Here is a 55399-nt window from a genome sequence, read left to right as displayed (position 1 = left end):
AACGACTCAATCAGGTTCAATAAGTTACATGCACGCTCTTCAAGCCAAGATCCTCGACCCACGCCTGGGCACCGAATTCCCCCTGCCGCAGTATGCCACCCCCGGCTCCGCCGGCCTGGACCTGCGCGCCCTGCTCAAGGAAGACACCATCCTCGAGCCAGGCCAGACCCTGCTGATCCCCACCGGCCTGTCGATCTACATCGGCGACCCTGGCCTGGCGGCGGTGATCTTGCCGCGCTCGGGCCTGGGCCATAAGCACGGCATCGTGCTGGGCAACCTGGTCGGGCTGATCGACTCGGACTACCAGGGCGAGTTGATGGTGTCGTGCTGGAACCGCGGCGACACACCGTTCACCATCGCCGTTGGCGAGCGCATTGCCCAGCTGGTGCTGGTACCGGTGGTACAGGCCCATTTCGACATCGTCGAAGCGTTCGATGAAAGCCAGCGCGGCGCTGGCGGCTTCGGCCATTCCGGCAGCCACTGAGCCGAGAAATGACCGTTCAGGCCAAGGATGGCGAACTCTCTGGCGAAACCACCGTCCAAGCGTTCAGTTTGCGCCTGCCCAGAAAGCCTTTGACTAATGGAGCTTCCAGAGATGAACGACATGGCCCACCTGGTCCCCGCCGCACTGCCAGACAGCATTTTCCGCGCGTATGACATTCGCGGCGTGGTCGGCAAAACCCTTCACGCCGAAACCGCCTACTGGATCGGCCGCGCCATCGGCGCGCAGAGCCTGGCCCAGGGCGAACCGCAGGTTTCGGTCGGCCGCGATGGCCGCCTGTCCGGCCCGATGCTGGTCGAACAGCTGATCAAGGGCTTGGTCGATGCCGGCTGCCAGGTCAGCGACGTCGGTCTGGTGCCCACCCCCGCCCTGTATTACGCAGCCAACGTGCTGGCCGGCAAGTCCGGCGTGATGCTGACCGGTAGCCACAACCCGTCTGACTACAACGGCTTCAAGATCGTCATCGCTGGCGATACCCTGGCCAACGAACAGATCCAGGCCCTGCTGACCCGATTGAAAACCAACGACCTGACCCTCGCCGAAGGCCGCGTGGAAAAGGTCGAGATCCTTGACCGCTACTTCCAGCAGATCGTCGAGGACGTGAAGCTGGCCAAGAAGCTCAAGGTGGTCGTGGACTGCGGCAACGGTGCCGCCGGCGTGGTCGCGCCGCAACTGATCGAAGCCCTGGGCTGCGAAGTGATCCCGCTGTTCTGCGAAGTCGACGGCAACTTCCCCAACCACCACCCGGACCCGGGCAAGCCGGAAAACCTCGAAGACCTGATCGCCAAGGTCAAGGAAACCGGTGCCGACATCGGCCTGGCCTTCGACGGTGACGGCGACCGCGTCGGCGTGGTGACCAACACCGGCAGCATCGTCTACCCCGATCGCCTGCTGATGCTGTTTGCCCAGGACGTACTGTCGCGCAACCCGGGTGCCGAGATCATTTTCGACGTGAAATGCACCCGTCGCCTGACCCCGCTGATCGAGCAGCACGGCGGCCGCGCACTGATGTGGAAGACCGGCCACTCGCTGATCAAGAAGAAAATGAAGCAGACCGGCTCGCTGCTGGCCGGCGAGATGAGCGGTCACATCTTCATCAAGGAACGCTGGTACGGTTTCGACGACGGCATCTACAGCGCCGCGCGCCTGCTGGAGATCCTCAGCAAGGCCGGGAAGAGTGCCGAAAACCTGTTCGCCGCGTTCCCGAACGATATTTCCACGCCGGAAATCAATATTGATGTGACCGACGAGGGTAAATTCAGCATCATTGATGCACTGCAACGCGACGCCGACTGGGGCGAAGCCAACCTGACCACCATCGACGGTGTGCGGGTGGACTACGCCCACGGCTGGGGCCTGGTTCGCGCCTCCAACACCACCCCGGTGCTGGTGCTGCGCTTCGAGGCTGACAGCAACGCCGAATTGCAACGTATCAAGGATGTTTTCCGTACCCAGTTGCTGCGGGTTGAGCCTGAGCTGCAACTGCCGTTCTGACCGACTATCTGTTCCTTACAGGAGCCCTGCATGACCCTCGATCGCGATGCCGCTTCCCATGTAGCCGAGGTTTTGTCCGAAGCACTGCCTTACATCCGCCGCTTTGTCGGCAAGACCCTGGTGATCAAGTACGGCGGCAACGCGATGGAGAGCGAGGAGCTCAAGACCGGCTTCGCCCGTGACATCGTGCTGATGAAGGCTGTGGGCATCAACCCGGTGGTGGTCCACGGTGGTGGCCCGCAGATCGGCGACCTGCTCAAGCGCCTGTCGATCGAAAGCCACTTCATCGACGGCATGCGCGTCACCGACTCGGCGACCATGGACGTGGTGGAGATGGTGCTGGGTGGCCAGGTCAACAAGGACATCGTCAACCTGATCAACCGCCACGGCGGCAGCGCCATCGGCCTGACCGGCAAGGACGCGGAGCTGATCCGCGCCCGCAAGCTGACCGTCAGCCGCCAGACGCCCGAGATGACCACCCCGGAAATCATCGACATCGGCCACGTGGGCGAAGTGGTGAGTGTGAACACCGACCTGCTGAACATGCTGGTGAAGGGCGACTTCATCCCGGTGATCGCGCCGATCGGCGTGGGTGCCAACGGTGAGTCGTACAACATCAACGCCGACCTGGTGGCGGGCAAGGTAGCCGAGGCGCTGAAGGCCGAGAAGCTGATGCTGCTGACCAACATCGCCGGCCTGATGGACAAGCAGGGCGAGGTACTGACCGGCCTGACCACCGAGCAGGTCAATGAACTGATCGCCGACGGCACCATCTACGGCGGCATGCTGCCGAAGATCAAGTGCGCGCTGGATGCCGTGCAGGGCGGTGTGAATAGCTCCCACATCATCGACGGCCGCGTGCCGAATGCGGTGCTGCTGGAGATCTTCACCGACAGCGGCGTGGGTACCCTGATTACCAACCGCAAGCAGCGCTGATCGTTAACCTGTCCCGGCCTATTCGCGGGTAAACCCGCTCCCACAGGTACAGCACCGCCTTTGAGGGCTGTGGAGATCCTGTGGGAGCGGGTTTACCCGCGAAGAGGCCGGAACAGGCGACACAAAAAAGGCGACCTTCACAAGAAGGTCGCCTTTTTCATTTACAGGCCCGGATCAGATCCCGTACTGCGCCCGGTAAGCCTCGACCGCCGGCAGATGCTGCTTCAGCTGCGGGTCATCGGCCAGGAACTCCAGCACCTGGGTCAGCGAAACGATGCTGACCACAGGGATACCGAAGTCGCGTTCCACTTCCTGGATCGCCGACAGCTCGCCATTGCCACGCTCTTCGCGGTTCAGCGCGATCAGCACGCCAGCGGCCTTGGCCTGCTGGGCATTGATGATTTGCATGACCTCACGAATGGCGGTACCGGCGGTGATCACGTCGTCGATGATCAGTACGTCACCGGCCAGCGGTGCACCGACCAGGCTGCCACCTTCACCGTGGTCCTTGGCTTCCTTACGGTTGAAGCACCATGGCACATCGAGCTGATGCTGATCGGCAAGGGCCACGGCAGTTGTCGCTGCCAGCGGGATGCCCTTGTAGGCCGGGCCGAACAGCACATCGAACGGGATCTTGCTGTCGACGATGGCTGCGGCATAGCAACGGCCCAGTTCGGCCAGGGCGGAACCGGTGTTGAACAGGCCGGCATTGAAGAAATACGGGCTGGTACGCCCCGATTTCAGGGTGAATTCACCGAAACGCAGTACCCCGCGATCGATGGCAAAACGGATGAAGTCGCGCTGATACGGCTGCATGGATAGTCCCGGACACCACGGATTTAGCTAAATGGGTTGAGCTCGGGTATCATACACGCACGAGATTTTTGGGGCCATTTATGCGGATCATCAGTGTGAACGTAAATGGCATTCAGGCTGCGGCCGAGCGTGGTTTGCTCAGCTGGCTGCAAGCCCAGAATGCCGACGTCATCTGCCTTCAGGATACCCGCGCCTCGGCCTTTGAACTCGATGACCCAGCTTTCCAGCTCGATGGCTATTTCCTTTATGCCTGCGACGCGGAGGTGCCTGCCCAAGGTGGTGTGGCCCTGTATTCGCGCATGCAGCCCAAGGCAGTCATCACCGGCCTGGGCTTCGAGACAGCCGACCGCTACGGGCGTTACCTGCAAGCAGATTTCGACAAAGTCAGTATTGCCAGCCTGCTGCTGCCTTCGGGTATGAACGGCGACGAAGACTTGAACCAGAAGTTCAAGTTGATGGACGACTTCGCCAAGTACCTGGACAAACAGCGTCGCAAGCGTCGCGAATACATCTACTGCGGCTCGTTCTACGTGGCGCAGCAGAAGCTCGATATCAAAAACTGGCGTGACAGCCAGCAGTCGCCGGGTTTCCTGGCGCCGGAGCGTGCCTGGATGGATGCGATCACCGGCGAGATGGGTTACGTCGACGCCCTGCGCGAAGTCAGCCGTGAAGGCGACCAGTACAGCTGGTGGCCGGACAACGAGCAGGCCGAGATGCTCAACCTGGGCTACCGGTTCGACTACCAGATCCTCACCCCGGGCCTGCGCCGCTTCGTGCGCAATGCCCGCCTGCCGCGTCAGCCGCGCTTCTCCCAGCATGCGCCGCTGATCGTCGACTATGACTGGACGTTGACCATCTGAATGCGATTGGGGCTGCTTTGCAGCCCTTCGCGGGCACGCCCGCTCCCACAGGTTAATCACTGCCTTGAGGTTTGTGTTGTACTTGTGGGAGCGGGCGCGCCCGCGAAGGGCCGCAGAGCGGCCCTAACTGCTATTTGATCGGCCGCCAGATCATCGGGTAGCGATACGGCTTGCCCTCATTCGCCCGCACAGCCGCAATGATGATCAGGATCATCACCGCGACCATTAGCATGGCGAACAGCACCAGCCCGATGAACACGAACATCAGCAGGAAGCAGATGAACCCGGCAATGGTTACGCTGATCTGAAAATTCAGCGCCTCTTTGCCTTGGGCGTCGATGAAAGGGTCTTGCTCGCGCTTGAGGTGCCAAAGCACCAGCGGGCCCAGCAAGTGCCCGAGCGGCACCACCAGGCCCAGCAGCGCGGAGAGGTGGCAGAACATCGCCCACTGCCGGATTTCGGCATTGGGCGGGGTGATCGACAGGTTCGATTCGCTCATGCCCCGCACCTCCCTGGCTGGGTTCAGTCGGCCAGTGCCGCCTGCTGCAGTTCGAAGATCTCGCTCATGCCCTTCTGCGCCAGGGCGAGCATGGCGTTGAAGTCTTCAGGCTGGAACGGCGCACCTTCGGCAGTACCCTGCACTTCGATGAAACCACCGGCGCTGGTCATGACCACGTTCAGGTCGGTTTCGGCGGCGGAGTCTTCCAGGTAGTCCAGGTCGAGCACCGCTTCGCCCTGATACATGCCCACCGACACTGCGGCGATCATGTGCTTGAGCGGGTTGCCGGCCTTCAGGCCACCGCGCTTCTTGATCACCGCCAAGGCATCGCACAGAGCGACCATTGCACCGGTGATGGACGCGGTACGGGTGCCACCATCGGCCTGGATCACGTCGCAGTCGACGTACAGGGTGATATCGCCGAGCTTGCTCATGTCCAGCGCGGCGCGCAGCGAACGGCCGATCAGACGCTGGATTTCCAGCGTGCGGCCACCCTGCTTGCCACGGCTGGCTTCACGCTGGTTACGCTCGCCGGTGGAGCGCGGCAGCATGCCGTACTCGGCAGTCAGCCAGCCTTGGCCCTGGCCTTTGAGAAAGCGCGGCACACCGTTTTCCACGCTGACCGTGCAGATGACCTTGGTGTCACCGAACTCGACCAGTACCGACCCTTCGGCGTGCTTGGTGTAGTTGCGGGTAATGCGGATCGAGCGGAGCTGATCGGCGGCGCGACCACTTGGACGTTTCATCTGGGATACCTGTACTGGGACTTTGAATCTGCCGAGCATTATAGAGCCCACGGCCCGGGGAAGACATGCCTATTGTCGCGCCCGACACAGCCCGTCGCCTTTTCCTGCCGGCCAGGCCACCCGTCGGTAACATGGGTGGATTGGGCGCCAAGGCCCCACTGCGCTACAATCCTGCGCCTTGCAGCCGAGAGGCTCCCACCGTTCATTCATATACGCGAGGTACTCCCCATGGTGCACAGCATGACCGCTTTTGCTCGTGTCGAGCGCGCCGGCAGCCAAGGCACCCTGGTCTGGGAGCTGCGTTCGGTCAACCACCGTTACCTGGAGCCGCACCTGCGCCTGCCCGAGGCCCTGCGCGACCTCGAAGGCGCCGTGCGTGAAGGGCTGCGCCAAGGCCTGTCGCGGGGCAAGGTAGAATGCACCTTGCGCCTCAACGAAGACAGCAACGGCAAACTGCTGAAGGTGGACCGCGAGCGCGCCGCGCAGCTGGTTGCCGCCGCCGAGGAAGTGGCCGGCCTGATCAAGCAGCCGGCACCACTGAACCCGCTGGAGGTGCTGTCCTGGCCAGGCGTGTTGGTGGCCGACGCCAACGATCCGCAGGCATTGAATACCGAAGCCATGGCGTTGTTCGATGAGGCGCTGGCCGAGCTCAAGGCCGGGCGTCAGCGTGAAGGCCTGGAACTGGCCCGGCTGATCAACGAACGCCTGGACAACATGGCCAGCGAAGTCACCACCCTGCGCGCCCTGGTGCCGCAGATGCTGGCAGCACAGCGGCAGAAGATCCTCGACCGCTTCGGCGATATGCAGGCCGAACTCGACCCGCAACGTCTGGAGCAGGAGATGGTGCTACTGGCCCAGAAGAGCGACGTGGCCGAGGAGCTCGACCGCCTCAGCACCCACGTCACCGAAGTGCGCCGCGTGCTCAAGGGTGGCGGTGCTGCCGGGCGGCGCCTCGACTTCCTGATGCAGGAACTCAACCGCGAGGCCAACACCCTCGGCTCCAAAGCCTTTGACCCACGCAGCACGCAAGCGGCGGTCAACCTGAAGGTATTGATCGAACAGATGCGTGAACAAGTACAGAACATCGAGTAAGGCCACCCCGACCATGAAGCACAGCAGCGGCACTCTCTACATCGTTTCGGCCCCTTCGGGCGCCGGCAAGACCAGCCTGGTCACTGCCCTGACCCAGGACGACTCGCAAATCCGCGTCTCGGTCTCGCACACCACCCGCGCCATGCGCCCGGGTGAGCAGCACGGGGTGAACTACCACTTCGTCGTCCACGAGGAATTCAAGGCTCTGATCGACCAAGGCGACTTCCTGGAGCATGCCGAGGTGTTCGGCAACTTCTACGGCACCTCGCGCAGCGCCATGCAGCAGACCCTGAACCAGGGTTACGACCTGATCCTGGAAATCGACTGGCAAGGCGCCCAGCAGGTACGCAAGCTGATGCCGCAGGCTTTGTCGGTGTTCATCCTGCCACCAAGCCAGCAGGCACTGCGCGAGCGCCTGGACGGCCGCGGGCAGGACAGCGAAGAAATCATCGCCGGGCGCATGAAGGAAGCGGTCAGCGAGATGGTGCACTACGACGAGTATGACTACGTGATCATCAACGATGACTTCGACGAGGCGCTGGAGGACTTGAAGGCAGTGTTCCGCTCGAACCGCCTGCTGCTGAAGAAGCAGCAACAGCGCAACAGCGGGCTTCTGAAAGAACTGCTCTCCTGAAAGACCCATGGGGCTGCTTTGCAGCCCCAATCATTTATTCCTGCAATGGCAAGGTAGCCTGCTGACGCAGGGTAGCCCCCAGGAAGTACGCCGGCGCGCGCAGCCGCGACAGCATCATCAGCACGATCCCCAGCACCGAGATGATCGCGGCGATCACGAACACCAGCCCCAGCCCGCCCACATGCGAGCCGCTGCCGAAGTCCGGCGAGGCGCTGTCGATGGCGGTACGCACGAAGATAACCGACAAGATCACCCCACCCACCAGCGGGCACAAGCCGCGCATCAGGAAGTGGCGCAGGCTGTCGAACAGGCTGTGGCGGAAGTACCAGACACAGGCGAAGGCCGTCAGCGAATAGTAGAAGCAGATCATCATGCCCAGTGCAGTGATGGTATCCGCCAACACGTTCTCGCTCAGGGTGCGCATGGTCACGTAGAACAGGCCCGCGGCCACGCCGGCGCAGATGGTGGCGTAACGCGGGGTCTGCGAACGTGGGCAGACGCTGGCGAACTTCTGCGGCACCGCGCCGTAGTAACCCATGGCCAACAGTGTGCGCGCCGGCGACACGAAGGTCGACTGCAGCGACGCCGCGGTACTGGCCAGCACGGCGATGGACATCAGGATCGCCAGCGGCCCCATGACCGGGCCGGCCAGGTGAGCGAAGACGTTTTCCTGGATGCGCGGGTTGTTCAGGCCCAGGCCCTGTTCGCTGATACCAGCAAACTGCAGGGTGGCAATGGCGGTGAACAGGTACAGGCCGAGGATCAGCAGCACGGTCCAGGTGGCCGCCTTGCCCGGCACCTCGTCACTGCCGACCGATTCCTCGCTGACAGTCAGGCACACGTCCCAGCCCCAGAAGATGAAGATCGACAGAGACAGCCCGGCGGCAAAGGCCGAGAAAGATTCGACGCCGAACGGGTTGAACCAGGCGAAATCGAATTCCAGCGGTGGCGGCGCTGTGGTTTCGCCGAAAGCGGCAAAGGCAAAGCCGATCAGCACCAGCAACTGCAGGGCCACCAAGCCATATTGCACCGTCATGGTGGTGGTCATGCCACGGCAGCAGATCCACACCGCCAGGGCGATGAACACGCAACAGGTGGTTATGTTGATGAGCAGGTTGTCGGCCAATGCCGCCAGTTCATGCTTGCCGGTAATCTGACCAAGGAACAGATAGAAGAAGTCGACCGCCACCCCTGCCAGGTTCGACAACACGATGGTGGTGGCGACCACCAGGCCCCAGCCACCGATCCAGCCGATCATCGGACCGAAGGCACGCGCCGACCAGGTAAACGAAGTACCACTGTCCGGCTCCGCCGAGTTCAGTTCGCGGTAGCCCAAGGCTACCAACAGCATCGGCAGGAAGCCGACGATGAATACCGCTGGCAGGTGCGCGCCCACTTCACGCACGGTCGGCCCAAGGGCGCCGGTCAGTGTGTAGACCGGGGCGATGGTGGAAATGCCTAGCACCACGCTGGCCAGCAAGCCCAGCCGGCCGGTGGCCAGGCCCTTGCTGCGCTGGGTGTTGCCCGCGTCGGCCGCCACGTCGGGTGGGCGGCCGGCTTCTGTGTAATTGCTCATGAGTATTTGCCGTAAATTTTGGAATTGTTTTCACAGGCCTTGCGTACAAGGCCCGCTTTCACTCATTGAAAGCTTGCTGCCGGGAACAAGTCATCCGAGACCTTCGGGTGACGTCAGAGTGCCTCCTGCCGTGCGCCCTCCCGTCTTGCATAAGCAAAACAGGCCTCGCGAAACGCCTGGAACAGGCGCAACGAGACCGGGTTTTCGGTAAATCGCCACTCCGGGTGCCACTGCACGCCGAGCACAAAGCCCGGCGCGGCAGGCATGGACACCGCTTCGATCAGGCCATCCGGGGCCCGTGCCTCGACGCGCAGGCCTGGGGCCAGACGGTCGATGCCCTGGCTGTGCAGCGAGTTGACCTCGAACTGCGCCGCCAGGCCCAGGCGCTCGAACAACCCGCCAGGCTCGATGCCGACAAGGTGACGAGGGCCGTATTGCACCTCCAGAGGTGCGTCCTCTGGTTCACGGTGGTCCAGGTAGCCGGGCAGTTCCTGCACGCGCTGGTGCAGGCTGCCGCCCAGGGCCACGTTCAATTCCTGGTAGCCACGGCAAATACAGAACACCGGCACACCGGCGGCAATGGCCGCCTGCAACAGTGGCAGGGTCAGGCGATCGCGTGCCAGATCGTGCCGGGTACCCGCCGCGCTGGGGGCGCCATTGTAATGATGCGGTTCGATATTTGAAGGTGAGCCGGTAAAAACAATGCCGTGCAGACGGGCCAGCAGCGCCTGCGTGTCGCTGCCCCCGTCACGGGCCGGCAAGATCAATGGCAAGCCGGCAAAGCCGGCCGCCTCGACATACTTGTCGCCTACCGTATGCGACGAGTTCTTCCCCACCTGCTGGCGGCAGGCGCTGACACCGATCAAGGGGACCGCATTTGCGCTCATGGGCTTACACCGTGTGCAGGTACCAGTTGTACTCGAGATCGGAAATCGACACTTCGAACTCGGCCAGTTCGCTTTCCTTGCAGGCCACGAAGATATCGATGTAATCCGGGCTGATGTATTGGTTGAGGACTTCGCTGTCGTCCAGCGCGCGCAGGGCATCGCGCAGGTTGTTCGGCAGGCTCTGCTCCAGCTGTTCGTAGGAATTGCCTTCGATCGGTGCCTGCGGCTCGACCTGGTTGGTCAGGCCGTGGTGAACACCGGCGAGGATCGCCGCGAGCATCAGGTAGGGGTTGGCGTCGGCACCGGCCACGCGGTGCTCGAGGCGCACGTTATCGCTGCTATCGGTGGGCACGCGCACGGCCACGGTGCGGTTGTCCAGGCCCCAGCTTGGCGCATTGGGCACGTAGAACTGCGCGCCGAAGCGGCGGTAGGAGTTGATGTTCGGGCAGAGGAAGGCCATCGACGCCGGCATGGTCTCCAGCACACCACCGATGGCATGGCGCAGCGCGTCGCTTTGCAGCGGGTCGTCACTGGCGAAGATGTTCTTGCCGGTTTTCTTGTCCAGCAACGAAATGTGCACGTGCAGGCCATTGCCTGCCTGGCCCGGGTAGGGCTTGGCCATGAAGGTGGTGTCCATCTCATGGTCATAGGCAACGTTCTTGATCAGGCGCTTGAGCAGGATCGCGTAGTCGCAGGCCTTCAGCGGGTCAGCCACGTGGTGCAGGTTGACCTCGAACTGTGCCGGGGCGCTTTCCTTGACGATGGCGTCGGCGGGCAGGCCTTGCTCCTTGGCCGCTTCGAGCATGTCCTGCAGGCAGTCGGCATATTCATCGAGGTCGTCGATCAGGTACACCTGGGTCGACTGCGGGCGTTTGCCGGAAATCGGCGAGCGCGGCGGCTGCGGGCGACCGTTGAGGTTATCCTGGTCGATCAGGTAGAACTCCAGCTCGAACGCGGCGCAGATATCCAGGCCCAGGTCATCGAACTTGCTCACCACCTGGCGCAGTACTTCGCGCGGGTCGGCGAAGAACGGCTGGCCATCCAGTTCGTGCATGGTCATCAGCAGCTGGGCGGTGGGCCGCTTCTGCCACGGCTCGTCCGACAGCGTGCCGGGGATCGGGAAGCAGATGCGGTCGGCATCGCCGATGTCCAGGCCAAGGCCGGTGCTCTCGACGGTGGACCCGTTGATGTCCAGGGCGAACAACGATGCCGGCAGGTTGATGCCCTTCTCGTACACCTTGTGCAGGCTGGCCCGCTCGATGCGCTTGCCACGTACCACGCCGTTCATGTCGGAGATCAGCAGGTCGACGTACTGCGTGTCCGGATGGGCCTGGAGGAAGTCATTCATCTCGCTGGAAGAACTGGCGCACGGGGTTACCGACGTCATGGCTGTACATCCTTTGATTTGCTGCGGCGATGTGGGGGATACGGCTGGCGCCTCACGGGCGACGATGGTTGCAGCTGTTGTTCTTTTCACTTTCCCATCGTGGGGATTGGTTACCCGACCGGGCGCATTGATTCCCGGGGGCCGTTTCACTATAAAATGGCCAAAACGCAACAGACATTGGCAATTCGGCAAGCAGAGCGTGCACCAATGCAATATCAGATTACCCATGCCGACCTCTCCCTGGTCCTGGCCCTGGAACGTGGCCGCTCGCTGGCCAAGGCTGCCGAGTTGCTCAAGGTCGATGTTTCGACGGTGTTCCGCTCGATCCGCCGGCTGGAGTCGGCGCTGGGCACCGCCTTGTTCGTCAAGAGCCGCAAAGGCTACCTGCCGACCGACACCGCCCAGGCCCTGGCCGAGCAGGCCGAACGCGCCGAGCAGGCGCTGGAGGCGGCGCGCATCGCCATGACCAGTGGCGAGCAGGTTGTAAGCGGCACGGTACGACTGACCTGTACCGAAGCGGTGATGCACAGCCTGCTGCTGCCGGCGCTGGCCGAATTCATGCCCAACTACCCGGCCTTGTCGCTGGAGATGGGCACTTCCAACACATTCGCCAACCTCAGCCGGCGCGATGCCGACATTGCCCTGCGCCTGACTAACACGCCACCGGAGCACCTGGTGGGCCGCAACCTGGGGTCCACCTCCTACGTGGTCTGCGGCCAGCCGCAGTGGCGCGAACGTCTGGCCGAGTCGCCTGCCAGCGTGCCGTGGATCGCCCCCGACGACTCGATGCAGGACCACCCTACGGTGGTCTGGCGCAACCAGCAGCACCCGGGGTTGAGCCCGCGCTACCAGTGCAGCGGCATGTCGACCATCGCTCAACTGGTCACGGCCGGGCTCGGCGTGGCAGCGCTGCCGGACTACATGGTGCATGCTCTGCCCGGGGTGGATGCGCTGAGCGGGCCGCTGCCGGGTTGCGACACCCAGCTGTGGCTGCTGACCCGGCCGGACTGCCGGGCGTTGCGCTCGGTGCAGACCTTGTTCGAGGAACTGACCCCGCGGTTGCGTGACGCGATGCTCTGAGGTTATCGTCAGGTTCAAGCGATAGGGTGTCTGTTCCGGCCCTTTCGCGGCTGAAGCCGCTCCCACAGGGTGCGGTGATGAACCTGAGGGCAATGCGGTCCCTGTGGGAGCGGCTTTAGCCGCGAAGAAGGCAACACAGGGCTTGAGGGTAACCACCCGACAAAACAGCGCTTCCCTATTGGCTGGTGATTTTTTAAACTATCGAGTCCGCCTGCCCATTATCGGGCTGCACGCCCACCGCAATTGCTACTGAGGAAGACCATGGCCCGCGTAACTGTTGAAGACTGCCTGGAACACGTGGATAACCGCTTTGAGCTGGTCATGCTCTCGACCAAGCGCGCTCGCCAGCTGGCGACCGGCGGCAAAGAGCCACGCGTTGCGTGGGAAAACGACAAGCCGACCGTTGTTGCCCTGCGTGAAATCGCCGAAGGCATCGTCACCAACGAGTTCATCGCCGCTGAAGAGATCGTCACCGAGGATCCGGTGTTCGCCGCGTTCGAGGACGAGAACAACGAGGCTGTCTGATTGATGCCAGGTCGACGTCGCACGGCGCAAGGCCCCCTTCCTCGGCAGGAGGTGAACCCATGCCGGGTATAGAAGCCTTGGCCGAACGGCTGTCGACCTACCTTGGCCCCGAACAGGTCAACCTGGTCCGGCGCGCCTATTTCTACGCCGAACAGGCCCACGATGGGCAGCGCCGCCGCAGTGGCGAGCCCTACGTGACCCACCCGCTGGCCGTGGCCAGCATCCTCGCCGACATGCACATGGACCATCAGAGCCTGATGGCGGCCATGCTGCACGACGTGATCGAAGATACCGGCATCGCCAAGGAAGCCCTCAGCCAGCAGTTTGGCGAGACCGTGGCCGAACTGGTCGATGGGGTCAGCAAGCTGACCCAGATGAACTTCGAGACCAAGGCCGAGGCGCAAGCCGAAAACTTCCAGAAGATGGCCATGGCCATGGCCCGCGATATCCGCGTGATCCTGGTCAAGCTGGCCGACCGCCTGCACAACATGCGCACCCTGGAAGTGCTGTCCGGCGAAAAACGCCGGCGCATCGCCAAGGAAACCCTCGAGATCTACGCCCCCATTGCCAACCGCCTGGGCATGCACACCGTGCGCGTTGAGTTCGAGGACCTCGGCTTCAAGGCCATGCACCCGATGCGTTCGTCGCTGATCCACCGCGCGGTGAAAAGCGCACGCGGCAACCGCAAGGAGATCGTCGCCAAGATCGAACATTCGCTGGCCAACTGCCTGGCCGCCGACGGCATCGAGGGCGAAGTCAGTGGCCGGCAGAAACACCTCTATGGCATCTACAAGAAGATGCGCGGCAAGCGCCGCGCCTTCAACGAGATCATGGACGTGTACGCCTTCCGCATCGTCGTGGACAAGGTCGATACCTGCTACCGCGTACTCGGTGCGGTGCACAACCTCTACAAGCCGCTGCCCGGTCGCTTCAAGGATTACATCGCGATCCCCAAGGCCAACGGCTACCAGTCGTTGCACACCACGCTGTTCGGCATGCACGGCGTGCCCATCGAAATCCAGATCCGCACCCGCGAGATGGAAGAGATGGCCAACAACGGCATTGCCGCGCACTGGCTGTACAAGTCCAACGACGACGAGCAACCCAAGGGCAGCCACGCCCGCGCCCGCCAGTGGGTCAAGGGCATCCTCGAGCTGCAGCAACGTGCCGGCAACTCGCTGGAATTCATCGAGAGCGTGAAGATCGACCTGTTCCCGGACGAGGTCTACGTGTTCACGCCCAAAGGCCGCATCATGGAACTGCCCAAAGGCTCCACGGCCGTCGACTTCGCCTACGCGGTGCACACCGACGTCGGCAACAGCTGCATCGCCTGCCGCATCAACCGCCGCCTGGCGCCGCTGTCCGAACCGCTGCAAAGCGGCTCGACAGTGGAAATCGTCAGCGCCCCGGGCGCGCGGCCGAACCCGGCCTGGCTCAACTTCGTGGTTACCGGCAAGGCGCGCACGCACATCCGCCACGCGCTCAAGCAGCAGCGTCGCTCCGAGTCCATCAGCCTGGGCGAACGCCTGCTGAACAAGGTGCTCACCGGCTTCGACAGCAGCCTGGAAATGATCCCCCAGGAGCGTATCCAGGCCATTCTCGCCGAGTACCGCCTGGAGCTGATCGAAGACCTGCTCGAAGACATCGGCCTGGGCAACCGCATGGCCTACGTGGTCGCGCGCCGCCTGCTGTCGGCCGAAGGCGAGCAGCTGCCGGCACCGGAAGGTCCGCTGGCGATTCGTGGTACCGAAGGGCTGGTGCTGAGCTACGCCAAGTGCTGCACACCGATCCCGGGCGATCCGATCGTCGGCCACCTGTCAGCCGGCAAGGGCATGGTCGTGCACCTGGAAAACTGCCGCAACATCAGTGAAATCCGCCACAACCCGGAAAAGTGCGTACAACTCTCCTGGGCCAAGGACATCACCGGTGAGTTCAATGTCGAGTTGCGTGTCGAACTGGAGCACCAGCGCGGCCTGATTGCCCTGCTGGCCAGCAGTGTCAACGCCGCCGACGGCAACATCGAGAAGATCAGCATGGACGAACGCGACGGCCGTATCAGCGTGGTCCAACTGGTGGTCAGCGTGCACGACCGCGTGCACCTGGCGCGTGTGATCAAGAAGCTGCGTACCCTGACCGGTGTGGTCCGCATCACCCGCATGCGTACGTAGTCCGCCAACCGCAAGGAGTCATCATGAGCAAGACCGTCATCAACAGCGACAAGGCCCCTGCCGCCATCGGCACCTACTCGCAGGCGATCAAGGCCGGCAACACCGTGTACATGTCGGGCCAGATCCCGCTGGACCCGAAGACCATGGAGCTGGTCGAAGGCTTCGAAGCCCAGACCGTACAGGTGTTCGAGAACCTCAAGGCCGTGGCTGAAGCCGCTGGCGGTTCGTTCAAGGACATCGTCAAGCTGAACATCTTCCTCACCGACCTGAGCCACTTCGCCAAGGTCAACGAGGTGATGGGCCGCTACTTCGAGCAGCCTTACCCGGCCCGCGCCGCCATCGGTGTTGCCGCGCTGCCGAAAGGCGCCCAGGTCGAAATGGACGCCATTCTGGTCATCGAATGATGCCCCGGTGACGGGCGCCCTGCCCGTCACCTTCCCTTCTCTGCAAGGTTACCCCGTCATGCGTCAAGCACTGCCCCTCGCGCTGGCAGCCCTGCTTCTGGGCGGCTGCGCCAGCCACAAACCTGAAGACCTGAACGGCACCTGGATCAACCAGAAAGCCATCGATGAGGTGGTCGAAAGCGGCCGCGTTACTCAAACCCTGAACAAACACGGCATTGAGCTCGAATGGAAGCTGGACGTTGCAAGCCAGAAAGCGAGCTTCAGTAACGGCTTCGAAGGCGCGGATGGTCAACTGATCATCAATGAAGACCAATGGCAGATTAGTACCGACGGTGCAGAACCTGCCCGATTGACGCTGCGTGGCGACGAATTGAAAGTGGCAAACCCAACCTTGGGTGAACAGACTTTCGTGCGCGTCAAATCACCACCTGTAGCAAATGCACCGCTAGGCGGCAGCTTCGAGAAGGCGCTTTACCAGGCCTACCTGGGCGGCAACTGGAAGATCGTCGAAGGCCAGGGCAAAGGTGCCAGCGTGCGCTTCGGCGACACCGGCAATGTCACCGGCCTGCCAGGGCCAGACCGTTTCGCCCTGTGCCTGGCGGGTGATTGCGCGACCATGGGTGGCAGCAATGACAGCCTGTGGCTGGAGCGCAACCAGCGTGGCGCGCCGTTCATCCTCAAGCGCGATGGCGACAAGCTGGAGATCTTCCAGGCGGTGAACCGTGCGCAGCCGGATGAAATGCCAGTGTTGGCGGCCGGCAAGCGCCAGTGGGTGCTGGAACTGGACTGAAGCCTGCTGAAATCGTGGTCGAACTCACCGGCCTCTTCGCGGGTAAACCCGCTCCCACAGGCACACCGCCAGGCTTGAATCCAGCGGAGCACCTGTGGGAGCGGGTTTACCCGCGAAGAGGCCGGTAGACTCAGCGCACGCCTTTCAGGATTGCGGCATAGCCTTCCCTGTAACTCGGATACACCGGCGCCCAGCCCAACGCCCGCGCCCGGGCATTACTGCAGCGCTTGCTGCCGGTACGCCGCACCCGCTGCTCATCCGACCACTCGGTTACCCCCATGTACGCCCGCAGCCAGGCCACCACATCGGCCAGCGGCGCCGGGTCGTCGTCGACGCCGATGTAGCAGTCGTCGAGCACCTTGCCGTCGGCATCGGCCTGCAACAGGAACGCCAACAGGCTGGCAGCATCCTCAGCATGGATGCGGTTGCCATACAGCGGTGGCTCCTCGGCCACGCGATAGCCCTGGCGCACCTGACTGAGCAGCCACTCGCGGCCGGGGCCATAGATGCCGGTCAGGCGCACCACGCTGGCCGGGATGCCGCTGGCCAGCGCCAGCCGCTCAGCCTCCAGCATCAACCGCCCGGAATAACCTTCAGGCTCGGTGGCCGCGCCTTCTTCGATCCATTCGCCGTCCTTCTGTGCATACACGCTGCTGCTGGACACGAACAGCAGCCGTCGTGGGCATTGCCCGCGCTCGGCCAGCCAACCCAGCACATGGCGCAAACCGTCGACATAGGCTGCCTGGTAACCCGCTTCGTCGTGCTGGCTGGCCGCCACGCAATACACCAGGTAGTCCGGCGCGCGCTGCGGCCAGGTGTCGGGAATCGATGGCTCGGACAAGTCCGCTGCCACCGGCACGACCCCCGCAGGCAACTGCCCGACCGAGCGACGCAGGCCGCTCACCTGCCAGCCGCGCGCAAGCATCTGCCGGGCAAGACGCCCGCCTACATCACCACATCCCACCACCATCACGGAAAGGTCTGACATCTCTAAACTCCCTAGACCAATTGATCAGCCCGACCACGCTACACGATGGATGGCTAGACCATAGGCGAAAAAAGCAACAAGATTACTTTTGTTAACAAGAATTACTTGCAATAATGGCCGCCAAATTGTTCTCGGCCTACCTCGAGGCCTTGGAGAACGTTAACTTCATTCTTCATCAGGTCCGGCCAGCATGACACGTACTCAACCTTCCGCTTCGCCAACCCCGTCGCGCGCCTGGCGCGCCATCGCCGCGCTGACACTCAGCCTGGTGCTGGCCCCGGTGGCCATGGCCGATGAGCCAACCGCCAATGCTGCCGCGCCTGCTGCCGCTACCGCACCGGCTGCTCCGGCAGTTGCTCCAGCCGCAGCACCGGCTGGCGGTGCAGTTGCCGCCACCCCGGTTGATGCCCCGGTCGCTGCAGACCCGAGCGTCGAGGCTCTGGTTGAAGACACCTCGCTGGGCATGGCCCACGACCTGTCCCCTTGGGGCATGTACAAGAACGCCGACGTGGTGGTGAAGGCGGTGATGATCGGCCTGGCCATCGCCTCCATCATCACCTGGACCATCTGGATTGCCAAAGGCTTCGAGCTGATGGGCGCCAAGCGTCGCCTGCGTGGTGAAATCGCCCTGCTGAAGAAATCCGCCAGCCTCAAGGAAGCCAGCGACGTTTCCAACAAGGAAGGCACCCTGGCCCACACCCTGGTCCACGACGCACTCGAAGAGATGCGCCTATCGGCCAACGCCCGCGAAAAAGAGGGCATCAAGGAGCGCGTCAGCTTCCGCCTGGAGCGCCTGGTACACGCCAGCGGTCGCACCATGAGCAGCGGCACCGGCGTACTCGCCACCATCGGCTCCACTGCGCCATTCGTCGGCCTGTTCGGTACCGTATGGGGCATCATGAACAGCTTCATCGGCATCGCCAAGACCCAGACCACCAACCTGGCCGTGGTTGCCCCAGGTATCGCCGAAGCCCTGTTGGCCACCGCCCTGGGTCTGGTCGCCGCAATTCCGGCCGTGGTCATCTACAACGTCTTCGCCCGCTCCATCGCCGGCTACAAGGCCCAGGTGTCCGACGCCTCCGCCCAGGTGCTGCTGCTGGTCAGCCGTGATCTGGACCACCAGGGCAGCGAGCGTGTTGCCCCGCACATGGTGAAAGTGGGGTAAGCCATGGGCCTGCATCTCAACGAAGGTGGCGACGACCTCGCCGAGAACCACGAAATCAACGTTACGCCGTTCATCGACGTGATGCTGGTGCTGCTGATCATTTTCATGGTCGCAGCCCCCTTGGCCACGGTCGACATCAAGGTCGACCTGCCGGCCTCGACCGCCAAGCCGGCGCCGAGGCCCGAGAAACCGGTGTTCGTCAGCGTCAAGGCCGACCAGAAGCTGTACGTCGGTGACGATCAGGTCCCTGCCCCCGACCAGCTTGGCCCGATGCTCGATGCCAAGACCAAGGGCGACAAGGAAACCACCATCTTCTTCCAGGCTGACAAAGGCGTGGATTACGGTGACCTGATGGAAGTGATGAACAACATGCGCGCGGCCGGCTACCTGAAAGTCGGTCTGGTAGGTCTAGAGACGGCAGCCAAGAAATGACAAGAACGCGCTCGAACATGGCGCGCTACGGTGGCAGCCTGGCGATCGTGCTGGGCGTGCACGTGGTCGCCGTGCTGCTGACGCTCAACTGGTCGGTGCCCCAGGCCATCGAACTGCCACCGGCAGCCATGATGGTCGAGCTGGCGCCGTTGCCGGAGCCTGCGCCACCACCGCCCCCGAAAGCGGCGCCGCAGCCACCGGCACCGGTCGAGGAACCGCCACTGCCGAAGCTGGCCGAGGCACCCAAGCCCAAGATCGCCATTCCCAAGCCGCCCAAGCCAAAGGCCAAGCCACAGCCGCCCAAGCCCGAGAAAAAGCCTGAGCCGCCGAAGGAAGCACCGCCGACCGAACAAACGGTAGACGCACCGCCCAGCAACACGCCACCGCAGAAGTCCGCGGCACCGGCACCGAGCATTGCGTCCAACAGCAAAGCCCTGCCGACCTGGCAGAGCGACCTGCTGCGTCACCTGGCCAAGTACAAGCGTTACCCGGAAGACGCGCGCCGTCGCGGGCTGCAGGGCATAAACCGCTTACGTTTCGTGGTCGACGCCGAAGGCAAGGTGGTGTCGTACTCCATGGCCGGAGGTTCGGGTAGTGCCGCTCTGGACCGGGCGACCCTGGAAATGATCCGTCGGGCCGGCACGGTACCCAAGCCGCCACCCGAGTTGCTGAACAATGGCACGATCGAAGTCGTGGCCCCGTTCGTCTACTCGCTGGACCGCCGCTGAGACTTTTGTTTCTGTCACAAATCGGCAAGTCTGATAACGTGCGTCTATCGATTGCAGCCGCTATGCTGGGCTCGCAACTTCATGGACGCACGTTATGACCCTCACAGAATTACGCTACATCGTCACACTCGCCCAGGAACAGCATTTCGGGCATGCCGCCGAACGCTGCCACGTGAGCCAGCCGACCCTGTCGGTCGGTGTGAAGAAGCTCGAGGATGAGCTTGGCGTGTTGATCTTCGAGCGCAGCAAGAGCGCGGTCCGCCTGACCCCAGTCGGCGAAAGCATCGTCGCCCAGGCGCAGAAGGTACTGGAGCAGGCCCAAGGCATTCGCGAGCTGGCCCAGGCCGGCAAGAACCAGCTGACCGCCCCGCTCAAGGTCGGTGCCATCTATACCGTCGGCCCGTACCTGTTCCCGCACCTGATTCCGCAGCTGCACCGCGTGGCACCGCAGATGCCGCTCTACATCGAAGAGAACTTCACCCACGTACTGCGCGAAAAGCTGCGCAACGGCGAACTGGACGCGGTGATCATCGCCCTGCCGTTCAACGAAGCCGACGTGCTGACCCTGCCGCTTTACGATGAGCCGTTCTGCGCCCTGATGCCGGCTGACCACCCGTGGACAGCGAAAAAGACCATCGACACCGCAATGCTCAACGACAAGAGCCTGTTGCTGCTCGGTGAAGGCCACTGCTTCCGCGACCAGGTACTGGAGGCCTGTCCAACGCTGAACAAGGGCGGTGAAGGCTCCAAGCACACCACGGTGGAGTCCAGCTCGCTGGAAACCATCCGTCACATGGTGGCCTCGGGCCTTGGCGTGTCGATCCTGCCGCTGTCGGCGGTGCACAGCCACCACTACGCCCCCGGTGTCATCGAGGTTCGCCCACTGACCGCACCGGCACCATTCCGCACCGTAGCCATCGCCTGGCGCGCCAGCTTCCCGCGGCCGAAAGCCATCGAGATCCTCGCCGACTCGATCCGCCTGTGCTCGGTCGCCAAAGCCCCTGCGGAACAACCGGCCTGAGTCATGAGTGAGCTGTCGAAAGTCCCGGTGACGGTACTCAAGGGGGTTGGCGAGGCCATGGCGGAGAAGCTCGCCAAGGTCGGCCTGGAGAACCTGCAGGACGTGCTGTTCCACCTGCCCCTGCGCTACCAGGACCGCACCCGCGTGGTGCCGATCGGTCAACTGCGCCCTGGCCAGGACGCGGTGATCGAGGGCGTGGTCAGCGGCGCCGACGTGACCATGGGCAAGCGCCGCAGCCTGGTGGTGCGCCTGGGTGACGGCAGCGGTGTGCTGAGCCTGCGCTTCTACCACTTCAGCAACGCGCAGAAGGAAGGCCTCAAGCGTGGCACCCACCTGCGCTGCTACGGCGAAGCACGCCCCGGCGCTTCGGGCCTGGAGATCTACCACCCGGAATACCGGGCGCTGAACGGCGACGAACCGCCGCCACCGGTCGAGCAGACCCTGACGCCGATCTATCCGTCCACCGAAGGCCTTACCCAGCAACGCCTGCGGCTGCTGTGCCAGCAGAGCCTGGGTCTGCTCGGCCCGCGCAGCCTGCCGGACTGGCTGCCCGACGAACTGGCCCGGGACTACCAGCTGGCGCCGCTGGACGATGCCATCCGCTACCTGCACAACCCGCCGGCCGACGCCGACCTCGACGAGCTTGCCGAAGGCCAGCACTGGGCCCAGCACCGCCTGGCCTTCGAAGAGCTGCTGACCCACCAGTTGTCGCAGCAACGCCTGCGTGAAAGCCTGCGCAGCCTGCGCGCGCCAGTGCTGCCCAAGGCCCAGCGCCTGCAGGCACAGTACCTTGCCAACCTGGGTTTCCAGCCGACCGGCGCACAGCAGCGAGTGGCCAACGAAATTGCTTACGACCTCAGCCAGCAAGAGCCGATGATGCGCCTGGTGCAGGGCGATGTGGGTGCCGGCAAGACCGTGGTCGCCGCCCTGGCCGCGCTGCAGGCCCTGGAAGCTGGCTACCAGGTGGCCCTGATGGCGCCCACCGAGATCCTCGCCGAACAGCACTTCATTACCTTCAAGCGCTGGCTCGAGCCGCTGGGCATCGAAGTCGCGTGGCTGGCCGGCAAGCTAAAGGGCAAAGCCCGGGCAGCCGCCCTGGAGCAGATCGCCAATGGCGCGCCAATGGTGGTCGGCACCCATGCGCTGTTCCAGGAAGAGGTGAAGTTCAAGCACCTGGCCCTGGCGATCATCGATGAACAGCACCGTTTTGGCGTGCAGCAACGCCTGGCCCTGCGCAAGAAGGGCGTGGCCGGGGAATTGTGCCCGCACCAGCTGATCATGACCGCCACACCCATTCCGCGCACCTTGGCCATGAGCGCCTACGCCGACCTGGACACCTCGGTGCTCGACGAACTGCCTCCCGGACGCACCCCGGTGAACACCGTGCTGGTGGCCGATAGCCGCCGCTTCGAAGTGGTCGAGCGGGTGCGCGCCGCCTGCGCCGAAGGGCGCCAGGCCTACTGGGTGTGCACCCTGATCGAAGAATCCGAAGAGCTTACCTGCCAGGCCGCCGAAAGTACCTACGAGGAGCTGGGCAGCGCCCTGGGCGAGCTGCGGGTGGGGCTGATCCACGGGCGCATGAAGCCGGCGGAAAAGGCCGAGATCATGGCTGAGTTCAAGGCCGGCAACTTGCAGTTGCTGGTCGCCACCACGGTCATCGAGGTGGGCGTGGACGTGCCCAACGCCAGCCTGATGATCATCGAGAACCCAGAGCGCCTGGGCCTGGCACAGCTGCACCAGTTGCGTGGCCGGGTTGGCCGGGGCAGCGCCGTCAGCCATTGCGTGCTGCTGTACCACCCACCACTGTCGCAGATCGGCCGCGAGCGGCTAGGGATCATGCGGGAAACCAACGACGGCTTCATCATCGCCGAAAAGGACCTGGAGCTGCGTGGCCCGGGCGAGATGCTCGGCACCCGCCAGACAGGCCTTTTGCAGTTCAAGGTCGCCGACCTGATGCGTGACGCCGACCTGCTGCCGGCCGTGCGCGACGCCGCCCAGGCCCTGATCGCACGCTGGCCGGAGCACGTCAGCCCGCTGCTCGATCGCTGGCTGCGTCATGGCCAGCAATATGGCCAAGTGTGACGCTGGTCCCATAATGGATCCAGATTTGCCCAGAGGCTGGTTATACTTCGCGTTTAAAGGAATCAGTGGATACGGACCATGACTGAAGTTGCCCTGGACACCGCAACCCCACACGCTCCCTCGGTCATCCGGCTGCTGCTCGACAAACTCGGCGTGGCCTACCGCGAGGTGGTCGAACATCCGCACCTGCCGGCAGCGTCGCGGGTACAGGCCGTGCTGCTCGACGACGAGGTCGGCGCCCTGATGGTGCTATTCCCGCAGAGCCAGCTGCTGGACCTCAACCGCCTGGCCGAACTGACCGGTCGCAAGCTCACTGCGGTGTCGGTGCCGCGCCTGAAGCAGATGCTGGACAAGCACCAGCTCAAGGCCCTGCCAGGCATTCCGGCGCTGACCAGCTCGCCGTGCCAGTACGAAAAGAGCCTGCTCGACGCCGAAACCGTGTTTATCCAGTCTGGCGAAGCCGGCCTGCTGCTGGAAATCGAACGCGCGCACTTCAAGCGCATGCTGGTCAAGGCCAGCGCCAGCAGCTTCGGCCAGGAAGTCGAGGCAATCAGCCCCAACCTCGACCGCCCCGATGATGACACCCGGGAAATCACCAACGCCGTCCAGGCCTTCACTGCCCGGCGCATCCAGAAGCGCCTGGAAGAAACCATCGAAATCCCGCCGCTGGCCGACACCGCGCAAAAGATCATCAAGCTACGGGTAGACCCCAACGCCAGCATCGACGATATCACCGGCGTGGTCGAAACCGACCCGGCGCTGGCGGCACAGGTGGTGAGTTGGGCGGCATCGCCCTACTACGCCTCACCTGGCAAGATCCGCTCGGTGGAAGACGCCATCGTGCGTGTGCTGGGCTTCGACCTGGTGATCAACCTGGCCCTGGGCCTGGCGCTGGGCAAGACCCTAAGCCTGCCGAAAGACCACCCGCAGCAAGCCACGCCGTACTGGCAGCAGTCGATCTACACCGCCGCGATCATCGAAGGCCTGACCCGCGCCATGCCACGGGCCGAGCGCCCTGAGGCCGGCCTGACCTACCTGGCCGGGCTGCTGCACAACTTTGGCTACCTGCTGTTGGCGCACGTTTTCCCGCCGCACTTCTCGCTGATCTGCCGCCACCTGGAGGTCAACCCGCACCTGTGCCACACCTATGTGGAACAACACCTGCTGGGCATCAGCCGCGAGCAGATCGGTGCCTGGTTGATGAAGCTGTGGGACATGCCGGAAGAACTGTCTGCCGCACTGCGCTTCCAGCACGACCCGGCCTATGACGGCGAGTTTTCTGCGTTCCCCAACCTGGTGTGCCTGGCTACACGATTGCTACGCTCGCGGGGGATTGGCTCGGGGCCACAGCAGGAGATTCCAGACGAATTGCTGGAACGGCTGGGGATTACCCGGGAAAAGGCCGAGGATGTGGTGAACAAGGTGCTCGAGGCAGAGAGCCTGCTGCGTGAGCTGGCTTCGCAGTTCCACGCACCTCACTGACATGATTGGCCCCTGTGGGAGCGGGTTTACCCGCGAAGATCGCGACGCGGTGCATGGCACCGGCGTTGCCGGTGTTCGCGGGTAAACCCGCTCCCACAGGGTATGAGTCAGCAGGCCTATTGAGTTTCAGCCCTTCTTCTTCGGCTTCAGGTACTTCATCAACCCCTGGAACCACATCACCAGCGCCGGGTTGCCCTTGATCTGGATGTGCTTGTCCTGAATCCCCTGCATGAACGCCAGTTGCTTGTTACCTGCCTGCATGGTGGTGAAACCATAGGCAGCGTCCTTGAAGGCGATGGCGAACGCTGGCTGCGGGTGCGCACCGCCCTTGCTGCTGATGCGTTCGTTGTTGACTATGAAGTGCCGGGCGACCTTGCCGTCCAGGGTCTGCATCTGGAACACCAGGTCCTTGCCCTTGAGCTGCTGCTGGAAAGCCGGGTTGTTGCGGCTGGCCCTGGCCATCAACAGCCCCATGGCCCAGAGAAGAAAGCGGAACTTCATCAACGCGCCTCGAATTAAAAGTGACTAAGGCGCGCAGTCTATCCTTTTCCAGAACTATTTATGCAAGTTCGAAACATTTTGCCTGCAGAAAGCACAACGGGCGCCCTGAGGCGCCCGCTTGGCTGACACTGGGGTTGTCAGGGAGCGATCACTTGCCTTTCTTGGCCGGCTTGACGGGGGCGTTGACGCTGTCGCGCAAATTCTTGCCTGGCTTGAAAGCCACGGTATTGCTGGCCTTGATCTTGACCGGTTCACCGGTTTGCGGGTTCTTGCCGGTACGCGCACCGCGATGACGTTTTTCGAAGGTGCCGAAACCGACCAGGGTCACGGTGTCCTTGTCCAGGGCACCCGTGATGCTGTCGAGAATCGCGTTCAAAACCTGATTGGCCTTTTCCTTGGTCAGATCGGCCTTTTCGGCGATGACGGCGGCGAGTTCTGGTTTGCGCATAGTGAAGCCTCTTTGACGGAATTCTTGTTGTTATGCCGTGCTGCCCTGGGAGCAGCGCTCAAGGCACCGCAGGCTCTAATCTGCGGCAGACGGAAGTGAGGATGGCACGTGCACAGGGGCCGCGCCAGTATCTGGGCGGCCATTGTGCAAGCAACAACAGGATAAATCCGACAGAACGCCAGCTATTTACGCCATAACGGCCGGCAGCTGGCGATTCAGGGCCAGCTTTTCCATCACGGCCGCCCCGGTGAGGGCGTAGCCCAGCAGCGTGCCCTCTGCATCAAGGCAGAGCACCTTGAGGTCACTGCCCTGCCCCTCTACCTGCCAGGTGCCTTCGTGGCCTTGGGGCGGCGGCGAGACCACCAGCGGACAGGCCGGGGTTTTCACGGTGATCGGCATCGGCCCGTAGGCGACCGTTGTCGGCTTGCCGGCCAGGGTTTGCGCCAGGGCCCGGGCACAGCTCATCAGCGGCATCACATAGAGCAGGTTGATGCCATCGACTTCGGCACAGTCGCCAAGGGCAAAGATGTTGGCGTGGGACGTGCGCAACTGGCGGTCCACGCAAACGCCGCGGTTGGTCTGTAGGCCAGCGGCGGCAGCCAGGTCGGTGCGCGGGCGCAGGCCGATGGCCGAAACCACCAGGTCGCAGGCGATCACGCTGCCGTCGGACAGGTGCGCCTCCAGGCCCTGGGCCACCTGCTGCAGGCGGGTCAGTACCGGGCCGAGGTGAAAGCGCACGCCCAGGCCTTCCAGCCCGGCCTGCACGGCAGTGGCAGCGGCCGGGTGCAGCAGGGTCGGCATGACTTGCTCGCACGGCGCCACCACATCGACCTGGAAGCCGCCCAGGCTCATGTCGTTGGCGAATTCGCAGCCGATCAGGCCGGCACCGAGGATCAGCACGCGCTGTTTGCCGACGGCAGCGGCACGGAAGCGCGCGTAATCTTCCAGATCATTGATCGGGAACACCTGATCGCCGCCATCACCTTCGATCGGCACCTGCACCGTCTGCGCACCCCAGGCCAGCACCAGATCGCGGTATTCCACCGCCTCTTCACCTATCCACAAACGCTTGTGACCCGGGTCGATGCCGCTGATGCGGGTATGGGTGCGAATCTCGGCATTCAGTTGCTCGGCCATGGCGCCCGGCTCGGCCATGCTCAGGGCGTCGGCGTCCTTCTGCTTGGCAAAGCCGGTGGACAGCATGGGCTTGGAGTAGGAACGACCGTCATCGGCGGTGATCAGCAGCAGCGGCGTCTGCGCATCGAGCTTGCGAAATTCACGGGCCAGGTTGTAGCCCGCAAGGCCGGTACCGATGATTACCACAGGGGACGTCATGTCGTGCTTTCCTCGATTAGCCGATGGAGATCATTTCAAAGTCGCTCTTGCCCACGCCGCAGTCGGGGCACAGCCAGTCTTCAGGCACGTCTTCCCAGCGTGTGCCGGGGGCGATGCCGTCGTCGGGCCAGCCTTCGGCTTCGTCGTAGATCAGGCCACAGACAATACATTGCCACTTCTTCATCAGGTCTTTTTCCTCGGTTCAAGCTGGAGCTTTGTGTTGCTGCTGATGGCCTCTTCGCGGGTGAACCCGCTCCTACAGCGACTGCGTAGCCTGTGGGAACGGGTTTACCCGCGACGAAGCCTGCGGGCAATTCGTGGGGCTTTGTAGCGGCCCTGTCAGCAGTATGCAAGCAGTCCGGGCAATCATGCTAAGCTCGCCGCCTCTCTGGTTGTAACAAGCAGACCGACGTGTCGTACGAATCCCCGCAAGCAGCCGCTGTCGCGTGGCTGCCGTATTCACGGCTGGCGACCGACATCGACCAGCCCACCCTTGACTGGCTGTTCGACGAGGGCTCGCTGACCCGCCGCCTGACCCGCCTGTCCAACGATCACTTCTCCGTTACCCCGCTGTTCGAGGGCTGGCAACCGCTGCGCGATGACGAATGCCAGGCACTGGGCATCGCCGCCGGTGCCGAAGGCTGGGTGCGCGAGGTGTACCTGCGCGGCCATGGCCAACCCTGGGTGTTCGCTCGCAGCGTCGCCAGCCGCAGCGCCCTGGAGCGCGGCGGGCTGGACCTTGAAACCTTGGGCAGCCGTTCGTTGGGCGAGTTGCTGTTCTGCGACCAGGCATTTATCCGCCACCCCATCGAGGTGTGCAGTTATCCACAGGCCTGGCTGCCGAGCGAAGCCGCCCATACTGCGCTGTGGGGCCGCCGGTCGCGCTTCGAACGTGGCGGCCTGGACCTACTGGTGGCAGAGGTGTTCCTGCCGGCATTGTGGCAAGCGGCCAAGGAGGAAAACCGCTGATGTACATGCAACTGCTGAAGTCGCTCAACCGCCTGCACCCGCGGGCCTGGGACTTTGTCCAGCTCAGTCGGATGGACCGGCCAATTGGTATCTACCTGCTACTGTGGCCGACCTTGTCGGCGGTGTGGATTGCTGGCAATGGTTCACCAACCCTGGCCAACGTGCTGATCTTTGGCCTCGGTGTGGTGCTGATGCGCGCCGCAGGTTGCTGCATCAACGACTTTGCCGACCGCAAGGTGGACGGCCACGTCAAACGCACCGCCGACCGCCCCCTGGCCAGCGGCCGGGTCCGCCCGCGCGAAGCACTGGCGCTGTTCGCCATCCTGGTCGGAGTGAGCTTCCTGCTGGTGCTGTGCACCAACAGCCGCACGGTGTGGCTGTCGTTCGGTGCGGTAGCTCTGGCGTTCTGCTACCCGTTCATGAAGCGCTACACCTATTACCCGCAGGTGGTGCTGGGGGCGGCGTATTCCTGGGGCATTCCCATGGCCTTCACCGCAGCGGGTGGCGAGCTGCCAGCCAGCGCCTGGCTGCTGTACATCGCCAACCTGCTGTGGACGGTGGGCTACGACACCTACTACGCCATGGTCGACCGTGATGACGACCTGAAGATTGGCGTGAAGTCGACCGCCATCCTGTTCGGCGATGCCGACCGCACCATCATCCTCACCTTGCAGCTGCTGTCGCTGGGCTGCCTGTTGCTGGCCGGCAGCCGCTTCGAGCTGGGTGGCTGGTTCCACCTGGGGCTGCTGGGCGCGGCGGCGTGCTTTGCCTGGGAGTACTGGTCGACGCGCAAGCTGGACCGGGAGTCGTGCTTCAAGGCGTTTCTGCACAATCACTGGGCGGGGATGCTGGTGTTTATCGGGGTAGTATTGGATTACGCACTGCGTTGAAGCTGAGGGCCCTATCGCCGACAAGCCAGCTCCCACAGGTGCAGCGCTGCCTTCACAGCTTGCACATAACCTGAGGGAGCTGGCTTGCCGGCGATGGGCCGCAAAGCGGCCCCGGCAATCTCAAGGCTTGGCAACGTGCCAGACGTCCTTCATGCCGTCACCGGTCATGTCGCCGGCCTTCTTGTCCTTGATGAAGGTATACAGCGGCTTGCCGTCATAGGCCCACTGCTTGCTGCCATCATCGCGCATCACTACTGTCCACTTGTCCTTGGCCGGTTCGTCATTGGCCTGGACCATCAGCGGCGGCCAGTTTTTGGCGCATTCGCCATTGCACATCGACTTGCCGCCCGCATCCTTGTCGAAGGTGTACAGGGTCATGCCGGCATGATCGACCAACATCCCGCCCTTCTCCATCGCATGGTCGGCCAAGGCCACCCCCGGGAGCGCCAGCGCAGTGAAAAGGGCCATCCAGCTCAGCGTTTGTCGTGTCATTGGATTCACCATTGTTTCGGGGGGATTGAGTTCTGGTTGCCACAACTACGGCCCTTTCAAGCCTAGTTCAGTCATGGAATGTCGCCAGAACGGCCAACACCCTGTCACACAGCTGCAATAATTCCGTTATCTAATGCGGGCCAAGACACCGTATCCAGGAGAGGTTTTGAGCATGGTTGGCAGGAACATTCTGATCGTCGACGACGAAGCACCAATTCGCGAGATGATCGCCGTTGCCCTGGAAATGGCCGGCTATGACTGCCTGGAAGCGGAAAACTCCCAACAGGCCCACGCGATCATCGTCGACCGCAAACCGGACCTGATCCTGCTCGACTGGATGCTGCCAGGCACCTCCGGCATCGAGTTGGCCCGCCGCCTCAAGCGCGACGAGCTGACCGGCGACATCCCGATCATCATGCTCACCGCCAAGGGTGAAGAGGACAACAAGATCCAAGGCCTGGAAGTGGGTGCCGACGACTACATCACCAAGCCGTTCTCACCACGCGAGCTGGTCGCCCGCCTGAAAGCCGTGCTGCGTCGCACCGGCCCGAGCGATAGCGAGGCACCGATCGAAGTCGGTGGCCTGCTGCTCGACCCGATCAGCCACCGCGTGACCATCGACGGCAAGCCAGCCGAGATGGGCCCTACCGAATACCGTCTGCTGCAGTTCTTCATGACCCACCAGGAGCGCGCCTACACCCGTGGCCAACTGCTGGACCAGGTATGGGGCGGTAACGTCTATGTCGAGGAACGCACCGTCGACGTACACATCCGCCGCCTGCGCAAGGCGCTGGGTGAAGCCTACGAAAATCTGGTACAAACCGTCCGGGGCACCGGCTACCGCTTCTCGACCAAGAGCTGATCGAGCTGAAAGGCGCCAAGCTGCACGTCGTTGTACAAGGACCGTCAATTGAACCAGAACTGGCACGCGACCCTGATTCGCCACCTGCTGCTGCTGATTACCGTCTGCCTGATCGGTGGGCTGGTCAGTGACTACTATGGCTGGAGCCTGGCCATCGGCCTGGCGCTCTACCTGGGCTGGACCCTCAAGCAACTGCTGCGCCTGCATGACTGGCTGCGCAACCACCAACCCGACGAAGCACCGCCCGATGGCTACGGGCTGTGGGGCGAGGTGTTCGACAGCATCTACCACCTGCAACGCCGCGACCAGCGTGTACGCGGCCGCCTGCAGGCGGTGATCGACAGGGTGCAGGAGTCTACTGCCGCACTGCGAGACGCAGTGATCATGCTCGACAGCGATGGCAACCTGGAATGGTGGAACCGCGCCGCCGAGACCCTGCTGGGCTTCAAGACCCCACAGGACGGCGGCCAGCAGGTGACCAACCTGGTGCGCCACCCGCGCTTCAAGGAGTACTTCGAGGCAGGAAACTACCTCGAGCCGCTGGAAATCCCTTCGCCGATCAACGACCGCATGCGCGTGCAGTTGCACATCACCCGCTACGGCAACAACGAGCACCTGATGCTGGTGCGCGACGTTACCCGCATCCACCAGCTGGAGCAGATGCGCAAGGACTTCGTCGCCAACGTGTCCCACGAGCTGCGCACGCCGCTGACGGTCATCACCGGCTACCTGGAAACCCTGCTGGACAACGTCGAGGACGTGAACCCGCGCTGGAGCCGAGCCCTGCAACAGATGAGCCAGCAAGGCTCACGCATGCAGACACTGCTCAACGACCTGTTGCTGCTGGCCAAGCTTGAGGCCACCGACTATCCGTCGGACAACCACCCGGTGGCGGTCGATGCCTTGCTCTGCGCGATCAAGAACGACGCCCAGGCTCTGTCCGGGCCCCGCAAACAGCGCATCACCCTTGAAGCCGCGCCCGGTGTGCAGTTGAAGGGCAGCGAGTCAGAGCTGCGCAGTGCCTTTTCCAATCTGGTGTTCAACGCGGTCAAGTACACCCAGGACGAAGGCAGCATCCGGATTCGCTGGTGGGCCGATGCCCAGGGCGCACACCTGTCGGTGCAGGACTCGGGGGTGGGCATCGATGCCAAGCACCTGCCACGTCTGACCGAGCGCTTCTACCGGGTCGACTCCAGCCGTGCGTCGAATACCGGGGGCACCGGGCTGGGGCTGGCGATCGTCAAGCATGTGCTGATGCGCCACCGCGGCAAACTGGAGATCAGCAGCGTGCCAGGGCATGGCAGTACGTTTACCTGTCACTTCGCACCAGCACAATTGGCCAACGGCAAGGCTTGAGATCGGGGCTGCTGCGCAGCCCTTCGCGGGCACGCCCGCTCCCACAGGGACCGCAATAAGTCCGCCACCCTTTGCTTTTACCGCACCAGCCGCTACATTGGACCCCCTGTGCCAGCAAGAGCTGGCACTTTTTTTCTCTCTATCTCGAAGACGGACCCCGTAAAAACTCCATCATGGACCCTTCCCCTGGTATCAGCCTCACCTCGTTATTCGCCGATTTCGGCATGATCATCTTTGCCTTGCTCCTGGTGCTGCTCAACGGCTTCTTCGTTGCCGCCGAGTTCGCCATGGTCAAGCTGCGCGCTACCCGCGTCGAGTCCATCGCCGAGTTGCATGGCTGGCGTGGCAGCATCCTGCGCAAGGTGCACAACCAGCTCGACGCCTATCTGTCGGCCTGCCAGCTGGGCATCACCCTCGCCTCGCTGGGCCTTGGCTGGGTCGGTGAACCGGCGTTCGCCCATCTGCTCGAGCCGCTGCTGGCATACCTTGGCGTGGACACGCCCGAGCTGATCAAGGCGATCTCGTTCTTCGTCGCCTTCTTCGTCATTTCGTACCTGCACATCGTGGTCGGTGAGCTGGCGCCCAAGTCCTGGGCCATCCGCAAGCCAGAACTGCTGTCGCTGTGGACCGCCGTGCCGCTGTACCTGTTCTACTGGGTGATGTACCCGGCCATCTACCTGCTCAATGCCAGCGCCAACACCATCCTGCGCATTGCTGGCCAGGGCGAGCCCGGCCCGCATCACGAGCACCACTACAGCCGTGAAGAACTCAAGCTGATCCTGCACTCCAGCCGTGGCCAGGACCCGAGCGACCAGGGCATGCGCGTGCTGGCCTCTGCCGTGGAAATGGGCGAGCTGGAGGTGGTCGACTGGGCCAACTCGCGCGAGGACATGGTCAGCATCGACGCCCATGCGCCGTTGAAGCAGATCCTGGCGCTGGTACGCCGCCACAAGTTCAGCCGCTACCCGGTGTACGACGCCGAGCGTGAGGAGTTCACCGGCCTGCTGCATATCAAGGACCTGCTGCTGGAACTGGCCGAACTCGAGCACTTGCCCGAAACCATCGACCTCGACGACCTGGCCAGGCCGCTGGAGCGCGTGTCGCGGCACATGCCGCTGGCACAGTTGCTGGAGCAGTTCCGCAAGGGCGGCGCGCACTTCGTGCTGGTGGAGGAAGCCGATGGCAAGGTGATTGGCTACCTGACCATGGAAGACGTGCTGGAAGTGCTGGTGGGCGATATCCAGGACGAGCACCGCAAGACCGAGCGCGGCATCCTCGCCTACCAGCCGGGCAAGCTGCTGGTGCGTGGCGACACGCCGCTGTTCAAGGTCGAGCGCCTGCTGGGCGTCGACCTTGACCATATCGAGGCGGAAACCCTCGCCGGTCTGGTCTACGAGACGCTCAAGCGCGTGCCTGAAGAAGAGGAAGTGCTGGAGGTCGAAGGGCTGCGCATCATCATCAAGAAGATGAAAGGGCCGAAGATCGTGCTGGCCAAGGTACTCAAGCTGGATTGAGGGCCAGGGGGCTGCTTTGCAGCCCATCGCGACGCAAGGCCGCTCCCACAGGGGTTCGCGTATCCCTGTAGGAGCGGCCTTGTGTCGCGATAGGGCCGCAAAGCGGCCCCAAAAATCTCAGGGGTTACCCGCGGTAAAGTCAGGCAACCCACCAATCGGCCTGTCGAACCGATAAGGTATCGACTCCAGCGCCAACCCCACATTGCGCTGCACCACGAAATGCAGGTGGGGCCCGGTACTGTTGCCGGTATTGCCCGACTTGGCCAGCATCTGCCCCTGCCGCACTCGTTGCCCCTCCGCCACTACCACCGACCCGCGCATCAGGTGCAGGTAGACGCCCATGGTACCGTCCGGGTGCAGGATCCTGACGAAATTGCCCGAGGGGTTGGGGCCGCGCCCGCTCTGGCTGTTCTCCGTCTTCACCACCACCCCTTCCCGCGCCGCGATGATGGTGGTGCCTTCGGGCATGGCGATGTCCATGGCGTAACGCCCCTTGGGCCCAAAATGACTGACCCGGCCATTGGGGCCCTGGGTCACGCGGAACGGCCCGCCAATCCAGGGGAATGCATAGCGGAAGCCCTGGGGCCGCTTGCCCGGGTCGCCCATGGCCTGTAGCAGGGTCGAGCGGTAGTTCAGCAGCATCCCGGGGCGCCCCCTGAGCACGCTTAGCATTTGCGTGGTGCGCGGCGGCAGTACCCGGCGCACGGTACGCGGGGCATTGCCACCTTGTGCATTCACCAGGTTGTCCAGGCGCAACTCCACCTCCACTGGCACGTGTAGCTGGTTGCGGGCCGAAAAGCTCACGCCGCCGTTGAAGGTTATCGCGTTCAGCAGAACCTGGCCTTCGGGCACCTCGACCATAGGTACGCGCCGCACAAAGGTTTTGGCACCGGGGCCGGGCCGGTCGGAATAGGAGGTCACACGGCCATCATCGGTGATCTCGTAAATGGTCATGCCCAGGCTCGACGCCGAGGCCATGAGCAATGCACAGAACAGCAGCAGGCGGGCGGGCATGATAGTGGCTTTTTGACAGTTGCGATCTGTCGAAGCCTAGCAGGGGGTTTTGTGACGGGTATGACAGTTGGTCGGATGGCGTCAACAGGACTGGCCCCATTGCCGGCAAGCCAGCTCCTACAGGAAATGCACAAGGCCAGAAGTTGACGCTGTACCTGTGGGAGCTGGCTTGCCCGCAATGGAGCCAGTAGTCATTACTCAGGCGCCCGGGGTGAAATGCTTCTGCGCCGTCCCGCGGGCAATCAGCCGCGACAGGTAGTCGAGCTTCTGGGCATCCTGATCGACGAACTTGAAGGTCAGTTGCAACCAGTCACTGTCAGGCTTGGGTTCCAGTGCCGCGACGGCATGCAGGTAGCCGTTCAGGCGCGCAACTTCGGCGTTCTCGCCCTGTTCCAGGTCCAACACTGCGCCTTCCAGTACTTGGGGAAGCGCTTCGCCACGGCGCACCACCAGCAGCGCCTCTTTCAGGCTCAGCGCCTTGATCACGCACGGCTGCATGCCGCCGGCCAGGCGCAACTGGCCCTGGCCACGACCGGTCGGCGCGGGAGTGGCGGGCCGGGGGGCATTGGCCACTGGCCTGGCGGGTGCGGTTGCAGGTGCCGGAGCTGGCGCCGCGACCTTCACCGCTTCAGGCTTGCCGGCTGTCAGCGCATTCAGCGAGTCATTGGCGAACGCCGAGTTGGCCCGTGCCGGGCCGCTGGACATCAGGCTGTCGAGCTTGCCGATCTTGGTCAGGGCCTTTTTCACCTTGGTCAGCAATTGCTCGTTGGTGAATGGCTTGCCGACAAAATCGGAAACGCCCGCCTGAATCGCCTGGATGACGTTTTCCTTGTCGCCACGGCTGGTCACCATGATGAATTGCAGGTTCTTCAACTCAGGCTGCTGGCGGCACCAGGTGAGCAGTTCCAGGCCGGACATTTCCGGCATTTCCCAGTCGCACAGAACCAGGTCGAACGCTTCCTTGCCCAGCATGGCCATTGCCTTGCGACCGTTGACGGCGTCGTCGATGGTCATGCCCGGGAAGGCATTGCGCAGGCATTTGCGGACCAGATCACGGATAAACGGGGCGTCATCCACGACCAGCACATTCACTTTACTCATCGATACTCCTTCTGAATCCCGACTAGCCTACCGCCGAATAATGGCCACTTGCTACAACCTGGTCACGCCGGGACTTCTTCACATCGTTCGCGGGTGCCTGCCGGCTCCTCGACCGCAAACGAAAACGCCCGGCCAAGGCCGGGCGTCGATGCTCGGGAGCAACCTTACTTATCGTCAGGTTCGGCCGGAACATTAGCGTTTTCGCCGTCGGAAACAGCAGTGCCTTGCACTTCTGCCGTCATGCGCTTGAGGCCCATGTGACGCACGTCGGTGCCGCGCACCAGATAGATCACCAGCTCGGAGATATTGCGCGCATGGTCGCCGATACGCTCCAGCGAACGCAGGACCCAGATAACGCTCAGTACCCGCGAGATCGAGCGCGGGTCTTCCATCATGTAGGTCACCAGCTCACGCAGGGCGGTCTTGTATTCGCGGTCGATGGTCTTGTCGTACTGGGCCACCGACAGCGCCAGGTCGGCGTCGAAGCGGGCAAAGGCATCCAGCGCGTCGCGGACCATGTTGCGTACCTGGTCGCCGATGTGGCGCACCTCGACATAGCCGCGCGGTGACTCGCCTTCCTCGCACAGCTGGATGGCGCGGCGGGCGATCTTGGTCGACTCGTCACCGATGCGCTCCAGGTCAATCACCGACTTGGAGATGCTGATGATCAGACGCAGGTCGGAGGCCGCCGGCTGACGACGGGCGAGGATGCGCAGGCACTCCTCGTCGATGTTGCGCTCCATCTGGTTGATCTGCTCGTCGACTTCGCGCACTTGCTGGGCCAGGCCCGAGTCGGCTTCGATCAGCGCAGTGACTGCATCGTTGACCTGCTTTTCGACCAGGCCACCCATGGCCAGCAGGTGACTACGCACCTCTTCGAGCTCGGCGTTGAACTGCTGGGAAATGTGATGCGTAAGGCTTTCTTTGTTGATCATCGTTCGCTCCGCGAAGAAGCTGCAAGCTTCAATTTGTTCGTCTCGTTCCCTGGCCTGTAGGAGCGGGTTTACCCGCGAACACCGGCGAAGCCGGTGCCAGACACCGCGGCGCCTGCTTCGCGGGTAAACCCGCTCCCACAGCGGCCAGGCACCTATCCGGAGCGGCGATTAGCCGTAGCGACCGGTGATGTAGTCTTCGGTCTGTTTCTTCGCCGGGTTGGTGAACAGGGTGTCGGTATCCCCGAATTCGACCAGTTTGCCCATGTACATGAACGCGGTGTAGTCCGAAACACGGGCCGCCTGCTGCATGTTGTGGGTCACGATGACGATGGTGTACTTGGATTTCAATTCGTAGATCAGTTCCTCGACCTTCAGGGTCGAGATCGGGTCCAGTGCCGAGCACGGTTCGTCGAGCAGCAGCACTTCCGGCTCCACGGCGATGGTACGGGCGATGACCAGACGCTGCTGCTGGCCACCGGACAGGCCCAGTGCCGAATCGTGCAGGCGGTCCTTGACCTCGTCCCACAGTGCCGCGCCCTTCAGCGCCCATTCGACCGCTTCGTCCAGCACGCGCTTCTTGTTGATGCCCTGGATCCGCAGGCCGTAGACCACGTTTTCGTAGATGGTCTTTGGGAACGGGTTGGGCTTCTGGAACACCATGCCCACACGACGGCGCAGCTCGGCCACGTCTTCGCCCTTGCGGTAGATGTTATTGCCATACAGGTTGATGGCGCCTTCCACGCGGCAACCATCAACCAGATCGTTCATGCGGTTGAAGGTGCGCAGCAGGGTCGACTTGCCGCAGCCGGACGGGCCGATAAAGGCGGTCACGCGCTGCTTGGGAATGTTCATCTGCACATCGAACAGCGCTTGTTTGTCACCGTAGAACAGGCTCAGGCCCGGCACTTCGATGGCTACGGTTTCTTCGGCCAGGCGCAGGCTCTGCTTGTCGCGGCCCAGGGCAGACATGTCGATGCCGTGGGTATGGGATTCTTGCTGCATGGTCAACTCCATACGCTAACAATTCGTTTCTAAGGGCCGCCCGTTTCACGGGCGGCACGCTTGCAATCAGGATCAGCTGTCGAGGGCCTTGTACTTCTCGCGCAGGTGGTTACGGATCCACACGGCCGAGAGGTTGAGGGCCGCGATCACCAGCACCAGCAGCAACGCCGTGGCGTATACCAGCGGCCGCGCGGCTTCTACGTTGGGGCTCTGGAAGCCGACGTCATAGATATGGAAGCCCAGGTGCATGATCTTCTGGTCCAGGTGCAGGTACGGGTAGTTCCCGTCCACCGGCAGGGATGGAGCCAGCTTTACCACACCCACCAGCATCAGCGGCGCCACTTCACCGGCGGCGCGGGCCACGGCGAGGATCATGCCGGTCATCATCGCCGGGCTGGCCATCGGCAGGACGATCTTCCACAGGGTCTCGGCCTTGGTAGCGCCCAGGGCCAGCGAGCCTTCGCGCACGGTGCGCGGGATACGCGCCAGGCCTTCCTCGGTGGCCACGATCACCACCGGCACGGCCAGCAGCGCCAGGGTCAGCGATGCCCACAACAGGCCTGGGGTACCCAGGGTTGGCGCCGGCAGTGCTTCGGGAAAGAACAAGCGGTCGATCGAGCCGCCCAGCACGTAGACGAAGAAGCCCAGGCCGAACACGCCGTAGACGATCGCGGGCACACCAGCCAGGTTGTTCACCGCGATGCGGATCAAGCGGGTCACCGGGCCCTGTCTGGCGTATTCTCGCAGGTACACGGCAGCCAGCACACCGAACGGGGTGACGATCACGGCCATGATCAGAGTCATCATCACGGTACCGAAGATGGCCGGGAAGATACCGCCCTCAGTGTTGGCTTCACGCGGGTCATCGCTGAGGAACTCCCAGACCTTGGTGAAGTAGGTGCCCAGCTTGGTGAACCCCGACATGGCGTTAGGCTGGATGGCGTGTACCACCTTGCTGAGGTTGATTTCCACTTCACGGCCGTTGCCATCGCGGGCCACCAGGCTGTCGCGAGCGAAGGCCTGGTGCAGGCCAGTCAGGCGGTCTTCGATGGCCTTGTATCGGCTGTTCAGCCCGGCGCGCTCGGCGTCCATGTCAGCCTGGGCGGCGGCGTCCAGCTTGCCGTCCAGCTCCAGCTTGCGCGCCTGCAGACGCAGGCGCTCGAGGCCATGGTTGATGGCACCGATGTCTTTCTTTTCGAGGCTTTGCAGTTCGCTGTTGAGCTGGTTGGCGCGCTTGAGGCGGGCCTGCAGTTCGACCCAGGCCGCAGCACCTTCGGCGACCACGCGGCCTTCTTCCTTGATGCTGACCAGGTAGCCGTAGAAGTTGCCCCACTCGCGGCGCTCCAGGGCGACCAGGTCGGTCGGGTGCCTTTCGTCGACCAGCCAGTCGCCGACCACCCAGGTGAAGTCGCTGCCGTTGAGGTCGCGGTTGCCCACCTTGATCAGCTCACGGGTCATGAACTCCGGGCCTTGGTCAGGCACTGGCAGGCCGGCGCCCTTCAGACGGGCACGGGGTACTTCTTCCTTTTGCACCACTTCGCCAATGACGACATGGTCGGCCTGGCCCGGCACCTTGTAGGTAGCCTGGACAAGATCGGCCGGCCAGAAGTGGCCCAGGCCGCGCACGGCAATCACCGCCAGCAGGCCAACGGTCATGATCACTGCCATGGCCACCGCGCCGCCGCTCATCCAGACGCCTGGGGCGCCGCTCTTGAACCAGCCTTTGAGGGAATCCTTTTTCACGGATCGCTACCTTTCTATCAAAGCGACGAGTATTTCTTGCGCAGACGCTGGCGAATCAGCTCGGCCAAGGTGTTCATGATGAAGGTGAACATCAGCAGCACCAGCGCGGCCAGGAACAGCACGCGGTAGTGGCTGCCGCCGACTTCCGATTCCGGCATTTCCACCGCCACGTTGGCGGCCAGGGTGCGCATGCCCTCGAACAGGTTCAGCTCCATCACCGGGGTGTTGCCGGTGGCCATCAGCACGATCATGGTCTCGCCCACCGCACGGCCCATGCCGATCATCAGCGCCGAGAAGATACCTGGGCTGGCGGTGAGGATGACCACGCGAGTCAGGGTCTGCCATGGCGTCGCTCCCAGGGCCAGGGAGCCCAGGGTCAGGCTGCGCGGCACGCTGAACACGGCGTCTTCGGCGATGGAGTAGATGTTCGGGATGACCGCGAAGCCCATGGCGATACCCACGACCAGGGCATTGCGCTGGTCGTAGGTTATCCCCAGGTCGTTGGTGATCCACAGGCGCATGTCACCGCCAAAGAACCAGTTCTCGAGGTGCGGGCTCATGGTCAGGGCGAACCACCCGGTGAACAGGATGACCGGGATCAGGATCGCCGCTTCCCAGCCATCCGGGATACGCAGGCGAATCGACTCGGGCAGGCGGGTCCAGGCGAAGCCGGCCAGCAGGATACCGAGCGGCATCAGCAGGAACAGGCTGAACACGCCCGGCAGGTGGCCTTCCAGATACGGGGCCAGGAACAGGCCGGCGAAGAAGCCGAGGATCACCGTCGGCATCGCTTCCATCAGTTCGATCACCGGCTTGACCTTGCGGCGCATGCCCGGGGCCATGAAGTAGGCGGTGTAGATGGCCGCGGCGATCGCCAGCGGGGCCGCCAGGATCATGGCGTAGAACGCAGCCTTGAGGGTACCGAAGGTCAGCGGCGACAGGCTCAGTTTGGGCTCGAAGTCGGTGTTCGAAGCGGTCGATTGCCAGACGTATTTCGGCTCGTCGTAGTTCTCGTACCAAACTTTGCCCCACAGCGCGCTGAAGGAAATTTCCGGATGCGGGTTGCGCAGGCTAAGTGGCAGCAGCTTGCCGCCTTCTTCGATGATGATGCGGTTGGCACGTGGCGACAGGGCCAGAATGCCAGGGCCTTCGGCGGCCGGCTCGACCAGCAGGGTACGGTGCGCGGTGCTGTGGAACACGCCCAGCTCGCCTGCGGCGTCGAGGGCGACGAAGCCCTTGCGGCGCTCTTCGGCGTCGATCTGTACGACCGCGGCCTTGCCCATCTGGAAGGTGCGGATCAGCTTGAAGCGCGATTCGCCATCCGGGTCACGGGCCATGAACCACTGGGCCAGGCCGCCCTTGGAATCACCAATGATCAGCGAGATGCCGCCGACCAGCTGGGCGGTGGCGGTAATTTCGGTGTCGGCGCTTTCAGACAGTTTGTAGCGGCCGTTGAGGCTCTTGTCGCGCAGGTTGAACACGTCCGCGGTGGCACGGCCGTTGATCACGTACAGCCACTGCTGACGCGGGTCGATGAAGATGTTCTTCACCGTTTCGGTCATCTGCGGCAGTTCGATGCGGTTCTGCTCGGTCGTGACCTCTTCGGTCATCATGTTTTCGGTGCGGGTCAACTCGACCACCTGCAGGTGCGCGCCGGTGGAACCAGCCAGCAGCAGGGTGTCGCCATTGACGTTTACGCTGACATGATCCAGCGCACGCCCCTGCTCGTCGAGCACGAACGGCTGCTCGCCGTACGGGTAGTCGATGCCGGGGGCGATGGTTTTCTTGTTGTCCGGGTAGGTGATCTTGTAGGTGTGGTGAAACACCAGTGCCTGGCCATTGGACAAGCCCAGCACCACCAGCGGGCTACCCGGCTGGTCGGCACTGATCGAAGTGACCTGGGTGCCTGCCGGCAGTGGCAGGTCGACACGCTTGAGCTCGTTACCGGTCTTGGTATCGAAGAACAGTGCCTGGCCCTTGTCCGAAACACGCATGCCCACCAGGTTCTGCTCTTCAAGCGCGATCATCAGCGGCTTGCCGGCATCCTGTTGCAGCCAGCTCGGCTCCAGGGCTTTCTTGCTGGTCAGCTCGGCGCCCTGGAACAGCGGCAGCACCACATAGGCCAGATAAAAGAAGATCAGGGTGATAGCCGCCAATACGGCAAGCCCGCCCACCAGTACATACCAGCGGGTCAGGCGGTCCTTTAGCGCGCGCATGCGGCGCTTGCGTTGCAACTCCGGCGTATTGAAATCAATCCGCACGGGCTGGGAGTTTTGGGTCATGTTGGAATTGGCCAGATCATTCATGCGCACACCCTAGCGGTCCCGTGTGACAAAAACATTACAAATTGGTGACGCACGAAAGCCCGCCGCACAGGAAACCTGGCTTCGGACTGAAATTTCGTGGAAGAGGCCGGGCATCAGCGCCGGCCTCCCCCTCAGTTACTTACTTCTTTGCGACGTTACCTGCGTGGGACAGGCCCAGGTCAGCCAAGGTCTTGTCGACGACTTTGGCCGGCAGCGGGATGTAGCCATCCTTCACCACGACCTGCTGGCCGGCTTGCGACAGCACCAGCTTGACGAACTCGGCTTCCAGCGGAGCCAGAGGCTTGTTCGGAGCCTTGTTGACGTAGACGTACAGGAAGCGCGACAGCGGGTAGGTGCCGTTCAGAGCGTTGGCTTCGTTGTCTTCAACGAACTCGCCGCCTTCCTTCTTGGCCAGGGCCACAGTCTTGACGCTGGCGGTCTTGTAGCCGATGCCCGAGTAGCCGATGCCGTTCAGCGAGGAGCTGATCGACTGCACGACCGAAGCCGAGCCAGGCTGTTCGTTGACGTTAGGCTTGAAGTCGCCTTTGCACAGGGCTTCTTCCTTGAAGTAGCCGTAGGTGCCCGATACCGAGTTACGGCCGAACAGCTGTACTGGCTTGTTGGCCAGGTCGCCGGTCACGCCCAGGTCACCCCAGGTCTTGACGTCGGCTTTGCCACCGCACAGGCGGGTGGAAGAGAAGATGGCGTCGACCTGGGCCATGGTCAGGCCTTTGATCGGGTTGTCCTTGTGCACGAACACAGCCAGGGCGTCTACGGCGACCGGGATGGCGGTCGGTTTGTAGCCGTACTTCTGCTCGAAGGCCTGCAGCTCGACGTCCTTCATCTTGCGGCTCATCGGGCCGAGGTTGGCGGTGCCTTCGGTCAGCGCGGGTGGCGCGGTGGAGGAGCCGGCAGCCTGGATCTGGATGTTTACGTTCGGATATTCCTTCTTGTAGGCCTCGGCCCACAGAGTCATCAGGTTGGCGAGGGTGTCCGAACCGACGCTGGAGAGGTTGCCCGAAACACCAGTGGTCTTGGTGTAGGTCGGGATCGCAGGATCGACAGCGGCTACCGCGTTGGCGGTTGCAACGCCAGCGGCGGCAAAGGTGAGGGCCGCCATCAAACGCTTCAGTTTCATGCCTTGCTCCTAGCAGGAATATTGGGGTGTTGGATGGAACGGGCCCAAGTATCTGCAGGCCGCATGAATACGATATGACTTGAATATGACAATTGGATGAAAGGCCATCATCAAAAGCAGGTCTGGCCTCTTCGCGGCTAAAGCCGCTCCCACAGGTGCGGCATTGCCTTGAAGCCGGTGCGATTTCTGTAGGAGCGGCTTTAGCCGCGAAGAGGCCAGCAGCCTTAACGCTTGTTGGCCAGGAGGTACAGGCCAACAACCAGACCAACGGCACACAGCCCCGCCACATAGTAGGCCGGCGCCATCGGGCTCACTTTCAACAGCGCAGTCACCACCATCGGCGTCAGCCCGCCAAAGATCGCGTAGGCCACGTTGTACGAGAACGACAGCCCGCTGAAGCGCACCACCGCCGGGAACGCCTTGACCATCACATAAGGCACCGCGCCAATCACGCCCACGCACAGGCCGGTCACTGCATACAGTGGGAACAGCAGTTCGGGCCGGGTCGGCAGGCTGTGGTAGAAGGTCCAGGAGGTCGCCAGCAGCAGCAGGCTGCCGATCACGAACACCCGGCCCGCGCCGAAGCGATCGGCCAGGCTGCCAGCGCCGATGCAGCCGAAGCTGAGCAGCACGATGGCCAGGCTGTTGGCCTTGAGCGAGTCGGTGGGGCTGATGTGGTAGATGCTCTGCAGCAGCGCCGGAGTCATCAGGATGAGCACCACGATGGCGGCTGACAGCATCCAGGTCAGCAGCATCGACAGGATGATCGCGCCGCGATGGTCACGCAGCACCGCGCGCAACGGCAGCTCCTCGGCCAGCGCCTTGCGCTGCTGCATCTCGGCGAACACCGGGGTTTCGTGCAGCCAACGGCGCAGGTACACCGAGAACAGGCCGAATACACCGCCAAGCAGGAACGGGATACGCCAGGCGTAATCGGCCACTTCCTGTGCGCTGTAGACGCTGTTGATCAGGGTCGCCACCAGCGAACCAAGCAGGATGCCCGCGGTCAGGCCTGCGGTGAGGGTGCCGCAGGCGTAGCCGGTGTTGCGCTCTGGCACGTGCTCGGACACGAATACCCAGGCGCCCGGTACCTCGCCTCCGATGGCTGCGCCCTGGATCACGCGCATCAGCAGCAACAGGATCGGCGCCCACATGCCGATCTGTGCATAGGTGGGCAGCAGGCCCATGATCAGCGTTGGCAGGGCCATCATGAAGATGCTCAGGGTGAACATCTTCTTGCGCCCGAGCAGGTCACCGAAGTGGGCCATGATGATGCCGCCCAGCGGCCGCGCCAGGTAGCCGGCGGCGAAAATGCCAAAGGTTTGCATCAGGCGCAGCCATTCGGGCATGTCAGCCGGGAAAAACAGCTTGCCGACCACTGTGGCGAAGAACACGAAAATGATGAAGTCGTAGAACTCCAGCGCGCCGCCCAGGGCGGACAGTGAGAGAGTCTTGTAGTCACTGCGGGTCAGCGGCCGCGAAGGCTGCTCGATACTGCTCGGCACGGAGGTCATCGCTCATTGTTCTCTTTGTGGCATGCAGGCCGCTTGGCATGCGGCTTCTGGATTGGGAGACAGGCGAAGATAGCAAATTGCTGAGCTGCGCCGAAAGCGATACAAAATCCCTACACATATTCATGAATGCGCGGTCGTCGCTGGCCGTTATGCTCTATATACTGGCACTTCGTAGGAAAAGGTTGCTCCTAACGTGGGATGTTGTGCGAAAACGCCGGTCATTACTGTCAGGCGGTTTCGCAGAGTTTCCCTACGGCCGCCCAGTGAAACGAAATCGGCGTAGTATGTTTCAAGCTGAATCGTTTACCCGGCCTTTGCGCCACACCAACGAAAAGCGTCACGGGTCAGAGGCCCCATCGCATGATTGAGCTCGAACAAGAAGATCCAATCCCGCAAGGCGACCTGGCCTTGCAGATCACCGCACTCCCGCGCGAAACCAACGGGTTTGGCGACATCTTCGGCGGCTGGCTTGTCGCCCAGATGGACCTGGCCGGCACCGCCATGGCCAGTCGTGTCGCCGGCGGCCGCGTGGCCACCGTGGCCATCGACCGCATGGCCTTTCTGGTCCCGGTCGCCGTCGGCGCGCAGCTATCGTTCTATACCCAAACCCTGGAAATCGGCCGCAGCTCGATCCAGATGATGGTCGAAGTGTGGAGCGACGACCCGCTGTCCAGCGAATGGCGCAAGGTCACCGAAGCAGTCTTCGTCTTCGTCGCTATCGACGGCAGTGGCCGCACCCGCTCCGTACCTCGTCGCTGAGCCACGCCGGCGGTAAACTCATTGCATGTGCCCGGGTCCAAGGCCCACTGGCAATCAATGAGATGAATGCAATGGCTACCTTCCAGGTCATAACCGAGCAACATGGCGAACTCAACTGTTGGCGTATCAGCAGTGACCACGCCGAACTACTGATCGCCCAGCAGGGCGCGCAGATTCTCAGCTACCAGCGCGTTGGCCAGCCACCGCTGCTGTGGCTGAGCGACCAGGCCATCTTCCGTAAGGGCAAGTCGGTACGCGCCGGTGTGCCGGTGTGCTGGCCGTGGTTCGGCAACCTGCAGCGCAACCCCCAGGCCGTGCAGGCCATGTACCACGGCGAACAGGCCCCCGCCCACGGCCTGGCGCGCGCGCGCGACTGGCAATTGCTGGGTATCGAGGAGGCGGGCGAAGGCCTGCGCATCGAATTCGAACTGCCGGAAGCGCAGGGTGACCTGCCTGGCTGGCCTCATGACGTCGAGCTGAAGCTGGTAGTGGAGCTGGGCGAGGACCTGCGGCTGAACCTGACCAGCCGCAACATGGGCAATACCCCCGTGACCATCAGCCAGGCCCTGCACAGCTACTTCGCGGTCAGTGACGTTCGCCAGGCGCGGGTCGAAGGGGTGGAGGGGCTGAGCTATATCGAGACCCTGGCTGACTGGGAGCAGTGCCAGCAGAAGGGGCCGCTGGCGTTTGCCGGGGAGACTGACCGGATCTACCTGGCGACCCCGCAAACCCTGAGCATCGTCGACCCGCACTGGAAGCGGCGCATTACCTTGACCAGCAGTGGGTCGCGCTCAGCGGTGATCTGGAACCCTTGGACTGAACGGGCCAGGGAACTGCCAGACATGGCCGACGATGGGTGGCAGCGGATGCTGTGCATCGAGACGGCGAATGTGTGGGATGACTTGGTGGAATTGAAGCCTGGGGGCAGCAGCTCGCTGGCGGTCAGGATTGGCTGTGAAATGATCTGAGTCTTGCAGTGCCTATGCTGGCCTCTTCGCGGGCTTGCCCGCGAAGAGGCCAGTACAGGCGATCAGAGGTCTGCGTCCTCCACCACCCTCACCTTCCCGGCATCCAGCGCATAGGCCGCATCGGCCAGGTCATTGCTGACCTTCTCCACCTTCAGCTTGCCGCTGACCCACAGCGGTGTGTAGATATCATCGATCTTCAGACCCTTCGGATAGCGCACCAGCACCAGCTGGTTCGGCGGTGGCGGCGGCACATGGATGCACGCGCCCGGGTACGGCACCAGGAAGAACAGCGTGCTGTTGCCCTTGGCATCGCTCTCCAGCGGCACCGGGTAGCCCCCAAGGCGAATATCCTTGCCATTCATGGCCGCCACCGTCTTGGTCGAGTACATCACCGCCGGCAGGCCTTTGCTCTGCTTCAGGCCGCCCTTGTCGATAAAGGTACCCATGGCTTCCGGCGAATTGTGGTCGATTTCGGGCATTTGCTCGAGCGCCTGCTGATCAGACTCGGGCATCAGCTCCAGCCAGTCGGTTTCAGGCAGTTCGGCATGGGCCAGGGCGCTGGCCAGCAACAGTGGGGCGAGGAAAAAGGCACGCATGAAAATGCTCGGCAACTCCAATGAATTGCCGGGCATTCTAACCACTAATCAGCGCTTCTTGATGAATCCGTAAATCAGCAGAAGGATCACGGCACCGACCAGCGCGCCAAGGAATCCCGCAGCCTGCCCGGCCTGATAGATGCCCAGTGCCTGGCCGCCGTAGGTGGCCAGCAGGGAGCCGGCAATCCCCAGCAAGATGGTCATGATCCAGCCCATGCTGTCGTCGCCCGGCTTGATGAAGCGGGCCAGCAGGCCAACGATGAGGCCGATGAAGATGGTTCCAATGATACCCATGGCAATCCCTCTGCAGTGAAGATGGAACAAGCCAAAGCCTAGACAGCGCTTTGGCTCGTTGCCATTTCAGAGGGCAAGCCGCTGGTAGAAGTTCGATCAGTTGCCGATCAGGGCTTCTACTTCGGCAATCTTGCGCTCGAGGGTGGCCATGTCGTGGCAGCGCAGGGTGGCGTGGCCAACCTTGCGACCGGCCTTGAACGCCTTGCCATAGTGATGCAGGTGGCAGTCACCGATGGCAACTACCTTTTCCACCGCCGGCACTTCACCGATGAAGTTGAGCATCGCGCTCTCGCCGACCTTGGCGGTCGAGCCCAGCGGCAGGCCGGCGACGGCGCGCAGGTGGTTCTCGAACTGGCTGCATTCGGCGCCTTCGATGGTCCAGTGCCCTGAGTTGTGCACGCGCGGGGCAATTTCGTTGGCCTTAAGGCCACCGTCCACTTCGAAGAACTCGAAGGCCATGACGCCTACGTAATCCAGCTTTTGCAGCACACGGCCGACGTAGTCTTCGGCCAGGGCCTGCAGCGGATGCGCCTGGCTGGCGACCGACAGGCGCAGGATGCCGCTTTCGTGGGTGTTGTGCACCAGCGGGTAGAAGCGGGTTTCACCATCACGGGCACGCACGGCTACCAGCGACACTTCGCCGGTGAACGGCACAAAGCCTTCCAGCAGGCAAGGTACGCTGCCCAGCTCGGCAAAGGTACCGACCACGTCCTCAGGCGTGCGCAGCACCTTCTGACCCTTGCCGTCGTAACCCAGGGTGCGGGTTTTCAGCACGGCCGGCAGGCCGATGCTGGCCACCGCGGCGTCCAGGTCGGCCTGCGAGAGGATGTCGGCGAAGGCCGGGGTAGGGATACCCAGGTCACGGAACATGCTCTTTTCGAACAGGCGGTCACGGGCGATGCGCAGCGCTTCGGCGCTGGGGTACACCGGCACGAACTGCGAGAGGAAGGCCACGGTCTCGGCCGGGACGCTTTCGAACTCGAAGGTGACCAGGTCGACTTCGTCGGCCAGCTGGCGCAGGTGGTCCTGGTCGCCGTAGTCGGCACGCAGGTGCTCGCCCAGCGGCGCAGCGCAGGCGTCCGGCGCCGGGTCGAGGAAGGCGAAGTTCATGCCCAGCGGGGTACCCGCCAGAGCCAGCATGCGGCCCAGCTGGCCGCCACCGATTACACCGATCTTCATGGGTTGAGCCTCAAGCCTGGCGCGGGTCTGGGTTGTCCAGCACGGTGTCGGTCTGTTCCGTGCGGAACTGCTTGAGCGCCGCGTGGTACTGCGGGTACTTGGCGCCGAGGATGCTGGCCGACAGCAGCGCCGCGTTGACCGCACCGGCACGACCGATGGCCAGGGTGGCAACCGGCACGCCGGCTGGCATCTGCACGATCGACAGCAGCGAATCGACACCCGACAGCATCGACGATTGCACGGGCACACCCAGCACCGGCAGGTGGGTCTTGGCGGCGCACATGCCTGGCAGGTGGGCAGCGCCACCGGCACCGGCGATGATCACCTCGATGCCACGACCCTCAGCCTCCTCGGCATACTGGAACAGCAGATCCGGGGTACGGTGGGCGGAAACCACCTTCACCTCGTAGGGAATGCCGAGTTTTTCCAGCATATCGGCGGTGTGGCTAAGGGTGGACCAATCGGACTTGGAGCCCATGATCACGCCAACCAGTGCACTCATCGTCGAGCCTCTCCTGCAAGCGCCTTCTGGCGCGCTAAAAGCAACAAGCCACGCAGGTGGGCCGGCGTGGCTTGTCATACGGATTCTAAATCGACCAGGTCGGCCGAAGGCGCGGGATTGTAGCGTATTTCAAGGCCCTGCGCCCACCCCCGCAAGCACATGTCTGATCAAAGGGCAAGCTGTCTCGCAGGACAACTTTTTCCTGCCGCCTCTGGGTTGACGAATACCAGACGCTTGTATCCCCGATCTCGAAAATTCAGGTACGTACATATGAGTGTTTCACGCCTCTTCGCGCTTTCGTGTGGCCTGGTACTCAGCTTGCAACTGCCAGCTGCTTCTGCTGCCCGCTCGCTTACCGTCACCGTCTATGTTCACGACGACCTTGCCGACATGAGCGATGAGCAATTGAACAAGGACTTCTTTCAGCATTGGCTGGACGAGATGCGCAGTTTCAGCCAACAGTCCATCGAGGTCATATTTCAACGCGAGGTAGAACACATTACCGATATTGCTTATGCAGGAATGCCGTCCGCTCAACTACTCGAGGCCTTCGCCCGGCAACTGCATGAACAACAGCGCCACCCATCCTTTTCCTTTATGGATAAACAGCTGCTGCTGACGCGCAACAGCTATGATCACAGCGGCCTGAACTACAACGCAGGCCTTGCCTATCAGAAGCAAAACACGGCTATTGCGTCGGCAGGTGCATACGGTGCTCCAGCCCATGAAATCGGTCATTTGCTAGGCGCCACGCACGAAGATGCGGAGCTGAAATTCAATGGCTGGGTGTGTGAAACGTACACCCACCCCCGTGTACCGGCCCGATCCAATTGCTACCGCTATAGCGACAAGAATCGCGCGAATATCGCGGACTACTTGAAATACAACTCAAACTGAAGCCTCACCTTGTGCGCCTGACGACTCAAGCTTGCGCCACAACAAGCGGACGTTGGCCTTGCGCACCAGTGCGCAGCGGTACAGACGAATTTCCAGTGGCACATGCCACTGGCTGCCGCCGCAGATAGCCAGTTCGCCACGCTCCAGTTCGCCACGCATCGACAGGCGCGGCACCCAGGCGATGCCCATGCCCTCCAACGCCATGCTCTTGAGGCTGTCGGCCATGGCGGTTTCGTAGACGGTGGTATAGCGCAGGTTTCGCTGGCGCAGCAGCAAATTGACCGACCGACCGAGGAAAGCGCCGGCGGTATACGCCAGCAGCGGCACACTGCCCTCGCCTTCCAGGTCGAACAACGGCTTGCCGTCGGCATCCACGGCGCACACCGGCAACATTTCAGTGGTGCCCATGTGCAGCGACGGGAAGATTTCGGCATCCATCTGCAAGGCGGCATCCGGGTCATAGAAGGCCAGCATCAGGTCGCAACCACCTTCACGCAATGCATGTACGGCATCTCCGACGTTGGTCGCAACCAGGCGGGTGGCGATGTTCAAACCATCGTTGCGCAACTGGGCCACCCAACGCGGGAAAAAGCCCGACGCCAGCGAGTGTGCAGCGGCCACCTGTACCACTTCACCCTGCCCGCCCTCCAGGTGATGCAAATGGCGGAGAATTTCGCTCAATTGGTCGACAACAGTACGCGCGGTGACGAGAAACAGCTGCCCGGCCTCGGTCAGTTCGATCGGCGTGCGGGAACGATTCACCAATTGCAGGCCCAAAGCTGCTTCCAGACTGCGTATACGCCGGCTGAAGGCAGGTTGGGTAACGAAACGCCGCTCTGCCGCCTGGGAAAAACTGCGGGTCGCAGCCAGCGCGCTGAAGTCTTCCAGCCATTTGCTTTCAAGGTTCACGAAGCACATCTCCTGGCGTGCACCAAAATGGAACACGCTCGAATATCAATTGGCGTCACATGAAACACTATGCCGTTTGTGCATAGGTTAGCGTGCAACAGCATTGGCCGCAAAATCACCTTCAGGCCTAGGATTGGCGCCATTCCGGCATGTGCCGGGTCAAAATCGAGATGATATACATCATGTCCTCCGCTGCATCGTTCCGCGTCGAAAAAGATTTGTTGGGTACCCTTGAAGTTCCTGCAGATGCCTACTACGGCATCCAGACCCTGCGCGCTGCCAACAACTTCCACCTCTCCGGTGTTCCGCTGTCGCACTACCCGAAGCTGGTCGTGGCCCTGGCCATGGTCAAGCAGGCTGCTGCTGACGCCAACCGTGAGCTGGGCCACCTGAGCGATGCCAAGCACGCTGCCATCACCGCAGCCTGCGCCCGCCTGATCAAAGGCGATTACCACGACCAGTTCGTGGTGGACATGATCCAGGGCGGTGCTGGTACTTCTACCAACATGAACGCCAACGAAGTGATCGCCAACGTTGCGCTGGAGGCCATGGGCCACCAGAAGGGTGAGTACCAGTACCTGCACCCGAACAACGACGTGAACATGGCGCAGTCGACCAACGACGCCTACCCGACGGCTATCCGCCTGGGCCTGCTGCTGGGCCACGACGCGCTGCTGGCCAGCCTCGACAGCCTGATCCAGGCCTTCGCTGCCAAGGGTAAAGAGTTCGACCACGTACTGAAGATGGGCCGTACCCAGCTGCAGGACGCGGTACCGATGACCCTGGGCCAGGAATTCCGTGCCTTCGCCACCACCATGACCGAGGACCTGCAGCGCCTGCGCTCGCTGGCCCCGGAACTGCTGACCGAAATCAACCTGGGCGGTACCGCCATCGGTACCGGCATCAACGCCGACCCTGGCTACCAGGCCCTGGCCGTACAGCGCCTGGCTGCCATCAGCGGCCAACCGCTGGTACCGGCTGCCGACCTGATCGAAGCCACCTCCGACATGGGCGCCTTCGTACTGTTCTCCGGCATGCTCAAGCGTACTGCAGTCAAGCTGTCGAAGATTTGCAACGACCTGCGCCTGCTGTCCAGCGGCCCACGCACCGGCATCAACGAGATCAACCTGCCAGCGCGTCAGCCAGGCAGCTCGATCATGCCAGGCAAGGTCAACCCGGTTATCCCGGAAGCCGTCAACCAGGTGGCCTTCGCCATCATGGGCAACGACCTGGCCCTGACCGTCGCCGCCGAAGGTGGCCAGCTGCAGCTGAACGTGATGGAGCCGCTGATCGCCTACAAGATCTTCGACTCGATCCGCCTGCTGCAACGTGCCATGGACATGCTGCGCGAGCACTGCATCGTCGGCATCACCGCCAACGAACAGCGCTGCCGTGAACTGGTCGAGCACTCGATCGGCCTGGTCACCGCCCTGAACCCGTACATCGGCTACGAAAACGCCACCCGTATCGCCCGCGTTGCCCTGGAAACCGGCCGCGGCGTACTGGAACTGGTGCGCGAAGAGAAGCTGCTGGACGACGCGATGCTCGACGACATCCTGCGTCCGGAAAACATGATCGCTCCCCGTCTGGTTCCGCTGAAGGCGTAACCAGGCTGCTGTAAACAGTCTCACCAGGTCGAGGGACTAGACACCTCTCAACCTTTCAAAGGCCCGAGCCTATGCTTCGGGCCTTTTTTTTGCCTGAAGGATTTTGGGGCTGCTTTTCGGCCCCCCGAACATCGGCACACAACTTGCTCCATAATGCGTCCCAGGCCAACGGGATTACCCAGCATGCTGCACAGCCACCTGACCACCCTCAACGCGGTTTCGCTGATCCTCAACGTCTTCCAGGCAGACGGTTGCGAGGCGTCGGCGCTGCTGGCCGGCAGCGGCATCGGCCCGGCAGACCTGGGCCATGCCGATGCGCGTATCACCACCCAGCAGGAACTGCAGGTGTGCGCCAACGCCGTTGCCCGACGCGAAGATATAGGCCTGGAGCTGGGCCAGCGCATGCATGTGTCGTGCTACGGCATGCTTGGTTACGCCCTGCTCTCCAGTGCCACTTTGGGTGACGCCTTGCGCTTGGCACTGCAGTATCCGGCACTGCTGGGAACAATCTTCAAGCTGCGTTTGCTCGATGACGGTCAGCGTGTCTGGTTCAGCGCCAGCGATTACCACGACAGCCCGGCGCTGACCGCCTTCAATGCAGAGTTCTGCCTGGTGTCGCTGAAGGTCATCTGCGACGACCTGCTCGGCCGCCCGCTGCCCCTGCTGGGTGCTCGTTTTGAACACCCACGGCCCGGTTACCATGCTCTCTATACCGGGGCATTCCAGTGCCCGGTCGGTTTCGACGCCGAGGACAATGCCTTTGCCTTCGAACGGCGCTGGCTGGACACGCCACTGCCGCTGGCCGACCCGATTACCCACAAGGCAATGAGCGAACGCTGCCGGCGCCTGAACCTGGAATTCACCGGCCGCCAGGCCTGGCTGGGGCGGATTCGCCAACTGCTGGCGCAGCAACTGGATGCAGCGCCCGGGCTGGAAGGGCTGGCACGGCAGATGAACTGCTCATCGCGCACCCTGCGCCGGCATTTGCAGGCGTTGGGCAGCAGTTATCAACAGCTGCTGGATGAACTGAGGTTCGAGCGGGCCAAACAGTTGCTGGCTGATGCGCAGATGCCGATCTACCGGATTGCCGAGTCCCTGGGGTTCAGCGAGACCGCCAGTTTTCGGCATGCCTTCCAGCGCTGGAGTGGTGTAGCGCCAAGCCATTTTCGCGGTTGAACTGTACCGGCCCTTTCGCGGGTGAACCCGCTCCCACAGGGATTGCACCCACTCAGGTGCAACACTGTACCTGTGGGAGCGGGTTCACCCGCGAAAGGGCCAGTACAGGCCACCAACAAATTCTGCCAATGAAGCTTGGCCACATCGATCCCCTTTTGGCCGTATGCGTCGTTCTCCCCCACTGGCTCGCCCATGAAAATGGGCCCACGCCAGTATCCAATGGAGAACAACAATGCTGACGATCTATTCCGATGACCACCGCCTGCACCATGGCCGCTGCGAGCTGATCGACGGCAAGCTGATGCCCTGTTTCGAAATGCCGTCACGCGCCGACCATGTGCTCGACCAGGTGAAAAAGCGCAACCTTGGCGACATCCAGGGCCCCACCGACTATGGCCGTGCACCGTTGCTGCGCATCCACAGTGCCGACTACCTGGATTTCTTCGAAGGTGCCTGGGCGCGCTGGGCCGCACTGGGCCAGGAAGGCGACCTGCTGCCATTCACCTGGCCCGCACGCTCCCTGCGCCAGATAAAACCCACCGGCCTGCACGGTGAGCTGGGCTACTACAGCTTCGACGCCGGCGCACCGATCACCGCCGGGACCTGGCAGGCTGCCTACAGCGCCGCCCAGGTCGCCCTCACCGCCCAGGCGGCGATCCAGCAAGGCGCCCATTCCGCCTTCGCCCTGTGCCGCCCGCCAGGGCACCATGCGGCTGGCGAAGTCATGGGCGGCTATTGCTACCTGAACAACGCCGCCATCGCCGCCCAGGCCTTCCTTGACCAGGGCCGGCGCAAGGTCGCAATTCTCGATGTCGACTATCACCACGGCAACGGCACCCAAGACATCTTCTACAGCCGCAACGATGTGTTCTTCGCCTCGATCCATGGCGACCCGCGCGACGAGTTCCCGTTCTTCCTCGGCTATGCCGATGAAACCGGCGAGGGTGCCGGCGAAGGCTGCAACATCAACTACCCACTGCCGGCTGGCAGCGACTGGGCCGCCTGGAACGCCGCCCTGGAGGACGCCTGCCAGCGCATCGCCGCCTATGACGCTGAAGTACTGGTGATCTCGCTGGGTGTGGATACCTTCAAAGACGACCCGATCTCGCAGTTCAAGCTGGACAGCCCGGACTACCTGGAAATGGGCAAGCGCATCGCCCAGCTCGGCAAGCCGACCCTTTTCGTGATGGAAGGCGGCTACGCTGTGGAAGAAATCGGTATCAACGCGGTCAATGTGCTGGAAGGCTTCCAGCAGGCCCAGCCAGGAGCCCGATAATGGTTCGACTCAAGCGTCTGCTCGCCCCGTTCATCGCCGCTACCCTGTTCACTGGTGCCCTGCAGGCCCAGGCCGAACAGCGCACCCTGCGGGTGTTCAACTGGTTCGACTACATCACTCCGCAAACTCTCACCGAGTTCCAGAAAGACAGCGGAGTGAAGCTGGTCTACGACATCTTCGACACCAACGAGGCGCTGGAAGCGAAACTGCTGACCGGCAACTCCGGATATGACGTGGTAGTGCCATCCAACGTGTTCCTCGCCAAGCAGATCGAAGCGGGTGTGTTCCAGCCGCTGGACCGCAGCAAGCTGCCGAACTGGCAGCACCTGGACCCGGCGCTGATGAAGCTGATCGAAGCCAACGACCCCGGCAACAAATTTGCCGTACCCTACATGTACGGCACAGTGTTGATCGGCTTCAACCCGGCCAAGGTCAAGGCTGCGCTCGGCGACAACGCCCCGGTGGACAGTTGGGACCTGATCTTCAAGGAAGAGAACATCGCTAAGCTCAAGCAATGCGGCGTGGCCCTGCTCGACTCGCCGTCGGAGATCATGCCGCTGGCCCTGCAGTACCTGGGCCTGCCACCGAACAGCGACAAACCGGCTGATTACAAGAAAGCCGAAGCGCTGATGCTGAAGATTCGCCCGCACATCACCTACTTCCATTCCTCGAAGTACATGGCTGACATCGCCAACGGCGATATCTGCGTTGCAGTGGGCTACAGCGGTAGCTTCTCTCAGGCAGCCAACCGCGCCCGCGAGGCGAAGAATGGCGTGGTGGTGGACATGCGCCTGCCCAAGGAAGGTGCACCGATCTGGTTCGACATGCTGGCGATTCCGAAGAATGCGACCAACCCGGAAGATGCCCACGCGTTCATCAACTACTTACTGCGGCCTGAGGTGATTGCGCCTATCAGCGACTTTGTCGGGTACCCGAACCCGAACAAGGATGCGACCGACAAGGTCGACCCGGCGATTCGCAACAACCCCAACCTGTATCCGACAGCGGAGGCGATGGCCAAGCTGTATACCCTCAAGCCCTTGGCGCGGGATGTCGAGCGAGCTCGGACCAGGGCCTGGACACGGATCAAGTCTGGTACCTGATTTAGAGCCGGGGCCGCTAGGCGGCCCCATTCACTTTCTCCAGGCCTTGCGCAAGCGCATCAACGCCTCGGCAATCTCCCCCTCCGGCACCGCTGCAAACCCCAGCACCAGCCCTGCCCTTTTATCCACAGGCACCTCGCTGTCAGCCAGCCAGAAATTGCTAAGCGGCGTCACCTCAACCCCCACCGCTTCAGCCTTGGCCACCAACTCCTGCTCCCGCGCAAAGTTATCCACATCGACCTTCACATGCAGCCCGGCCGCCACCTCCGGCATGCCGCTCAAACCCGGAATATCCACGGGCCAGCCAGCCTTCAGCACATTGCGCCGGCTCAACGCCGCCTTGCGCATGCGCCGAATATGCCGCTGGAAGTGCCCCCGGGCCATGAACTCGGCCATCACGCACTGGCTACTGACCTCTGAATGCCGCACCGCCAGCGCCCTGCCCTGGCTGAACGGCTGCGCCAGTTGTGGTGGCAGTACCAGATAGCCCAGGCGCAACGCCGGAAAGGCGATCTTGCCGAAGGTACCGACGTACAGCACCCGCCCGTGCCGGTCGAGCGCCGCTAGCGGGGCCAAGGGCGCACCGCTGTACCGGTACTCGCCGTCGTAGTCGTCTTCGATGATCCAGCCTTCGCTGCGCTCGGCCCATGCCAGCAGTTCCAGGCGTCGCGCCAGGCTCATGGTCACCCCGGTCGGGTACTGGTGGGCTGGCGTGACGT

Annotated in this window: 56 protein-coding genes (2 of these 56 cut by a window edge); 30 read left to right on the top strand and 26 right to left on the bottom strand. The window is 62.8% G+C overall.

Annotation, left to right across the window (positions count from 1 at the left end; translation table 11 throughout):
* The 4 genes from coaBC to argB form a co-directional block, all read left to right on the top strand.
* Positions 1 to 23, top strand: the 3' portion of a protein-coding gene (gene coaBC / locus MJ643_RS06730; protein WP_003253409.1) for a bifunctional phosphopantothenoylcysteine decarboxylase/phosphopantothenate--cysteine ligase CoaBC. Its footprint begins 1189 nt before the window's first position; the window shows 23 of its 1212 coding nt (coding positions 1190–1212); its start codon lies beyond the left edge, outside the window; the stop codon is at positions 21 to 23.
* 5 nt (positions 24 to 28) lie between these two features.
* On the top strand, positions 29 to 484 hold the full coding sequence (dut, locus tag MJ643_RS06725) for a dUTP diphosphatase (protein ID WP_023661280.1): 456 nt from the start codon (positions 29 to 31) through the stop codon (positions 482 to 484).
* Positions 485 to 595: 111 nt separating this feature from the next.
* Positions 596 to 1996, top strand: a complete 1401-nt coding sequence (locus tag MJ643_RS06720; RefSeq protein WP_041506319.1) for a phosphomannomutase/phosphoglucomutase — start codon at positions 596 to 598, stop codon at positions 1994 to 1996.
* A 30-nt stretch (positions 1997 to 2026) separates the two neighbouring features.
* Entirely contained in the window at positions 2027 to 2932 is a 906-nt protein-coding gene (gene argB, locus MJ643_RS06715) for an acetylglutamate kinase (protein ID WP_003258198.1), read from the top strand.
* 174 nt (positions 2933 to 3106) lie between these two features.
* Here the strand turns inward: argB and pyrE are convergent, their stop codons facing one another.
* Complete coding sequence (gene pyrE, locus MJ643_RS06710) at positions 3107 to 3748, bottom strand: orotate phosphoribosyltransferase (protein WP_003253405.1); 642 nt, start codon at positions 3746 to 3748, stop codon at positions 3107 to 3109.
* A gap of 80 nt (positions 3749 to 3828) precedes the next feature.
* On the opposite strand from pyrE, the gene MJ643_RS06705 reads away from it, so the two are divergent.
* The gene (locus MJ643_RS06705; protein WP_003253401.1) at positions 3829 to 4608 is read left to right on the top strand and encodes an exodeoxyribonuclease III; all 780 of its coding nucleotides are present in this window, start codon (positions 3829 to 3831) and stop codon (positions 4606 to 4608) included.
* 130 nt (positions 4609 to 4738) lie between these two features.
* On the opposite strand, the gene MJ643_RS06700 is transcribed toward MJ643_RS06705, so the two are convergent.
* Together MJ643_RS06700 and rph are read right to left on the bottom strand one after the other, a co-directional pair.
* Complete coding sequence (locus MJ643_RS06700) at positions 4739 to 5107, bottom strand: DUF4870 domain-containing protein (RefSeq protein WP_003258195.1); 369 nt, start codon at positions 5105 to 5107, stop codon at positions 4739 to 4741.
* A gap of 23 nt (positions 5108 to 5130) precedes the next feature.
* Entirely contained in the window at positions 5131 to 5853 is a 723-nt protein-coding gene (gene rph, locus MJ643_RS06695; RefSeq protein WP_013974792.1) for a ribonuclease PH, read from the bottom strand.
* A gap of 228 nt (positions 5854 to 6081) precedes the next feature.
* Between rph and MJ643_RS06690 the strand changes: the two genes are divergently transcribed.
* Together MJ643_RS06690 and gmk are read left to right on the top strand one after the other, a co-directional pair.
* Positions 6082 to 6945, top strand: coding sequence for a YicC/YloC family endoribonuclease (locus MJ643_RS06690; protein WP_013974793.1), 864 nt, complete (start codon positions 6082 to 6084; stop codon positions 6943 to 6945).
* A gap of 13 nt (positions 6946 to 6958) precedes the next feature.
* Entirely contained in the window at positions 6959 to 7579 is a 621-nt protein-coding gene (gene gmk / locus MJ643_RS06685) for a guanylate kinase (protein WP_013974794.1), read from the top strand.
* Between the two features lie 34 nt (positions 7580 to 7613).
* Here gmk and MJ643_RS06680 read toward each other — a convergent pair whose 3' ends face one another.
* From MJ643_RS06680 to MJ643_RS06670, 3 genes are all read right to left on the bottom strand, one after another.
* The gene (locus MJ643_RS06680) at positions 7614 to 9155 is read right to left on the bottom strand and encodes an APC family permease (RefSeq protein WP_013974795.1); all 1542 of its coding nucleotides are present in this window, start codon (positions 9153 to 9155) and stop codon (positions 7614 to 7616) included.
* A gap of 113 nt (positions 9156 to 9268) precedes the next feature.
* Complete coding sequence (locus tag MJ643_RS06675) at positions 9269 to 10042, bottom strand: gamma-glutamyl-gamma-aminobutyrate hydrolase family protein (RefSeq protein WP_023661934.1); 774 nt, start codon at positions 10040 to 10042, stop codon at positions 9269 to 9271.
* 4 nt (positions 10043 to 10046) lie between these two features.
* A complete protein-coding gene (locus MJ643_RS06670; protein ID WP_015272334.1) occupies positions 10047 to 11429 on the bottom strand; it encodes a glutamine synthetase family protein in 1383 nt (460 codons plus the stop codon).
* A gap of 207 nt (positions 11430 to 11636) precedes the next feature.
* Here MJ643_RS06670 and MJ643_RS06665 point away from each other — a divergent pair, with 207 nt between their 5' ends.
* The 5 genes from MJ643_RS06665 (at position 11637) to MJ643_RS06645 (ending at position 16396) form a co-directional block, all read left to right on the top strand.
* Positions 11637 to 12509: a LysR family transcriptional regulator gene (locus MJ643_RS06665; RefSeq protein ID WP_013974798.1), complete on the top strand. Its 873-nt coding sequence runs from the start codon at positions 11637 to 11639 to the stop codon at positions 12507 to 12509.
* Positions 12510 to 12770: 261 nt separating this feature from the next.
* Positions 12771 to 13034, top strand: a complete 264-nt coding sequence (gene rpoZ / locus MJ643_RS06660; protein ID WP_003253383.1) for a DNA-directed RNA polymerase subunit omega — start codon at positions 12771 to 12773, stop codon at positions 13032 to 13034.
* A 59-nt stretch (positions 13035 to 13093) separates the two neighbouring features.
* The gene (spoT, locus tag MJ643_RS06655) at positions 13094 to 15202 is read left to right on the top strand and encodes a bifunctional GTP diphosphokinase/guanosine-3',5'-bis pyrophosphate 3'-pyrophosphohydrolase (RefSeq protein ID WP_013974799.1); all 2109 of its coding nucleotides are present in this window, start codon (positions 13094 to 13096) and stop codon (positions 15200 to 15202) included.
* A gap of 23 nt (positions 15203 to 15225) precedes the next feature.
* Positions 15226 to 15606, top strand: coding sequence for a RidA family protein (locus MJ643_RS06650; protein ID WP_009684531.1), 381 nt, complete (start codon positions 15226 to 15228; stop codon positions 15604 to 15606).
* Between the two features lie 58 nt (positions 15607 to 15664).
* Complete coding sequence (locus MJ643_RS06645; protein WP_013974800.1) at positions 15665 to 16396, top strand: hypothetical protein; 732 nt, start codon at positions 15665 to 15667, stop codon at positions 16394 to 16396.
* Positions 16397 to 16526: 130 nt separating this feature from the next.
* Here MJ643_RS06645 and MJ643_RS06640 read toward each other — a convergent pair whose 3' ends face one another.
* Positions 16527 to 17384 (bottom strand): SDR family oxidoreductase, encoded by an 858-nt coding sequence (locus MJ643_RS06640; RefSeq protein ID WP_023663581.1) that lies wholly within the window; start codon positions 17382 to 17384, stop codon positions 16527 to 16529.
* Positions 17385 to 17574: 190 nt separating this feature from the next.
* On the opposite strand from MJ643_RS06640, the gene exbB reads away from it, so the two are divergent.
* From exbB to MJ643_RS06610, 6 genes are all read left to right on the top strand, one after another.
* Complete coding sequence (gene exbB / locus MJ643_RS06635; RefSeq protein ID WP_013974802.1) at positions 17575 to 18549, top strand: tonB-system energizer ExbB; 975 nt, start codon at positions 17575 to 17577, stop codon at positions 18547 to 18549.
* A 3-nt stretch (positions 18550 to 18552) separates the two neighbouring features.
* Positions 18553 to 18981: a TonB system transport protein ExbD gene (gene exbD / locus MJ643_RS06630; protein ID WP_013974803.1), complete on the top strand. Its 429-nt coding sequence runs from the start codon at positions 18553 to 18555 to the stop codon at positions 18979 to 18981.
* Complete coding sequence (locus tag MJ643_RS06625; RefSeq protein ID WP_015272339.1) at positions 18978 to 19709, top strand: energy transducer TonB; 732 nt, start codon at positions 18978 to 18980, stop codon at positions 19707 to 19709. Before exbD ends, MJ643_RS06625 begins: the two co-directional genes overlap by 4 nt.
* A gap of 94 nt (positions 19710 to 19803) precedes the next feature.
* On the top strand, positions 19804 to 20730 hold the full coding sequence (locus tag MJ643_RS06620) for a hydrogen peroxide-inducible genes activator (RefSeq protein WP_013974805.1): 927 nt from the start codon (positions 19804 to 19806) through the stop codon (positions 20728 to 20730).
* Positions 20731 to 20733: 3 nt separating this feature from the next.
* Positions 20734 to 22812 carry an ATP-dependent DNA helicase RecG gene (recG, locus tag MJ643_RS06615; RefSeq protein WP_169774677.1) on the top strand — a complete coding sequence of 693 codons (2079 nt, stop codon included), beginning with the start codon at positions 20734 to 20736 and terminating at the stop codon, positions 22810 to 22812.
* A 78-nt stretch (positions 22813 to 22890) separates the two neighbouring features.
* On the top strand, positions 22891 to 24294 hold the full coding sequence (locus MJ643_RS06610) for an aminoacyl-tRNA deacylase and HDOD domain-containing protein (RefSeq protein WP_013974807.1): 1404 nt from the start codon (positions 22891 to 22893) through the stop codon (positions 24292 to 24294).
* A gap of 126 nt (positions 24295 to 24420) precedes the next feature.
* Here the strand turns inward: MJ643_RS06610 and MJ643_RS06605 are convergent, their stop codons facing one another.
* The 4 genes from MJ643_RS06605 to MJ643_RS06590 all read right to left on the bottom strand — a co-directional run bounded on the left by MJ643_RS06605 (position 24421) and on the right by MJ643_RS06590 (position 26762).
* The gene (locus MJ643_RS06605; RefSeq protein ID WP_003258183.1) at positions 24421 to 24795 is read right to left on the bottom strand and encodes a helicase; all 375 of its coding nucleotides are present in this window, start codon (positions 24793 to 24795) and stop codon (positions 24421 to 24423) included.
* Positions 24796 to 24943: 148 nt separating this feature from the next.
* Positions 24944 to 25243, bottom strand: coding sequence for an HU family DNA-binding protein (locus MJ643_RS06600; RefSeq protein WP_013974808.1), 300 nt, complete (start codon positions 25241 to 25243; stop codon positions 24944 to 24946).
* A 186-nt stretch (positions 25244 to 25429) separates the two neighbouring features.
* Positions 25430 to 26578, bottom strand: a complete 1149-nt coding sequence (locus tag MJ643_RS06595) for an FAD-dependent oxidoreductase (RefSeq protein WP_208209237.1) — start codon at positions 26576 to 26578, stop codon at positions 25430 to 25432.
* Positions 26579 to 26594: 16 nt separating this feature from the next.
* Positions 26595 to 26762: a rubredoxin gene (locus tag MJ643_RS06590; RefSeq protein WP_003253349.1), complete on the bottom strand. Its 168-nt coding sequence runs from the start codon at positions 26760 to 26762 to the stop codon at positions 26595 to 26597.
* A gap of 227 nt (positions 26763 to 26989) precedes the next feature.
* Here MJ643_RS06590 and MJ643_RS06585 point away from each other — a divergent pair, with 227 nt between their 5' ends.
* A complete protein-coding gene (locus tag MJ643_RS06585) occupies positions 26990 to 27547 on the top strand; it encodes a chorismate lyase (protein ID WP_015272344.1) in 558 nt (185 codons plus the stop codon).
* Entirely contained in the window at positions 27547 to 28437 is an 891-nt protein-coding gene (gene ubiA / locus MJ643_RS06580; protein ID WP_013974811.1) for a 4-hydroxybenzoate octaprenyltransferase, read from the top strand. Before MJ643_RS06585 ends, ubiA begins: the two co-directional genes overlap by 1 nt.
* Before the next feature lie 120 nt (positions 28438 to 28557).
* Here ubiA and MJ643_RS06575 read toward each other — a convergent pair whose 3' ends face one another.
* A complete protein-coding gene (locus MJ643_RS06575) occupies positions 28558 to 28929 on the bottom strand; it encodes a hypothetical protein (RefSeq protein WP_039612344.1) in 372 nt (123 codons plus the stop codon).
* Between the two features lie 172 nt (positions 28930 to 29101).
* Between MJ643_RS06575 and phoB the strand changes: the two genes are divergently transcribed.
* The 3 genes from phoB (at position 29102) to MJ643_RS06560 (ending at position 32661) form a co-directional block, all read left to right on the top strand.
* A complete protein-coding gene (gene phoB / locus MJ643_RS06570; RefSeq protein WP_003253341.1) occupies positions 29102 to 29791 on the top strand; it encodes a phosphate regulon transcriptional regulator PhoB in 690 nt (229 codons plus the stop codon).
* Between the two features lie 48 nt (positions 29792 to 29839).
* Positions 29840 to 31147 (top strand): phosphate regulon sensor histidine kinase PhoR, encoded by a 1308-nt coding sequence (gene phoR / locus MJ643_RS06565; protein ID WP_169774675.1) that lies wholly within the window; start codon positions 29840 to 29842, stop codon positions 31145 to 31147.
* A 173-nt stretch (positions 31148 to 31320) separates the two neighbouring features.
* Complete coding sequence (locus tag MJ643_RS06560) at positions 31321 to 32661, top strand: hemolysin family protein (RefSeq protein WP_013974815.1); 1341 nt, start codon at positions 31321 to 31323, stop codon at positions 32659 to 32661.
* A gap of 117 nt (positions 32662 to 32778) precedes the next feature.
* Here the strand turns inward: MJ643_RS06560 and MJ643_RS06555 are convergent, their stop codons facing one another.
* The 8 genes from MJ643_RS06555 to MJ643_RS06520 all read right to left on the bottom strand — a co-directional run bounded on the left by MJ643_RS06555 (position 32779) and on the right by MJ643_RS06520 (position 43414).
* Positions 32779 to 33675 carry a M23 family metallopeptidase gene (locus MJ643_RS06555; protein ID WP_013974816.1) on the bottom strand — a complete coding sequence of 299 codons (897 nt, stop codon included), beginning with the start codon at positions 33673 to 33675 and terminating at the stop codon, positions 32779 to 32781.
* A 198-nt stretch (positions 33676 to 33873) separates the two neighbouring features.
* On the bottom strand, positions 33874 to 34776 hold the full coding sequence (locus MJ643_RS06550) for a response regulator (RefSeq protein WP_024087923.1): 903 nt from the start codon (positions 34774 to 34776) through the stop codon (positions 33874 to 33876).
* Between the two features lie 164 nt (positions 34777 to 34940).
* On the bottom strand, positions 34941 to 35711 hold the full coding sequence (gene phoU / locus MJ643_RS06545; protein ID WP_013974818.1) for a phosphate signaling complex protein PhoU: 771 nt from the start codon (positions 35709 to 35711) through the stop codon (positions 34941 to 34943).
* A gap of 168 nt (positions 35712 to 35879) precedes the next feature.
* On the bottom strand, positions 35880 to 36713 hold the full coding sequence (gene pstB / locus MJ643_RS06540; protein ID WP_003258171.1) for a phosphate ABC transporter ATP-binding protein PstB: 834 nt from the start codon (positions 36711 to 36713) through the stop codon (positions 35880 to 35882).
* A gap of 72 nt (positions 36714 to 36785) precedes the next feature.
* Positions 36786 to 38402, bottom strand: a complete 1617-nt coding sequence (gene pstA / locus MJ643_RS06535) for a phosphate ABC transporter permease PstA (protein ID WP_169774682.1) — start codon at positions 38400 to 38402, stop codon at positions 36786 to 36788.
* Positions 38403 to 38473: 71 nt separating this feature from the next.
* Complete coding sequence (locus MJ643_RS06530; RefSeq protein ID WP_023660638.1) at positions 38474 to 40762, bottom strand: ABC transporter permease subunit; 2289 nt, start codon at positions 40760 to 40762, stop codon at positions 38474 to 38476.
* Positions 40763 to 40901: 139 nt separating this feature from the next.
* Positions 40902 to 41900, bottom strand: a complete 999-nt coding sequence (locus tag MJ643_RS06525) for a phosphate ABC transporter substrate-binding protein PstS (protein WP_013974822.1) — start codon at positions 41898 to 41900, stop codon at positions 40902 to 40904.
* 224 nt (positions 41901 to 42124) lie between these two features.
* Positions 42125 to 43414 (bottom strand): MFS transporter, encoded by a 1290-nt coding sequence (locus MJ643_RS06520; RefSeq protein WP_003258167.1) that lies wholly within the window; start codon positions 43412 to 43414, stop codon positions 42125 to 42127.
* Positions 43415 to 43774: 360 nt separating this feature from the next.
* Here MJ643_RS06520 and MJ643_RS06515 point away from each other — a divergent pair, with 360 nt between their 5' ends.
* Both MJ643_RS06515 and MJ643_RS06510 read left to right on the top strand, forming a co-directional pair.
* Positions 43775 to 44173 (top strand): acyl-CoA thioesterase, encoded by a 399-nt coding sequence (locus MJ643_RS06515; protein WP_003253317.1) that lies wholly within the window; start codon positions 43775 to 43777, stop codon positions 44171 to 44173.
* A 71-nt stretch (positions 44174 to 44244) separates the two neighbouring features.
* Positions 44245 to 45141, top strand: coding sequence for a D-hexose-6-phosphate mutarotase (locus MJ643_RS06510; protein ID WP_024087924.1), 897 nt, complete (start codon positions 44245 to 44247; stop codon positions 45139 to 45141).
* 62 nt (positions 45142 to 45203) lie between these two features.
* Here MJ643_RS06510 and MJ643_RS06505 read toward each other — a convergent pair whose 3' ends face one another.
* The 4 genes from MJ643_RS06505 to purE form a co-directional block, all read right to left on the bottom strand.
* Complete coding sequence (locus tag MJ643_RS06505; RefSeq protein ID WP_038410299.1) at positions 45204 to 45773, bottom strand: DUF3299 domain-containing protein; 570 nt, start codon at positions 45771 to 45773, stop codon at positions 45204 to 45206.
* Between the two features lie 12 nt (positions 45774 to 45785).
* Positions 45786 to 46031: a GlsB/YeaQ/YmgE family stress response membrane protein gene (locus tag MJ643_RS06500; RefSeq protein WP_013974826.1), complete on the bottom strand. Its 246-nt coding sequence runs from the start codon at positions 46029 to 46031 to the stop codon at positions 45786 to 45788.
* A 96-nt stretch (positions 46032 to 46127) separates the two neighbouring features.
* A complete protein-coding gene (locus MJ643_RS06495; protein ID WP_013974827.1) occupies positions 46128 to 47210 on the bottom strand; it encodes a 5-(carboxyamino)imidazole ribonucleotide synthase in 1083 nt (360 codons plus the stop codon).
* A gap of 10 nt (positions 47211 to 47220) precedes the next feature.
* On the bottom strand, positions 47221 to 47712 hold the full coding sequence (gene purE, locus MJ643_RS06490) for a 5-(carboxyamino)imidazole ribonucleotide mutase (RefSeq protein ID WP_003253304.1): 492 nt from the start codon (positions 47710 to 47712) through the stop codon (positions 47221 to 47223).
* A 270-nt stretch (positions 47713 to 47982) separates the two neighbouring features.
* On the opposite strand from purE, the gene MJ643_RS06485 reads away from it, so the two are divergent.
* Positions 47983 to 48609, top strand: coding sequence for a hypothetical protein (locus tag MJ643_RS06485; protein WP_013974828.1), 627 nt, complete (start codon positions 47983 to 47985; stop codon positions 48607 to 48609).
* Here MJ643_RS06485 and MJ643_RS06480 read toward each other — a convergent pair.
* Positions 48601 to 49518 carry a LysR substrate-binding domain-containing protein gene (locus MJ643_RS06480; RefSeq protein WP_013974829.1) on the bottom strand — a complete coding sequence of 306 codons (918 nt, stop codon included), beginning with the start codon at positions 49516 to 49518 and terminating at the stop codon, positions 48601 to 48603. The genes MJ643_RS06485 and MJ643_RS06480 overlap by 9 nt on opposite strands.
* Before the next feature lie 182 nt (positions 49519 to 49700).
* Here MJ643_RS06480 and aspA point away from each other — a divergent pair, with 182 nt between their 5' ends.
* The 4 genes from aspA (at position 49701) to MJ643_RS06460 (ending at position 54680) form a co-directional block, all read left to right on the top strand.
* Positions 49701 to 51125 carry an aspartate ammonia-lyase gene (aspA, locus tag MJ643_RS06475; RefSeq protein WP_003260072.1) on the top strand — a complete coding sequence of 475 codons (1425 nt, stop codon included), beginning with the start codon at positions 49701 to 49703 and terminating at the stop codon, positions 51123 to 51125.
* Between the two features lie 183 nt (positions 51126 to 51308).
* Entirely contained in the window at positions 51309 to 52301 is a 993-nt protein-coding gene (locus MJ643_RS06470; RefSeq protein ID WP_013974830.1) for an AraC family transcriptional regulator, read from the top strand.
* A gap of 232 nt (positions 52302 to 52533) precedes the next feature.
* Complete coding sequence (locus tag MJ643_RS06465) at positions 52534 to 53577, top strand: histone deacetylase family protein (RefSeq protein ID WP_013974831.1); 1044 nt, start codon at positions 52534 to 52536, stop codon at positions 53575 to 53577.
* Positions 53577 to 54680, top strand: a complete 1104-nt coding sequence (locus tag MJ643_RS06460) for a polyamine ABC transporter substrate-binding protein (protein ID WP_013974832.1) — start codon at positions 53577 to 53579, stop codon at positions 54678 to 54680. Before MJ643_RS06465 ends, MJ643_RS06460 begins: the two co-directional genes overlap by 1 nt.
* A 30-nt stretch (positions 54681 to 54710) precedes the next feature.
* Here MJ643_RS06460 and MJ643_RS06455 read toward each other — a convergent pair whose 3' ends face one another.
* On the bottom strand, positions 54711 to 55399 hold the final stretch of the coding sequence (locus tag MJ643_RS06455; RefSeq protein WP_023660643.1) for a PLP-dependent aminotransferase family protein. It continues 856 nt past the right edge of the window; the window shows 689 of its 1545 coding nt (coding positions 857–1545); its start codon lies off the right edge, out of view; it ends in the stop codon at positions 54711 to 54713.

The sequence above is a fragment of the Pseudomonas sp. PNPG3 genome, assembly GCF_023093815.1.
GTDB classification, from domain to species: domain Bacteria; phylum Pseudomonadota; class Gammaproteobacteria; order Pseudomonadales; family Pseudomonadaceae; genus Aquipseudomonas; species Aquipseudomonas asiatica.
Note: the sequence above shows the minus strand (reverse complement) of the source record. Positions and strands in the feature narration are given on the sequence as shown.

What these genes read in the sequence shown, in the direction of transcription:
- MJ643_RS06680 (WP_013974795.1), bottom strand. Translation starts at nt 9,155, where the DNA reads ATGAGCAATTACACAGAAGCCGGCCGCCCACCCGACGTGGCGGCCGAC.
- MJ643_RS06600 (WP_013974808.1), bottom strand. Translation starts at nt 25,243, where the DNA reads ATGCGCAAACCAGAACTCGCCGCCGTCATCGCCGAAAAGGCCGATCTG.
- MJ643_RS06670 (WP_015272334.1), bottom strand. Translation starts at nt 11,429, where the DNA reads ATGACGTCGGTAACCCCGTGCGCCAGTTCTTCCAGCGAGATGAATGAC.
- MJ643_RS06690 (WP_013974793.1), top strand. Translation starts at nt 6,082, where the DNA reads ATGGTGCACAGCATGACCGCTTTTGCTCGTGTCGAGCGCGCCGGCAGC.
- MJ643_RS06720 (WP_041506319.1), top strand. Translation starts at nt 596, where the DNA reads ATGAACGACATGGCCCACCTGGTCCCCGCCGCACTGCCAGACAGCATT.
- MJ643_RS06640 (WP_023663581.1), bottom strand. Translation starts at nt 17,384, where the DNA reads ATGTCAGACCTTTCCGTGATGGTGGTGGGATGTGGTGATGTAGGCGGG.
- spoT (WP_013974799.1), top strand. Translation starts at nt 13,094, where the DNA reads ATGCCGGGTATAGAAGCCTTGGCCGAACGGCTGTCGACCTACCTTGGC.
- phoU (WP_013974818.1), bottom strand. Translation starts at nt 35,711, where the DNA reads ATGATCAACAAAGAAAGCCTTACGCATCACATTTCCCAGCAGTTCAAC.
- phoB (WP_003253341.1), top strand. Translation starts at nt 29,102, where the DNA reads ATGGTTGGCAGGAACATTCTGATCGTCGACGACGAAGCACCAATTCGC.
- MJ643_RS06650 (WP_009684531.1), top strand. Translation starts at nt 15,226, where the DNA reads ATGAGCAAGACCGTCATCAACAGCGACAAGGCCCCTGCCGCCATCGGC.
- gmk (WP_013974794.1), top strand. Translation starts at nt 6,959, where the DNA reads ATGAAGCACAGCAGCGGCACTCTCTACATCGTTTCGGCCCCTTCGGGC.
- MJ643_RS06515 (WP_003253317.1), top strand. Translation starts at nt 43,775, where the DNA reads ATGATTGAGCTCGAACAAGAAGATCCAATCCCGCAAGGCGACCTGGCC.
- MJ643_RS06575 (WP_039612344.1), bottom strand. Translation starts at nt 28,929, where the DNA reads ATGACACGACAAACGCTGAGCTGGATGGCCCTTTTCACTGCGCTGGCG.
- MJ643_RS06620 (WP_013974805.1), top strand. Translation starts at nt 19,804, where the DNA reads ATGACCCTCACAGAATTACGCTACATCGTCACACTCGCCCAGGAACAG.
- rpoZ (WP_003253383.1), top strand. Translation starts at nt 12,771, where the DNA reads ATGGCCCGCGTAACTGTTGAAGACTGCCTGGAACACGTGGATAACCGC.
- ubiA (WP_013974811.1), top strand. Translation starts at nt 27,547, where the DNA reads ATGTACATGCAACTGCTGAAGTCGCTCAACCGCCTGCACCCGCGGGCC.
- MJ643_RS06495 (WP_013974827.1), bottom strand. Translation starts at nt 47,210, where the DNA reads ATGAAGATCGGTGTAATCGGTGGCGGCCAGCTGGGCCGCATGCTGGCT.
- argB (WP_003258198.1), top strand. Translation starts at nt 2,027, where the DNA reads ATGACCCTCGATCGCGATGCCGCTTCCCATGTAGCCGAGGTTTTGTCC.
- MJ643_RS06560 (WP_013974815.1), top strand. Translation starts at nt 31,321, where the DNA reads ATGGACCCTTCCCCTGGTATCAGCCTCACCTCGTTATTCGCCGATTTC.
- MJ643_RS06705 (WP_003253401.1), top strand. Translation starts at nt 3,829, where the DNA reads ATGCGGATCATCAGTGTGAACGTAAATGGCATTCAGGCTGCGGCCGAG.
- MJ643_RS06500 (WP_013974826.1), bottom strand. Translation starts at nt 46,031, where the DNA reads ATGGGTATCATTGGAACCATCTTCATCGGCCTCATCGTTGGCCTGCTG.
- rph (WP_013974792.1), bottom strand. Translation starts at nt 5,853, where the DNA reads ATGAAACGTCCAAGTGGTCGCGCCGCCGATCAGCTCCGCTCGATCCGC.
- MJ643_RS06485 (WP_013974828.1), top strand. Translation starts at nt 47,983, where the DNA reads ATGAGTGTTTCACGCCTCTTCGCGCTTTCGTGTGGCCTGGTACTCAGC.
- MJ643_RS06700 (WP_003258195.1), bottom strand. Translation starts at nt 5,107, where the DNA reads ATGAGCGAATCGAACCTGTCGATCACCCCGCCCAATGCCGAAATCCGG.
- pyrE (WP_003253405.1), bottom strand. Translation starts at nt 3,748, where the DNA reads ATGCAGCCGTATCAGCGCGACTTCATCCGTTTTGCCATCGATCGCGGG.
- MJ643_RS06675 (WP_023661934.1), bottom strand. Translation starts at nt 10,042, where the DNA reads ATGAGCGCAAATGCGGTCCCCTTGATCGGTGTCAGCGCCTGCCGCCAG.
- MJ643_RS06465 (WP_013974831.1), top strand. Translation starts at nt 52,534, where the DNA reads ATGCTGACGATCTATTCCGATGACCACCGCCTGCACCATGGCCGCTGC.
- MJ643_RS06460 (WP_013974832.1), top strand. Translation starts at nt 53,577, where the DNA reads ATGGTTCGACTCAAGCGTCTGCTCGCCCCGTTCATCGCCGCTACCCTG.
- purE (WP_003253304.1), bottom strand. Translation starts at nt 47,712, where the DNA reads ATGAGTGCACTGGTTGGCGTGATCATGGGCTCCAAGTCCGATTGGTCC.
- MJ643_RS06665 (WP_013974798.1), top strand. Translation starts at nt 11,637, where the DNA reads ATGCAATATCAGATTACCCATGCCGACCTCTCCCTGGTCCTGGCCCTG.
- exbB (WP_013974802.1), top strand. Translation starts at nt 17,575, where the DNA reads ATGACACGTACTCAACCTTCCGCTTCGCCAACCCCGTCGCGCGCCTGG.
- MJ643_RS06525 (WP_013974822.1), bottom strand. Translation starts at nt 41,900, where the DNA reads ATGAAACTGAAGCGTTTGATGGCGGCCCTCACCTTTGCCGCCGCTGGC.
- MJ643_RS06590 (WP_003253349.1), bottom strand. Translation starts at nt 26,762, where the DNA reads ATGAAGAAGTGGCAATGTATTGTCTGTGGCCTGATCTACGACGAAGCC.
- pstB (WP_003258171.1), bottom strand. Translation starts at nt 36,713, where the DNA reads ATGCAGCAAGAATCCCATACCCACGGCATCGACATGTCTGCCCTGGGC.
- MJ643_RS06645 (WP_013974800.1), top strand. Translation starts at nt 15,665, where the DNA reads ATGCGTCAAGCACTGCCCCTCGCGCTGGCAGCCCTGCTTCTGGGCGGC.
- MJ643_RS06470 (WP_013974830.1), top strand. Translation starts at nt 51,309, where the DNA reads ATGCTGCACAGCCACCTGACCACCCTCAACGCGGTTTCGCTGATCCTC.
- MJ643_RS06505 (WP_038410299.1), bottom strand. Translation starts at nt 45,773, where the DNA reads ATGCCCGGCAATTCATTGGAGTTGCCGAGCATTTTCATGCGTGCCTTT.
- MJ643_RS06520 (WP_003258167.1), bottom strand. Translation starts at nt 43,414, where the DNA reads ATGACCTCCGTGCCGAGCAGTATCGAGCAGCCTTCGCGGCCGCTGACC.
- MJ643_RS06510 (WP_024087924.1), top strand. Translation starts at nt 44,245, where the DNA reads ATGGCTACCTTCCAGGTCATAACCGAGCAACATGGCGAACTCAACTGT.
- MJ643_RS06610 (WP_013974807.1), top strand. Translation starts at nt 22,891, where the DNA reads ATGACTGAAGTTGCCCTGGACACCGCAACCCCACACGCTCCCTCGGTC.
- MJ643_RS06625 (WP_015272339.1), top strand. Translation starts at nt 18,978, where the DNA reads ATGACAAGAACGCGCTCGAACATGGCGCGCTACGGTGGCAGCCTGGCG.
- MJ643_RS06555 (WP_013974816.1), bottom strand. Translation starts at nt 33,675, where the DNA reads ATGCCCGCCCGCCTGCTGCTGTTCTGTGCATTGCTCATGGCCTCGGCG.
- MJ643_RS06550 (WP_024087923.1), bottom strand. Translation starts at nt 34,776, where the DNA reads ATGAGTAAAGTGAATGTGCTGGTCGTGGATGACGCCCCGTTTATCCGT.
- pstA (WP_169774682.1), bottom strand. Translation starts at nt 38,402, where the DNA reads ATGAGCGGCGGCGCGGTGGCCATGGCAGTGATCATGACCGTTGGCCTG.
- exbD (WP_013974803.1), top strand. Translation starts at nt 18,553, where the DNA reads ATGGGCCTGCATCTCAACGAAGGTGGCGACGACCTCGCCGAGAACCAC.
- dut (WP_023661280.1), top strand. Translation starts at nt 29, where the DNA reads ATGCACGCTCTTCAAGCCAAGATCCTCGACCCACGCCTGGGCACCGAA.
- MJ643_RS06595 (WP_208209237.1), bottom strand. Translation starts at nt 26,578, where the DNA reads ATGACGTCCCCTGTGGTAATCATCGGTACCGGCCTTGCGGGCTACAAC.
- MJ643_RS06530 (WP_023660638.1), bottom strand. Translation starts at nt 40,762, where the DNA reads ATGAATGATCTGGCCAATTCCAACATGACCCAAAACTCCCAGCCCGTG.
- aspA (WP_003260072.1), top strand. Translation starts at nt 49,701, where the DNA reads ATGTCCTCCGCTGCATCGTTCCGCGTCGAAAAAGATTTGTTGGGTACC.
- MJ643_RS06605 (WP_003258183.1), bottom strand. Translation starts at nt 24,795, where the DNA reads ATGAAGTTCCGCTTTCTTCTCTGGGCCATGGGGCTGTTGATGGCCAGG.
- recG (WP_169774677.1), top strand. Translation starts at nt 20,734, where the DNA reads ATGAGTGAGCTGTCGAAAGTCCCGGTGACGGTACTCAAGGGGGTTGGC.